The organism is Aliagarivorans marinus DSM 23064, assembly GCF_000429485.1.
Taxonomy (GTDB): domain Bacteria; phylum Pseudomonadota; class Gammaproteobacteria; order Enterobacterales; family Celerinatantimonadaceae; genus Aliagarivorans; species Aliagarivorans marinus.
Genome location: NZ_AUBY01000026.1, coordinates 1 through 57,671 on the forward strand (window position 1 = coordinate 1; position 57,671 = coordinate 57,671).

Below are 57,671 nucleotides of genomic sequence, written 5' to 3' on the forward strand. Positions count from 1 at the left end.
TCAGCTTTGGCGGAACCTTTACAATCAAGTGTACGTGGTCACTTTGGACGCTGAGCTCGACGACCTCACATCCCAACTGAGCACAGTAAACTTGAATACACCGATAGACTTCTTTCCCTACATTATTTCTCAATATCCTAAATCGGTACTTGGGCGTCCAAACTATGTGATATTGACACCGCCAAAATACGTGTGATGCTTGCTTGTATCTGCTCATGTTATTTGTCCTTTTGACTTCGCTAAAAATCAAAGGCGCATTTAGCATGAGCGGGTCTTCAGGCAAAGCCTCACCGGATGATAACCACCTACTGAAGTAGGTGGTTTAGGGCCGAAAAAAAAAAAGCCCCGCATAGCGGGGCAAATCACAAAGGAACATATGTTTAGGGAGTACTCCCTAATCGCAAGCGATCTGACAGGGTTGAACAGATCACTGGCTACTCGGCCTCATCCATGAAGGGCGCAAGATTCTGCTGCTAAGCGTTCAGCGCTGCACTTGACTCATAGCTCGGATAGTCGGTATAGCCGGCTTCCGCGCCGCCATATAAAGTGTTTTGGTCTGCCTCTGCTAGAGGATATTGATGCTTGAAGCGTGCAGGCAGATCAGGGTTAGCAATAAACGGCATACCGAACGACACCACGTCACTGGCCGACTGTTGCAGGCTTTGCTCGGCGCTGGCTGCGCCATAGGCGCCGTTTGCCATGTAGGCCCCATCGAAACGCGCTCGAAGCGCTGCGAAGTCGAAGCCATCAGCATCGGCGCCAGCAAAACGCTCCACCACATGCAGGTACGACAAGCCCACGGGGGAGAGCTGCTCGACCAGGTGGTTAAACAGTGCCTGTGGGTCGCTGTCTGACATGCTGTTAAAGGTGCCGGTGGGTGAAATGCGCACCCCTACCCGGCCTTTGCCCCATACCTCGACCACTGCTGCCACTGTTTCTAGTGTCAGGCGGGCGCGGTTTGCGATGCTACCGCCGTAGTTGTCATCGCGTTTGTTGCTGCCATCGCGCAGGAACTGATCCAACAGGTAGCCGTTGGCAGCGTGGACTTCTACGCCATCAAAGCCTGCTTGTTTGGCATTAATCGCAGCTTGACGAAACTGCTCGACAATGCCGGACAGCTCATCGCCTTCCAGCGCCCGTGGCACTTCAAAATCCAGCAGGCCTTTTTCGGTAAACGCTTGGCCCTCTGGCGCAATCGCCGAGGGAGCAACAGGCAGGCCACCATCGGCCTGCACTTCGCGGTGAGATACCCGGCCTACGTGCCACAGCTGCAGTACGATTTTGCCGCCTTCTTGATGCACGGCGTCGGTGACTTGCTGCCAGCCTGCAATTTGCTCAGCCGAGTGAATCCCCGGAGTAAAAGCGTACCCTTTACCCTGCGGCGATATCTGGGTCGCTTCGCTGATGATCAGACCTGCTGATGCACGCTGTCGATAGTACTCGACGTTGATTGCGTGAGGGATATCACCGGGCTGCGCTGCACGCGAACGGGTTAGTGGCGCCATGACTACACGATTTTCCAGCGCAATCTCACCCATGGTGAGCGGGGTAAACAGTTTTTCCAAGTTCATGATGCTTTCCTTGTTCGAAATACTTTCTATGTTTGAGAAACAAGCGTTATACAGCGGCGCTAACCAAGTAGCTGCCGTTGCCTTTGAGCATCTCAACGAACAGCTCTGGGAACTCTGCTACCACCGAGCCCGCTACCGATTCACGCACCAGCACCCGCTCTGAATAAGCAGCCAAGCTTGGGTAGCCCTTTAGCAAATCGGTGCTCAGCTTGTCTTTGATAACGGCCAGACGGGTGAATACCGGGATAATCGAGGTGTCGAGCAGCCCCAACGCATCGCCCGAGAAAAAGGCCTGTTCGCCAAGTAGTTGCTGTAGCTGGGCGAGCTTTTGCTCGAAGGCACTAAGCTGGCTTTGATAATCGTCAGCACTGCTGGCATTGCCCAGCATGTATTGGTTCATCAGCACCTGACTGGCGTACTCAATCCAGGCGCGTTGGATGGCTTTGGCGAAGGGCTCGTCGGCTAGTAGGCTGCCGGGGGAGACTTCATCGAGGAACTCGTTGATAACCGCAGACTCAAACAGCACCTCGTCGCCATACTTCAACACTGGCACCTTCCCCAGCGGGGAGATCGCCAAAAACCAGTCTGGCTTGTTACGCAGATCGATGTAGGTGATGTCATAATCGATGCCCTTCTCTCGCAGGGTAATCACCGAGCGCTGGACAAAGGGGCAAAGTTTGAAGCTGATCAATTCGATGGGCTTTAGAGACATTTGGGCTTCCTTATCGGCTATCTTAGGTCTAAAGTATCGTATGTAACCTATGTGTCATATTGAAACATAGTATACAAAGGAAACTATAGGTATCTGCCTGTAGCTTCACAAGTACCCACTTGAAAGATAGTTAGTATCCTGGAGGTGCCTTTTGGCGGAATCACTGGCCTTAGCGCAAGAAAAAAAATCGAAAGAAAATGCCAAACCAAGTATTCAGGGCTGCCCAGTTACCACGGCGATTGAGGTTATCGGTGGCAAATGGAAGGTGGTGATCCTCTATCAACTGCGCGGCAAAACCCTGCGTTTTGGCGAGCTGAAGAAACTGATTCCCCGCATCACCCAAAAGACCCTCACCCAACAGCTGCGCGATCTAGAGCAAGCCAAACTGGTCGAACGCACGGTATATGCCGAAGTGCCACCGCGAGTTGAATACCGCACCACCGAGCTTGCCGAGCAACTCAGCCCAGTGCTAGACCAGCTATGTGAATGGGGCAAGCTTTACGAGCAGGCGCATCAGGGGAGTGAGTGAGCGCGTTTTGAACATCGTTAGGTCAGTTATTACTGACATAGACTCAGGTAACTTGCTTAAAATCAATCAATAACGTGTGGGCGCGTTAACTCGTTTGATTCAAAATACCTTGCTTGCGAGTGTAAGCGCAGCCCAGCCAAGGAGAAGGCACCAGAGTTGTTGTGATGAGAAGCAAAGGCTTTACCTTGATCGAGCTGGTTATTGTAGTGGTTGTTTTAGGCATCCTTGCGATAACGGCCGCCCCCAAATTTCTTTCTATGCAAAGTGATGCGCGCTCTTCCAGCATTGAAGGGCTACGCGCGGCCTTAGCCTCCGGCGCGACCTTGGTGTATTCCAAAGCGATTATCGAAGGGCTTGCGTCCGGAAATGCCAACTTGGATGTGACAGGCGATGGCAGCGGCGATATCTCAATTCGGGCGGGCTACCCTCGAGTTGCCGCCTCCTGCAATACCTTTGTTAACAACCTTCAATATTGGGTTTCGCTGACGATAGAGGCATCCTGCAATGCAAACAGCAACGCGGACTGGTATGGCGTTGTTGAAGCGAATATGTTTCATTTTATGCCCGCTGGGTATACCTCCATCAATGAGAACTGCTTTGTCACCTACACGACGGCTTCTGAGTTTGTCGGTGGTTCATGGATAGATACCGACTCCGCGACCATCGAGTCTGTGACCACGGGCTGCTAGTGGCGGCCTACTCTAGAGCTTCATGCTCAACCAAAGCATATCCTGATGCTGAATCCCCTCTTCAAAAATTGGCTCAGGATAGTTGTCCAGAAAGTGATTTTTGAGCACCGCTTCCACCCGAAAACCCTGACGTTGGTAGAACGCCAACTGATAGCCAAAGGTGCCGGTGCCCAGCTCAAGCACACCTGCGCCCTGCTCTGTTAGCGACTCAATCACAAAGGCGAGTAAACGGCTACCCACACCATGTTTTTGCCACTTGGGGTAGACCGAGATGTTCATAAGCTCGTAACGCCCCGCAGCGCGCTGCACACAAATGGCCCCACCGACAAGCTCGCCACCCACCGAGGCACCAAAACCCTCGCCTTGCTCATGGTATAGCGCAACCCGCTCAGGCTCAGGGTCGGCCTCGGTAAGCAATGACATGGGAAGTTGTTTAGCAGGCAAGCGCTGCAGGGTTAACTCGATGGAAGTACTCATGATTAGCGTTTTACTTAACTTATTGTGTTCTATTGGCACTGGCCGCGGCTGGGCTCGGCTTTGTTGATCTCGAGGGTGGTGAACTCATAGTGATAGATGCCCAAATGCCCGTAGCTGCCCGCCTTGGAGCGCTGCCCTTTGGCTTCTATATAAGCGGTTTGCTCAAAGCATGGGGTATCGCCAAGATCGCAACGTGGCTGGGCATTGATTTGCGCCATGACCGCCGACCAATTTGTGGCATCCCAAGAGTCATTCCCCAGCCACCAATATTGGTCGCTACCACACTCTACAAAGGCCATCATCTCGGGGCCAAAGCGGACTTCGCCTTGGTAATGCTTGCTACAGGCCGATAGGGTCAATGCAGCACCGAGCACAACGCTGCGGGTAATCAGACTTGTCGCTGGAATGGATAAACCAAGCATGGTTTGCTCTGTCTCTACTTATACCTTGCCCCAAAGTTGCGCTAACTATACCAAACCCTCCACGCTAAGGGGTTGATGACATAAGCATTTACTTGCTTTCTTGTTGGAACATCTCAAACTGGCGCATGGGCATACCATCGATTTCTGCGAAGATGCCTGTTAGCTCTAATCGCTCGTCGTAGCGTTTTAGCCCGCCGTCTTTGCCAATCAGCAGCACACCTTCGGTGTAGCTGGCCAACGATGATTGCAGCTCTTGCCAAAAGGCATCACTGACCTGCCCGCGGTAATTGCTGACGCGCTCGGGCGCTGCAATAAACCACAACACATGCCGCTCTTCGATGGCCGATTGTTGCTCGTAAAGCTGCTGCAGCTCCTGCTCATAGGATGGGCTTGCTAACACTACGATGACGCGGTTTTGCCAAATCAGTTGCTTTAAGCTGCTCAGGGGCTCGTCGGCATAGCTGGCGCCGCTGAATGATGCGAGCATAACGCTGGCAGAAACCAAACAAGATTTTAGGTGAGTCATTGCGCGATGCTCCTTTGTTGAAACTAACAGCTACGACTCGATATCCGAGTGTCGGTCCATAAAGGAAACTACGCGGTAAACAGTAGGAGTGATTAGCAAGATTGTCACCCGAGGCCAACGCCCCGGATGACACTATTACAACTCAGTGGCTAGCCTACTCAACTCATAAAGCCGAGGTCCGTCATACTGAAGTTGGCGAATAGCGATGGGAATATCGCCGCCAAGCTTGAGTCAGACAAGCCCATCCAACGCCCCATAGTGGCCGCCATTTGCTCATGGGCCAGCGTGGGGGTGAGCCTGCCCCGCCCATAGTCATCCGGGCTGCCGACACTGAGGTCTGGGTAGGTACCGTACGCACCGGGATTAACCGCGCCGCCCGCCACAAACTGGAAGCTACCCCAGCCATGGTCAGTACCCTTGTTGCCGTTGTTGTGAATGGTACGGCCGAAGTCCGAGGCGGTGAAGGTAGTGACGCTACTTTGGTTCGCCCCCAAAGCAAGCGTAAAGTCGCTGATGGACGAGCTTACTTGCCCCAACAAGCCATCGTGTCGTGGGATCTGGTTACGATGGGTATCGAAGCCGCCCATGTTCACGATAAACACCTGCCGGGATACAGTGCCCGACGCCATGCTGGCATCGATCACCCGTTTCACTGCGCGGAGCTGTCTACCCAGCGAGGTTCCACCGTCAATATTGGTATCGAGCGCCGTACCTTCCACGGCTTCGCGGATCACCTTGAAGCCTTGAACGAACTCGTCTTGCTGGTACTGCATCTGCCGGGTAAACAGGCTGCGGCGTGCGGTACCCACCGAGCTCTCAAAAGCAGCTTCGGCTTCCGGCGATGCGCTGAACGCTGTCAGGTTTACCAAAGATCCGTCCGAGCCTACCCGTGAGTCCGCCTGCACCGCGCCTTTGAGCAAGGTGTTGGAGCCAAGTGATACCAGTGATGGCAGCACCGAGCCGCTGCCGGCCAAGATGTCCATCATCATCCCGCCCCAGCCAAAGGGTCCGTACTCATCGGTGCTGAGATTCCAGCTGGTCTCCCAAGCATATTGCTGACGAGAGTGATTAAACAGCCCCGGCGGGTTGCGCTGGCCACTGCCTATCGGCCCAATACGCGGCCCGATGTTTAAAATGGCTGCCGCCTTGCCTTCGAGAAACAGCGACTGCATGCCGACCATAGCGGGATTGAGCGCGATGGGATTGCCCGCCCAGTCACTAGTGCCGGTGTCGAGCAAGCTATCGCGCGCTTTAGCGATGTCGGGCCTGCGTGAAGCGTACGCAGCATGTAGCTGCTCATCGGTGGTCATAATCATATTGGCCGAGTCATTACCGCCACGCAGGAATACGCACACCAAGGCCTTGTAGTCGCCATCGGCTGCGGCCGCGGTTTTAGGCAAGCTCATTACCAATGGCACAGAGCCCAGCAGACCGGCTTTCTTTAAAAAGTTCCTTCTTGAAATCGTCATGACATTACTCCTGTACCAAAAATTCTGGGGACATCAAGGCGACCCAAAGTAGTTTGCGAAGCTCGCTTTGCTTGCCGGTATTCAGCTCGTCGTAGAGATCGCTCAGTATTGGCAATAGCTCATCACTGATTTCGCCTGCGAAGAAGGTGTCGGCTACAAGCTGTAGGAAGCCGGCTTTGTCGTTGCTCCAGGCTGCGGCCAAGGGGCTGTAGTCCATATATAAGCGACCGTTGTTTTTACCATCGACCGAGCCATCAAAGGTGGCGTCGCCCAATTTGCGATACAGCAGGTTGCTCATGGCAACAAACTCAGGGGTGTCATACAGCGCGAATACCGGCCCGATGGTTTGCAGCTCGTCGGCCACGCCCTGATTCGCATCATTGATTGGCCCGTTCGGTACATAGCTGGCCGGGTAGAAGTTAAACACGCTCGGCGCGCCTAATGGGGTTTGCGAGAAAGACACGCCTTCGGGGCTGTACTGTGAGTCATAGCCATAGCCCAAGGAAGTATCGCGGTGGTGCGGATAGTTATCGCCCATCTGCGCATTCAGGGCGCGGTAGATAGCGGCCATCACCAAGATCGGCTCGCGGGCTTTCTCCAGCTCAACATCACCAGATTGCACCGCTGGGTCGAGCAAGATGGCACTAACAACCTGGGCCAAGTCACCTTGGCTATCGGCGAACACTTGTGCCACGCGGGCGACATAGTCTTGGCTAGGATTGGCAGTGACCAGGTGACGAATCAAATGGCTACTGACATGCACCGCGGTTTCGGGGCGGCCCATCAACAGGTTAAGGGCTTGCTCAAGGTCAGTCATGGCGTCCTGGCCCTCTTTGAACACCTCGCCCAACACCACTTTTTGCTCAGTATCATGATGACTGGCATTCACTGACATGGGCGATAGCAAGTCGTTGCCATTCACTGACCAACCCGTGAACACCCGCGCCAACTCAATAACATCTTCCTCGTAGTAGGCTGGCATTGGGTCGCCAAACTGATCGTACACAAAGCCGCCATCGAGGGTGCGAGCCAGCTCACCGAGGGTAAACAGCTGCATAATCTCGCGCGCATAGTTTTGGTCCGGCATGGAACCGGTGATGCTTTCAGCCTTGCTGCCCGTGAAGGTAAGGTACAGGCCCATCACCGGCGATTGGCTCACCTCCAGCAACAGATCGCGGTAGGAGCCGAAGGCATGGCGCACCATGATGTCGTAGTAGTTGGCTAAGGCTTTAGCACGGCTGTCGCCAACCAGCGCAGCGTCGTTTTGCGAGACCACCACCAACTGGCTCAGGGCAAAGGCCACCCGCTGGCGAAGCTGATCGTCGCTATTCAGCGCAATCCCCCACCACGCATTGCTACGGTAGTTACGATGCTCTTGCATCGAGCCATTGATGTCGGCGCGGATCTGCTGAATGCGTAAGTACTCGTCCAGGTGATAGGAAGGCTCTGCCATTAGTTGTAGGTCGAGCCAATCCTCGGTCTCGGTACCGACTAACTCTTCCGCCGCAGTCACACTCGGACCAAAGGTAGCGCGAGTTAGCAGCTTGAACGCCTCGCCATAGTCGAGAACCAAGTCAACGGGTGGATCGATTGGGCCTGGGTCGACTAGCTCACCGGTGCCGTAGAGCTCGATCTGGTTAAGATTGAAGTCGCCATAGAAGCGATTGCCATCGGCATCATCGTGGTGATGAAACTGAAATGACAACACGGTGGGCGCCGATACGGTGAGTGGCTTGTCCAGCACAATGCTTATCCAGCCGCTGGTGCCCTGCTCAATCACCCAGTTGCCGATGGTTTTCACCGCTACGTTTTGGCTGCCATCGTCTGCGATAGTGCGCAGGTAGAGGCCGTCGGTATAGCGAGAGGTATCGTAGAGAAGACGGAACTCCTCAACCGTGGTCTCCTGTTCGAACGCGACAACCAAGTAGTTGATACGCTTTATCGAGCTGCCATCAGAGAGCCACTGAGTATTGATGTCGCCATCGATGGCGTGCTCAGCGGGATAACCAGCTAAACTGGGCGAGGTTCGTGCGTCTAATGTTAGTTTTAATTTACCGTAGTCACTTGCAGAATACGCAACAAGCGGCATGGCGAACAGCAGCCACAACACCACTTGAGATATCCTGACAAGGTATGTCTCAATGCGTTCCTTCATTGGTGTTCTCCCAAATTTGAATACAGGCACCTTATTGATGCATTTGTCACTATAGTGACAAAACACTCATTAACGTCGCGGTATTTTTGGGAGCCAGATCAATTTCAGCGCGAATACAGGCGGAATTTGATATTAGTTTGAGGAGAGATTTAGCGCGAGACCATAGAGCGAAAACTCTATTTTAACAATGGGTTACGTATACATTAAGTTAGACCAAATGGTCAAAGTGACACGCTATTGTTTAGAGAATGCCAAACGCAAGCCGAGGTAGCTCAGGGTGAGCGCGAAGCTATTTTTAATCCAGCGAATCAACGAGGGGCGTGCCGCAATCTGGCGCTTTAGCTGTGCGGCGAGCGCCCCGTAGCCAATAAACACCAGCAGTGTCATCAGCATAAATACCCCGGCCAATTTGGCGATTGCGAAGGTGACGTGAGCGTCTTGGATATCCAAAAACTGTGGCAAGAAAGCCATAAAGAACAGCGAGAGTTTGGGGTTAAGTACATTAATCAAGCAGGCATTGCGCGCGATCGCACACAGTGTCTGCCGCTGAGCATCTTGCACCTCAAAGCCGCTATTATCGCGCCAGGTGCGCCACGCCAAATAAAGCAGATAAGCTGCCCCGGCGTACTTAATTAACTGGTAGGCCAACGCACTGGTATGGAACAGCGCAGCTAAGCCGACAATGCTCGCCAACGCCGCTGGCACAATCCCCAGGGTGCAGCCAAGCGCAGCCGCCACACTGGCGCGAAAGCCTTGAGAAAAGCCGACTGCTAAGGTGTAGAGCACGCCAGTCCCCGGCATTAACACCACCAAAAATGCACTGACTAAAAATGCCCAGCTCATACCCCTCACTCCTTGAAGCCCTTCGCTCCTTGAAATTACTACAGAATCGCCTGTACTTCCCAGCAACTCACGAATGCAAATCACTCGCACGCTTTCAAGATGGGCCGCAGGTCCTCCAGCTTATCAAACAAATGCCAGACATAGTTATCGCTTCCCGCTTCGCGGTGCGGGTGCAAATCTGCCAGCTTGGGATCGCAGCAGTAGGAGCGGAAGGCCTCAACCGACTCCCACTCCACCAGTATCAGTACTAATCTCGGCGCGATATCGCCTTTCACCGCCTCACGAAACTTACCCAAAGAGACCACCTTTCCGCCGTGGGCCTGCACCTCGGCAGTAGAGCGGCGGGCGTAGTTGAGGTATTCCTCACGGTTAGCGATATCAAACAGATTTAGCGCGTAAACGGCCATGTTCAATCCTTTTTGAGTAGTACTTTTCACTAGTCTAGGAGCTCTAGCGGCAACGAGTAAGATGATGAACTGTCTTAATTTCCTATCAGACACAAGCCTATCTACCGAGTTACGCATCGCTTTTGCTAGATCTCACACTTGGCTTCGCAGTTTGGTGAAAGCGCTTACGCAACTTTCGTGGCAATGGCATTTTGTTTGGCTTGCCCTCAAAGAACCTAACTTTGCCAGCTGGCACCAGCGCTGAATTTCGTAACATCTGAGTCATTAGGTTTGAAAGCTGCTCGCATTTTTCGGAAAAGCGCTTTCATGAGTTAGCTCCCAGATAGCCGGGAGCTCAGTTACAAGCGAGGACCCAATGAGTCAACAATACGGTTACTTTGATGACGCACGTAAGGAGTACGTGCTAACCACCCCCAAAACCCCGATCAAATGGTGTAACTATGTCGGCACCTTGAACTTTGGCGGGATCGTTGACAGCACCGGTGGCGCGCTGATCTGCAAGCAAGACCCGGCGCTCAACCGTATCACCAAGTACATTGCCCAGCTGCCTCAGTCTGATTTCAAAGGCTCGACTATCTACATCCGTCGCCACACTGAGCATGGCTATGAGCTGTTCTCCCCCTTCTTTACGCCAACCCTAACGCCACTGGATAAGTTCGAGTGTCGGGTAGGCCTGTCGTACACCCGCTGGTGCAGTGAAGCCCATGGCATTCGCACCGAGGTAACCCTGTTTGTACCACCGGGCAGCGAAACCCTGGTTCAGGATATCAAGGTGACCAATATCTCTGACCAGCCACAAACAGTCGATGTGGCGCCGGTTTACGAGTTCACCCACTTTGACGCGCTTAAACAGCTGGTTAATGCCGACTGGGTGCCGCAGACCATGACCCTGAAAGCCCACCAAGAAACCGGTGGCGAAGTGGTGCTAGAGCAATACGCCTTTATGAAGCGCGATACTGCAGTGAACTACGTAACCTGTAACCGCCCGGTCGATTCGTTCGATGGCGACCGCCGTGTATTCTTAGGCGAGAACGAGTTTGGCTCGTGGGCCAAGCCGCTGTCGCTGATGGAAGAGAGCCTGAGTAACTCAGAATGCGTGCGTGGCGATAACATCGCGGCCTTATTGGTTAAGCTGGGCGAGCTAGCCCCGGGTGAGAGCCAGCGCTGCATTACCCAACTTGGCCAAGCAGATAATCTAGCCGCTGCCAGTGACGAAATCGCCCGCTACCGCCGCGAAGAAGAGGTTGATGCCGCCTTCGCCAAGCAAGCGGATTTCTGGGAAAACTACCTGCAAGCGATGCAAGTGGACACCCCCGATGCGGCTATGAACTCGATGCTGAACGTGCACAACCCTCGTCAGTGCCACACCACCAAGAACTGGTCACGTTATTTGTCGCTCTACCAGTTGGGCTATGGCGCGCGTGGTATTGGCTTCCGCGACTCATCGCAGGACATTATCGGTGTGATGTCGCACATGCCGGAAGAGGCCCGCGAGTTTGCAGAGCGCCTGATGTCGGTGCAAAACCCCGACGGCAGCGCCATGCACCAGTACTTCCCGCTGACCATGGAAGCCAACGAAGGTGACTCCCGCGAAGAGCCGGAAAGCCTGAACTTCTACGGCGATGACCATCTGTGGATGGTATTGGCCGTGGCGCAATACCTCAAAGAGACCGGCAACCTGGAGTTCCTGAGCGAGGAAATCCCCTTCTACAGCAAAGAGCTGGAGCTGGCCGACCGCGAGCGTGGCACCGTGTATCAACACCTGCTGCGTGCCATCGACTTTACCTGGAACAACGTCGGCAAGCATGGCCTGCCGCTGCTCGGCTTTGCCGACTGGAATGACTGTGTGAACCTGCCACCGGGCGCGGAGTCACTGTTTATCGCCAACCAGTTTGGCCGTGCGCTGAAAGAGATGTTGGAGGTGGCCGAAGCCATCGACGATAACGCTAACAAAGAGATCTTCCAGCACTACTACGACGAGATGAAAGCACGGGTGAACGAGCACGCCTGGGACGGCCAGTGGTGGCGCCGCTACTACACCGCAGAAGGCGAGCCAATTGGTTCTTCGCAAAACAGCCACGGCAGTATCTACACCAACGGTCAAAGCTGGCCAGTAATCTCCGGCTTTGCCGAGGGAGAGCGCATGGAGTCTGGCTTGCAGGCGGTCTATGACAAGCTCAATACCAAGTACGGCATTATGTTGTCGGGCCCCGGCTACGACGGCTTTGACCCCAACTTGGGTGGTGTCAGCACCTATCCCCCGGGCGCTAAAGAAAACGGCGGGATCTTTCTACACGCCAACCCGTGGGTGATGATTGCCGAGGCAATCGCAGGTAATGGTGATCGGGCATTTGAATACTACAACCAGATCAACCCGGCCTTCCATAACGACAACATCGATGTCTTTGAGTCCGAGCCCTACTGCTATCCGCAGAACATCCTCGGCAAAGAACATAAGCAATTCGGTCTGGGCCGCAACGCGTGGCTCTCAGGTACCAGCTCATGGTGTTACGTGGCAGCAACCCAATTTATCTTGGGTGTGCGCCCTAGCATCAACGGTCTGGTGATAGACCCCTGTATTCCAAAGTCCTGGGATGGATTTACCGTGGTACGTCACTATCGGGGGGCTGACTATAAGATTACGGTCAGCAACCCAGACAACATCTGCAAAGGTGTCAGTCAGGTGCGGGTAAACGGTAGCCTTATCGATGGCCAAGTGCTGCCGGTATTGGGCGAAGGCACCCATCAAATTGAAGTAGTGATGGGATAGGCTACAGCCTACATTCATTCGTTCTCATTCCCTTTCTTGCCCCCTTTCCCAGGGGGCCTTTTTTTGCCTGTAGATCCCCATCCCTCGCTCGCCCGTAGCCATCACTAACCTAAGAACTTGGATGAGTGTTGATGGCAGAGATCAATCTACTGTGGTTTAAGCGCGACCTGCGGCTGCGCGATCACCCGCCGCTGTGCCAAGCGATTTCTGACGGCAAGCCCTGCGTGCTGCTGTATGTGTTTGAGCCCTCGTTGATTGCTGATCCCCACTACGACCTGCGCCACTGGCGCTTTGTTTGGCAATCCCTACAAGGCCTGCAACAGCAGCTCAAGCCCTTTGGGGCGCGAATAATAGTGGGCATTGGCGAAGTGCTTGATGCGCTAGAAGCCCTCAGCAGCGAGCACACCATTGCCAAGCTCTATTCGCATCAGGAGATCGGCCTCGATGTTACCTATCAGCGCGATATCGCCATCGCGCATTGGTGCAAGCAACACCAAGTCCGCTGGCAGGAATCGCCCTCTGGTGCGGTACAACGCGGACTGCGCCACCGCGGTGACTGGGATAAGCACTGGCAGCAAGTCATGCGCGCACCCTGCGTCCATCCTGACTTAAGCCGGCTACGCTGCGTAAATCTGCCGCCATCAACGTTGAGGTTAAGCGGTAAACTACCGACTGAATGGCAGCAAGCCAACCAGCAGTTTCAGCACGGCGGCACGGACCATGCGCTGGCTGTTCTCGATTCCTTTTTTGAACAGCGCAGTCAGGCTTATGCCTATGGCATCTCCAAACCAGCCCAGAGCCGCGAGAGCTGTTCGCGGCTCTCGCCCTACCTGGCGTGGGGCAATATCAGCCTACGCGAGGCTTATCAGCGCCTGTTAGCGCACTGGCAGCGCCCGGGCTGGCGCAAATCCTTGAGCGCGCTGAGCTCACGGCTGCATTGGCATTGCCACTTTATCCAGAAGTTTGAGAGCGAACACCGCATGGAGTTTGAGCATATCAACCGCGGCTACCAGGCGTTTCTCTTTAGCCAAGGCGATGAGAGCGAGCGGATGCTGCGTGCTTGGGAGCAAGGCCAAACCGGCTTTCCACTGATTGATGCCTGTATGCGCTGCTTGCTGGCCACCGGCTATATCAACTTTCGTATGCGTGCCATGTTGGTGAGCTTTCTGTGCCATCACTTGGGCATTGATTGGCGGCGTGGCGTACATCATCTGGCGCGCCAGTTCCTCGATTTTGAACCGGGGATCCACTACCCACAGTTTCAGATGCAAGCCGGCGTCACCGGCACCCACACCCTGCGGATCTACAACCCGGTCAAGCAGTCGATAGAGCACGACCCGGACGGCGAGTTCATTCGCTGTTGGTTGCCTGAGCTGGCTCCCCTGCCCCTTGAGCTGTTGCATCAACCTTGGCAAATGAGCCCCATGGAGCAACAGATGTTCGGCTTGCAACTTGGCAGCGACTATCCCGAGCCTATCATCGACCTCGTAGAGAGCGGCAGAGCAGCGCGCGCCAGCTTATGGTCTTTTCGCAATCAACCGAAGGTAAGGGCCGAGCGTGAGCGGATCATCGCCCGGCATGTGCGCCCGCAAGACCGCGGTCGCCACCCTCGCTAATGCATCACTACCCAAGCCGCTTAGGCCGGCGCCGCGCCAAACCAAGTAAGCCAACAAAGCGGTGTTGCCGCTGTGGGCTGCCCTTTGAGTGGCGCAAGAAATGGGCGCGTTGCTGGGATGAGGTGAAGTATTGTTCAAAACGCTGCAGAAACAACAGCAATTAGTTTAAATAATGAGCAATAGAGACATCCCCCAAATATATTGCTATTATCCCGCCCATTCGCGAACGGATCGCTTGGTTTTACCTCTCGGTTCATTCGTCGACTCTGTTGGTAAGCCCTGCGTCCATGATACTGGGAGCTTACAACCTTGACTCTGCTAGTTATTACCCTCTTCTGCTTGCTGATCTGCGCAGCTTTTATTACCAAGCTGGCGCTGCTTTCTATGAGTCGCGAGCAGATCTCCGCTGACAAAATTAATCGCCAACAGTGGCCTACCCTGAGCGTGATCATTCCCGCCCGCAACGAGGAAGCCAACATCGCCAAGTCGCTCGGCTCCATCGTGGCGCAAGACTACCCCAGCGATAAACTGGAAGTGATTGTAGTAGACGATTACTCGGAAGACCGCACCCATGCCATCGTCGACCAAATCGCCGCCGACAGCGAGATCGCCGTTCGCTGCGTGATGGGCCGCCCGCTACCCAAAGGCTGGATTGGCAAGAGCAACGCCTGCATGGCAGGTGCCCTAGAAGCCAAAGGCGACTATCTGTTCTTTATCGACGCCGATACCAAATCAGAGCCAAGTATGCTGCGCGCCACCATCGACTTTATGATGAATAAAGGCATCGATATGCTCTCGTTTAACCCGCGCCAAGAGATGGTGTCAAAGTCTGAGCGTATGCTGCTGCCGGGGCTATTCTTGTCGATTGCTTCGTCAATGAAATTCAAAGACTCCAATGACCCGAGCAAAGAGGAAGCCATCGCCAACGGTCAAGCCATGCTGTTCAAGCGCAGCGCTTATGATGCGGTGGATGGTCATGGCTTAGTCGCCTCAGAAATCTCAGAAGACTTGGCGTTTGCCCGCGGCATGAAACAGCGCGGCTTTAAGATCTTCTGGGCCTTCGCCGACGATTTGATGAGCACCCGCATGTACACCTCTGCCAAAGAGATCTGGGATGGCTTCTCCAAGAACATGAACCGCATTATGCAGTGCGACACCAAGCTCAGCGTGGCCAAAGGCCTGCTCACCAATATCGTGTTGGCGTGGTCTCCGCTGGTTCTGACCGCCGTGTCTTACTTCAGCCATCAGTCCAGTGGCGATCCGCAGCACTTTGCCAGCTTGGTGCTATCGGGCTTGATGTTAGCGGTTAGCATCATCATGTATCTGGTGCTCAGCAAAGAGCTGTTTGTCCCGATGGTGTACGCCTTCGCGGTACCGTTCGGTATCACCTACCAAGGCCTTATCTTGATTAACGCCTACCTGCTGTCAAAACGTAAAGCCATTCAATGGAAAGGACGGGTCATCGAATCATGAGCAAACTAATGTTAAGCCCTGTTAAGGCCCTGCTGAGCCTGCTGTTGGTTATGTTTACCTTCGGCTCGCCCTTCGCGCTCGCTGAAGAACAGCAGGCAGAACAAAAGCAGACAGCAGCCAACCCATGGAAACAAGTGCGCGAGCGCAACGGTGTGACGGTGTTTAACCGCCGTATCCCCGGTATCGCCTTCAAAGAGTTTATGGCGGAAACCGTGGTAGAGGCCGATCTGCACACTCTTATCGCGGTGTTTAACGATGCACCAGCGGGCGTTGAGTGGGTAGAGAACGTCGACGAGATGCGACAGTTAGATCAGCTCAGCGAGAACGAAACCATTACCTACACCTACAGTAAAGCCCCTTGGCCAGTGTCCGACCGCGATGCAGTGGTACATAACCGCATCACCCAAGACCCGCGCACACTGGCAGTGACCATTCAGCAGCGCGGCGTACCTGAGCACATCGCCAAAGTAAAAGGTGCGGTGCGGGTACCAAGCCTCAGCTCCAGCTGGATCTTCACCCCGCAGGACGATGGCACCACCCACGTGCGCTATCAGGTACTGACCAACCCCGGCGGTAATCTTCCCGCGTGGCTGATTAACGCCGTATCGGTGTCTCAGCCCTACAAGACCCTGCGCGGCCTGCAAGAGATTGTGTTGCTGGAGCAGTATCAGAACGTGGAAATCGCGTTTATAGAGAACGGTCAAGGCAAGTAACTGCCCCGTATCAAGGAGCCTCCCCGGCTCCTTATTTACATCTCTCGGCCGTCGATACAAACCTTGTTAAGCCCACCTTTACATCAGCATTAGACCTACTAACTCACGCCTTTTCTTCGCTTGTTTTAAGCTAGCTTCACGCAAAGCGAGGGACACCATGAAGACTCATTACAGCTATTGGCTAAAACAGGCGTTAGCCGACGATAGCCAAAAAATTCAAACTTTAAACGGTAATATCGACGCCGATGTCGCCATTGTTGGTGGTGGTTATACCGGCTTGTGGACGGCAATCGAGCTTAAGCAAAAGCAACCTCAGCTCAAGGTGGTGATTATTGAGCGAGATCGTGTAGGCAGCGGTGCTTCGGGCTACAACGGCGGCTGCCTGCTAACCTGGTCCACCAAGTACCCTACCCTGAAAAAACTGTTTGGCGAGCAGCAAGCCCGTTGGTTGGTGGCCGAATCCGAACGCGCTATCTTCGAGATTGAGCAGTTCTGCCAGCAGCATGAAATCGATGCAGAACTGCGCTGCCATGGCAGCTATTATACCGCGACCAACCCAGCGCAATCAGGCGGCATGCAGCCGGTGATTGCCGAGTTGGAACGTTTGGGTATCAACAGCTGGCAGAGCACTAATCCACAGCAGTTGCCCGGGCTAACCGGCTCAGCGGTGCATAAAGAAGGCTACTTTTCACCCGCAGCCGGCAGTGTCCAGCCCGCCAAGCTTGCCCGCGGGCTGATGCGGGTGGCCCAAGAGCTAGGCGTGGAGATCTACGAGCAAACCGCGATGCGCAAGTTAAGCGAAACCCAACCTGCCAAGCTTCACACCGACAAGGGCGTGATTAGTGCCAAACAAGTGGTTCTGGCGACCAACGCGTGGATGCTCGACCAGTTCCCAGAGTTTAAACGCAACATCGTGGTGGTCTCCTCGGATATGGTGATCACCAAACCTGTGCCAGACGCACTTGCAGCAAATGGTCCTCAGCCCGGCGCAACGGTGGTCGATTCACGCATTTTTGTGCATTACTACCGCGACACGCTCGATGGCCGCTTAATGCTTGGCAAGGGGGGCAATCATTTCTCGTTTGCCAATAAGGTCAGCCCGATGTTTAAAGGCGAGAGTCGCTACCGCGCGCTGCTGGAGCGCTCTTTTGCCTGGCTGTTCCCGCAACTGTCTACGAGCGATATTCAAGAGAGTTGGACCGGCGGCTCTGATCGCTCCACCACCGGCTTACCCTTCTTCGGCTCGCTGCATGGCCACGGGCATATTTACTACGGGCTGGGATATTCAGGCAACGGGGTGGCGCAGACCCGGATTGGCGGGAAGATTTTGGCAAGTCTGACACTGGGCGAAGACAACGCCTATACCCGCTGCGGCCTCAATCAAGGGCCTCGTGGCAACTTTCCACCAGAGCCACTGCGCTGGCTAGGCGCGATGATGGTGCGCAATGCAGTGCGCCGGAAGGAACATGCCGAGCAAGCCGAGCGCCGGGTATCGCTGATTGACCGCTGGCTTGCCGAGCTGGCCGGGCCGGCGGGCAAAGCCGATAAGCTTTAGCTTTAACTTTAACTTGAAATTTCAAAGACCTAAGGTAGCCTTGCGAGGAAAAGTTCAGCCTCAGAGATAGTCTAATGCCAGATAACACCCCAGCACGCCGCCTACCGCCATTTAATGCGCTACGTGCCTTTGAGGCTGCCGCACGTTTGGGTAGCCTAAGCGGCGCTGCCAACGAGCTGCACGTTAGCAGAGCGGCGGTGAGTCAACAGGTGAAGCAACTAGAGGATTATCTGGGCGCAACGCTGTTTGTCCGCCAAGGCTCGCAACTGCGCCTCACCGAGCAAGGCGAGCAGTATCTGCCGCTGCTCAGTGAGACGCTGGACCGACTCAATATCGGCACTCAGCAGCTGTTTGGCAAGCAACCCAATCAAGTGTTACGCCTGCGTGCGGCGCATAGCTTCTGCCATTGCTGGCTATTGCCGCGCTTAGCTGACTTTCGCCGCCAGCACCCGGACATCCAGCTCTGCTTCACCGCAACCAGCCACCCTAGCGCCAGTGTCAATCAAGCGGTAGATCTGGAAATCATTAACGGCTACGGCGATTGGCAAGGTAAGCAGGCGCTGCATTTGCTTAAACAAGAGCCTTGGATAGTGGTTGCCAGTCCCGGTTTTGCCGCAACTCTCGCACCAAACGCAACTCCAGAACAGCTGGCTACAGCGGATAAGATTATGACCAGTGGCTATACCGAAAGCTGGCAGGATTGGTTTGCATTGGCCGGTATCAGCGCGACAGCTGGCGCACCCTCATTGATTTTTGACAGTACTCAACTCTCTTTGGAGGCCTGTAAGCAAGGTCACGGATTGCTGCTGGTAAAAGCGCTGTTGGCGGATGATGCGATTCAGCAAGGTGAATTGGTTCAGGTGCATTCACAGCAGATGTGTTCACAAAGCTTTCATTACCTGCTCACAGCCACCGAAAAAACCCAACAGCACAAAGTTATCGCATTCACCCGCTGGTTGTCCCAGAGCTTAGAATAAGCAGACTCTCGCCTGGGCGAAACGTAAACCAAGGAGGTTGACTGAGAGCGCTTGACAGAGCCGTTTAAAACTCATCGACTGTTTCACCCTGCGCCTGTGACCACAGCGCACAGTTCTTGCCTAGGCTTTTGGCTAAATACAAGGCCTTATCAGCCAAGGACAACAACGCTGAATCATCCATTTCCTTGTCAGCCAAAACGGTCACCCCCCCGGCGCTCATAGTGATCTCGCAACTTTCGGCGACTTCTACCAAACAGCCTTTGACCAACTCCAGCGCCCTTGCCTTGTAGAGCTCGGGCATCAGCACCACAAACTCTTCACCGCCGAAACGGGAGACTAAAAAACGCGGGTGGTCAAAGTGGTGGCTGAGCTGTTTGGAGACTTGCTGCAGTAGGCGGTCGCCAGCATCATGGCCATAGCGGTCATTGAATCGTTTGAAGTTATCGATGTCGAAGATCGCCACGGATATCGGCGAATGGGAGGTGGAGGATTGCTCCACCTCTTGGTCGAATACCTGCTTGTAGTGGCGGCGGTTGGCCAGCCCGGTCAAGCTGTCGCTGTTCGCCAGCCGCTCCAGCATCTTGCGCTGCTTTACCAGCTGCAGGTGAGTGCACACCCGCGCTTTCACGATGCCATGGTGGAAGGGTTTAAAGATATAGTCGGCCGCACCGAGCAGTAAGCCGCGCTCCTCATAGTTGCAGTCGTTAAGGCCAGAGATAAAGATCACAGGGATCTGTTTGGTAATGGCACTTTGGCGCAGCGCTGTGAGGGTCTCAAAGCCGTCCATTGCGGGCATTTTGATGTCTAAAATGATCAAATCCGGCACTTGCTCGCGAGCCTTGCGCAGCGCCTGCTCGCCGCTTTTTGCCAAGGTGATCGCCGCTTCCTCACGGAGCAGTTCACTAAGCACCCTAAGGTTCATCACCTCATCATCAACAATCAGCACCCGTTGCAAGCTATCCATCTTGCTCCTCCTCCAGCTGCTCAACTAGCTGAGTGACGATGACGTAGGCCTTCTCGTACTCCAACTCATCAAGATAAGTCGCCACCACCGATAATGCTCGCTGGTAAGAGAGGCGCTCTTCTAGCTGCATCACTACGATTTTCAGGGTGTCTTCTGCAGCAAACTCAGACTGATAAAGCTGCCTTTGTAAACGCTTCATGATATCGAGCAACTCACTGGGTTGCTTCACGTTAATCGCGCTTCGTCCTTCAAAAACGGTCGCTAGCTGAGCCAATAAATGATTAAGCTGCAGCTTCAGCTCTGCTAATTGATCAGACGCCTTACCGCTGCGTAGCTGCTGTTCGAGTACTGCTAGCTGCGTAGACAACGACAAAGCACCAATGTAGGCGGTGTTGGATTTGAGGCTATGAGCCTCATCGGCTAACTCCGTTAGATCTAGCCCCGAATCGAGCAGCTCCTCATTCACATAACGTTGGTAGAAGGCTTTAACCAGTGACAGAAACAGACCCGGCTTTTTGTTGAGGCGGGCCAATGCTTCATCCACATCCAACTGCTCCAAAGCACGGATCTGCGCCAACAACGAGGCATCATACTGTTTGCTGCCATGGCTATCGCCGTTGCTTCCAGCGCTAGCGATTCCCAAGCACTCCGCCAGCGTTCGATAGAGTGTCAATTCGTCAAGCGGTTTGCCAATGTGGCCATTCATTCCTGCATTGTGGCAATCGGCAATGGTCGCTTCACTGACATGAGCGCTAATAGCAATAATTGGCATAGTCAGCTGCATGGTCTGGCGAATAAAGCGGGTCGCCGAGAGGCCATCGAGCCGTGGCATCTGAATATCCATCAGCACCACATCGAACGCCTGTTCACTGAGAAGCTGCAGCGCCTCTTCACCATCGCGCGCCCATTCGATGGTAATCCCGCTCTCCTCCAGATAGCCTTCCACCACCTGATGGTTGATGGGGTTATCCTCCACCAGCAGCAAGCGGTAGGCGGATAAATCGAGCTGTGTCTGGGCTGTGGCAGCGGCGGCCGCCTCTTCGTCCAGCCCATTTAGCTCGCCACTCAAAGCCTGAAACAGCACTGAAGGGATCAGCGGTTTGCGCAAATAGCGACATACCAAGCCGCTATCAATATGTTGTTGAATCACATGCTGCTCGCAGCCAGATATCAGAAAAATTGGCGGGCAGTTCACCTTGAGCAGTTGGTGAATGCGCTCGGAGGTCTCAACGCCATCCATCTCAGGCATCTGCCAGTCCATTAGCACCGCATCGAAGTGTAGGGTTTTCTCCTTGGCATCTTGAACGCAGTCGAGCGCCTCAAAGCCGCTTTTGGCCAAGGTGACTTGATAGCCCAAGCCAATCAGCATCTTACTCAAGGCCCTGCGACAGGCAGACAGATCATCAACCACCAGCACATGGCAACCTTCTTTTGCACGGTACTTATCAGTGAGCCGCCCCTTCTCGGCACTTTTTACCGGGAGTGTCACCCGAAATACCGAGCCCTTATCTAGCTCACTGCTAACCTCAATTTGCCCGCCCATCAACTCACACAGCTTTTCACAAATGGACAGCCCCAAACCCGTTCCACCGTAACGACGAGTAATACTGCTATCGGCTTGTACAAAGGAGTTAAACAAGGCTCGCACCTGCTGCTGGGAGATGCCGATGCCGGTATCCTTTACCTCAAAGTAAAACTCAATATCGGCGCCGAGGGTCTTTTGGCTCCCCACCTCCAAGGTCACGGTGCCGCTATCGGTAAACTTCACCGCATTTCCCAGCAAATTGATGGCAATCTGCTGAATACGCAGTGGATCGCCAATCAAGGTTTCAGGCAGTTGGGTGTCAATAAGAAATAGCAGCTCCAACCCCTTCTGCTGAGCCTTCACCTGGCTTAGGTTAAAGGCCTGAAGCATCACTTTCTCCGGGCAGAATTCGATCTGCTCAGGCTGCAGTTTGTTGGCCTCGATTTTGGAGAAGTCGAGCACGTCATTGACCAGTGACTGTAGCACCTCACCGGAGTCTGCTATCTTGTCGACATAATCTTGCTGGGCATCGTTGAGCGGGGTCTTCTTGAGAAGATTACATAAGCCAATCATGGCGTTGAGCGGAGTGCGGATCTCATGGCTCATACGCGCTACGAAGTTCGACTTAGCGTCTAACGCGCTTTTTAGGTCGTTACTGGCTTGCTCCAGTTGGTGAGTGCGAGATTTAACCTTGGCATCCAAGCTAGTATTTATATTCTCCAGGGCACTGCTGTACTCTTGGAGTTTTTTCTGGGCGCTAAGGGCGATCTGCTCCGCTTCTTTGATCTTAGTGACTTCGCGGCTCACTCCACAGACAAACAACGGCTCATCCTGTTCGTCGAAGATGGGCACGAACAGCGTATCAAAGAATATCAACTGCCCAGCAGGAGAGATTACTTGCTCGCATGAAATAGGGTGCTTCGCCTTAATAGCCTTGCGATAAAGAGCGAAAAAGGTCTCAACGGTTTCCTCATCCCAGATGTCCCGGATACTTCGGCGGTGGACAGGGTCACTAGCATCTAGCCCCATCACAGAGCGGGAAGCTGGGTTATTGTCATACAGGCTAAACTCACCGTCTTCCTCAATCGCCATAATAAACATCAGATCGACTGAGTGATCCCACAGCTTGGAGAAGCAGTCCACCATCACCCGATAGTGCTCGTTTTTATCGTAGTGCTGCTTGAGATAAGCATTACCGTATGAAGAGTCACTCATGGGCTACTCTCCTTTCACCCAAAGAGATAGCGATGACATTGCCTGCATGTATGTATCTTGAGGAGTGGTGGACATGGCCTGCCAACGAGTCAGGCGCAACAGCCCATGAGGAACATCCAAATAACCAGACAGCGAAATCGGCCGGGCCTGCGCTCGGCTATAGCCACTCACCGTCAAACTTTGCCGTTCACTGGTGAGCGGCAACACATCACAAAATCCCCACAGTTCGATCTTCTCACCGGCCCAGCCTAACAAGCCTTTAACCGCACCATTGGTGCCATCCAGCAGCGAGAGAAACAAGCTGTTTGCCTCTCCCGGCACTTTCCAAGTACCGTTGATGGGAGACGGCTGGGCTATGCCTTCAAACTGGCCTTCAAACACGCCTTGAATTTCGCTCGTGAGCTGCGGAGGTTGCAGCGAGCGTGGCTGGGAGAAGTGAAACTGCAGCTTGTCGATGTAGCTGCCTAAGGCATAGCCGTCGAAATCACTGGTGGCGACCAAGTCATTGATGAGTTCAAGCTGAAGCCGCTGCTCACGGCTTGCGGGATCGTATATCCAAGAGAGCTGCCCACAGTAAGTCGATACCCAATGCCAGCTCTTGTTCTCCAGTTGATTGCCGGGCTGGGGTATCGGCTTCCAGTAAATTGAGAGAACTAATGGCTGCCCTGCTTTTCGGTGAGGATCATAAGGTAAGCAACAACCAACGATCCAGTAGGTGCCGGAAGCTCCAGTGGTGGACGCATACTGTCCGCAAATTCGACCATCATCTTGCACATTCAAGGTCATCTGAGAGCCATAGCTATTGACCCATACACCATCAAGCAGCCAATTGTACTTGCTCATAAGGATGCTCCCCGTTCAAAGATGGCAGCAGTTTTGGTCTGCTTCGTATCAATCAGCTTGGGACCATGGGGCTTGTTAAACAGCCAGATACCCACTGGCTCCAACTTATCGCCATTGCCGCTATTAACGCTGCGATACTCATACACGGTATAGAGATGATCCATAATCACCGAGCCCACCAACACAAGGTCATCAAGTCCCGGCAATTTGGGGTTAAACTGGGGTTGAGTCTGCCCTTGGTTCGGACCAGCTTCGATGGTCACGTTGTAGATGTCAGCGGGTACACGTATACGGCTATGACAATCATCCGGCAGCTCGATGACCAGTTCACTTCCTTCTTGCAGAGCGTATTGCCATGCTTGAGACATGATTTCTTGATCACCCTTAAACTCAGACGATCCCGAATCCAGGCTCAACCAGCAGTCATTTTTATCTGGCTGCTGAGCAAACAGCAGATGCTCACCAATCGATACCTGTGCAACCTTACTAGTCCATATGTAGTAAAGATCGGCAATGCGATAGCGCTGCCAAGGCAAGAATAGGTATTCGCGGCTTTGTGAGTAGCGCCAATCCAGCTTGCCTAAGGTAATCTGGCCACGTTTGCTTGCTTGATCGGACTCAAAGGCAACAAAAGGTGCATCTCGACTCACCAACCCGCAATTGATCAGCGTTTCCATAAAGTGAAACTGAGGCTGCTGGTCGGGATCAGAGAAGTGAACCCCACGTACACCAGAAAACGTCGCGGCTTCAGTGAGCGGCTGATAGCTATAGCTGGGCACGCCAATTCCGCCGTCCCAGTCAAGTTGCGCAAACTGGGCGCCAGTGTAGTACTCAGACAGATAGATATCGCAGAACACGGCCGAATCTGCATCCTGCAGGCTCAAAGCATCGTGACCGGCTTTCACCCACATATCTCCCCATGGGCCAAAATCTACCCGCAGGCTCTTCCAATGAGGCTCGCTCTGGCTGTCCCAATAGATCTTACTAAAGGAGTCTGAGCGTCGGTAATCAAAGCGCCCTCTGCCGTAATGTGCACAGCCTTTAGAGCGGCATAGTGACGACGTCACCCAGTTAAAGTTACTGCCGGTATCTAAGCTAAATTTGAGTGCTTGGCCAGGGGTGCCAACGGACAATTGTGCATACCATGGAGAGGCACCATTGCTTTGGTAGGGGCCTTTAACAACGGGGATAACCACCCCGAGTTGTTGTGTGGTTTCAACCGTTCCATCCAGATGACCCATATCCATTCCCTTAGATTGCAAGTGGCTAGCTTGAAGCTTTTACCCGTGGTCAAAATTGATTATAAAATCATCAGGCCATGTTTAGAAACGCTAATCTTGTCAGGTAATGCAATTAGGAAGGATCTACTGTGGATAAACGAAATCACCGCCATAAAATAAAGTAATAACTCTAGAAGACGCACAAACCAGCCATAGTGTGCGCTTACATCGCGAAGATTTAACGAGGTATTAATGCCTCCCTCCCCGCACTCACAACGACATAGCGCACTAACGCTGGGTCTGCAGGTAGAGCAACTCAGTGGCGATGGTTGCAGCAGCCAAAGCGGTCACTTCACTGTGATCATAGGCAGGAGCCACCTCAACCACGTCCATACCTACGATATTCAGCCCTTGCAGGCCGCGCAGTACCTTTAAGATCTTGTCGGTGCTTAGGCCGCCACACACCGGCGTGCCGGTACCGGGGGCAAATGCTGGGTCGAGGCAATCGATATCGAAGCTTAGGTACATGGGCAGTTCACCGACCCGCTGTTTGATTTGCTCGGCGATATCGCTCGCGCTCAACTCATTGGCCTCGGCCGCATCGATAACCTTAAACAAATGGCTGTCGCGCTCATAATCTGTGCGGATCCCCACCTGAATGGAATGGTCGGTATCGATCAGCCCCTCTCTGGGTGCATGGTAAAACATAGTGCCATGATCATAACGAGCCTCACCCGAATATGTATCGGTATGCGCATCAAAATGCAGCAATGCCAGTTTCCCGTGTTTTCGAGCGTGACTGCGCAGCAGCGGTAATGTAACAAAGTGATCGCCGCCAAAACTGAGTACTGTTTTGTTCGCTGCGAGTAGCTTATCGGTATGTGCCTCTACGCGTTCACAAAACTGCTCAGCATCACCACAATCAAAGATGAGGTCGCCTGCATCCACAAGCTTGAGTTTGTCTGACAGCGCAAAGTCCCATGGCCAGCGTTTCACTTCCCAGGCTAGGTGAATAGAGGCTTGCCGAATCGCCCCCGGCCCCATGCGGCTACCACTACGCCCGGTGGTGGCTAAGTCAAAGGGCAAACCACAGACCACCACATCGGCATCGGACTCGGAGGGCTTAAAATCCAGCGGCTGGCGAAGAAAGCCAAAGGCATTGGCGTACAGAGAGTAGTCGTTGTGGCTTGCAAGCGTGGCCATAGGGCCTCCGGTTAAGGCTGTGTTTACAACAGCTTAACCCGACATTTGCCAGCAAGCTAGGGGCTGCCAGTACGCAGCGCCACTCGCGAGGGCATGCCAAAAACTACTTGTCGGCGACAACCGCGCCTTTACCCACACCTTCATAGGCATAAATCGCGACCGGGCCATCTACCTCTGGCCAGGCTTTCACTTCATTTAAGATATACTGCGACAGGCATTCAACCGTGGTATCGGTATCGATTAGCTCCACCGTACCCTTGGGCAAAGCCAGCTCAAACAGGCCCTGTCCGGATACGTAGCTAAAGGCGTAGTGGCTGTTGTCATCGATGTGAGTGGCATTGGCTGAGCGGTGCAGCTTGCTGACCTCTACGCGATCCTCAACACTGCCCAGATAGATGTCTTGCCAGCGCGCGGCCCAGCGCTGCTCCAGCTCATCGCAGCGCGTGCCACTGTGCCAGATCTCAATCATCGAGCGATGGCCGTGGGCGATGCGCTGACAATTTCCATCATGCTTTTTCAAGCCATGGGTGTAGTGGTAGCTGGCGGTGGGGATCACTTCTTCGCGCAGAGTTAGCTCAATACGAGCAATGTTGGCGGGCAAAAAACGCAGGATCAGCGCCTGCAGGTAGTCAGTCACCGACTCAGCAGTAACCTGCTCGCTCGGTACCAAGGCGAGCCCCTGCTCCGGGCAGTAAAGGTGAATACTGCCTTTGGCTGAGGCAAAGTCCAGCCACTGCATGCTGTGGTCACCCTCGCTGATTTGGGTGGCAGCGTGTTTTGCAGGCACCAACAGCTTGTGGTCCACTTCTTCATCGATGATCGCTTTTAAGCGTTTTTTCACCTGACCAAAATCCAGCACCATGCTCTGCAGGTCGAGCTGGCCATGTAACACCACATCCACTATCCAGCTCTGTCCCACCATGCCGCGTTCTGGGCACAGGTAAGATGAATCGATCACAGTAAGGTTTTTAACAAACAATTGCATAGGTGAAGCTCTATCGATGAATCGCACAAGGCCGGGATGACCTTGAAGCCGGCTAGAGTATACAGGCTTGGGCCAACTTTGCTCGGGAATATTTAGCAAGCGTCACATCTGCTTGACCGCAGTTAAAGCGCACTTCCAACACGCAATATCACACTGACCGACAATAATAAGTAATCAGCCTTGCTTAATCACCAATAAAGGGTGTTGAATGATATCGGCTTGCATGCCCCCCTACTCTGTTCGCTGCCCCCTGATTAATCACGAGCCAAGGCCTTGAGCGCATCTCCGCTAATCCGATACCCCAACCACTCTCGCTGCGCGCTGGCACCGAGCGATTCGTAGAACTCTATCGCAGGCGTGTTCCAGTCGAGCACACTCCACTCAAAGCGGCCGCAGCCCTTCTCGAGCGCGACGGCGGCGAGGTGCTGCAGCAGCTTTTTGCCCGCCCCCAAACCGCGCGCCTGCGGGCTGACATACAAATCCTCCAGATATAGGCCATTCTTGCCAAGCCACGTGGAGTAGTTAAAGAAGTAGACCGCAAAGCCCACAGGTTCGCCATCAAGCTCGCAGATGACCGCCTTGGCCGTGGCTCCCTCAGTAAACAGACTCTCGGCGATGGAAGATTCGCTGGCTAGCACTTCGTGCTCGGCTTTCTCATAGATGGCCAACTGGCGGATAAAGTTCAGTATCAAGGCAGCATCGTTGGGAGCTGCCTGGCGGATGGTGATGCTTGACACTAACTCACTCCTTTTAAGGTAATATTCTTAATTATCAGGATTATACTGTGAGTTTAGGCCAAGCCAACCTGGATTAGTCAGAGGCTTACTGGCCCTTAGGCTCGAGAAAAATGTCTAGCCTCTTGGTTAGGTTACCGCCACACACCTCTTCGACTTTAACCTCGATATCCTGAAGGTTCTCCTCGTGATAACCGGCAGCTTCGACCCGCACATCGTATAGACCAGCTTCTCCCTCAAAGGCATGGTATTGCATCGATTCGTTTTTCAGCTCGCACTCTGGGTCATCCACAAACGCATACTCGGTGATTTCTCCGCCGGGATGGGCCAGCGTGATAACCGATTGGCACAACAAGCCTTGCTCGGTCGCTGCATCATGAACAGCGATCTCCAATGCCGGCGACACCACATCAGCGCAGCCATACCCCTCATCGCTACTGCTGCTTCCACAACCTAATAGCATGCTTATTGCGCAAGTGATAACGCTTGCTTGAACGGGTCGTAACATAGCCAAACTCCTTTTAGACTGTTGAGCACATAATCAAATTAGCTTAAGGAAGGCTATCATCGGAAAAAAGCTATATCTAACATAAACTTACTTATGGTATTAAGATTTAAGCGAGATCACACACCGCGCGTGGGCGGGAAGCGCTCAGTATCGAGTGGGCAGCGTTGCCTATGGCAAGGGTAGTTACGATGGTAAATAGACCTCAAAAACTGGTTTCACCGCACATTTAGTGAACAATCCCTGTGCTTTAATGAAATGGTACCCACCTGCAAGAGGACACGACCATGATAGAGCATCATGCCCTGCAAGACGACTTCCCAAACCTGGCACCCGTCGTCGAGCAACTCGTCAGCAATGACCCACTATTTCGCGAAAACAACACCCAATACCTCCGCCTCGACGACGAAATCTACAAACTTGAAATCGCTAACGTACCCTCTACCGACGAACACTTTACCCAACTCAAACTACAACGCGCGCACCTGAAAGACTGGCTGTATCAACGCGCGATTGCGGCGCAGTAACACCGCTCATTTCATTCCTTACCTCGCAGTGTAAAAAACCCGCTTAGCGCGGGTTTTTTAGTGGTGAAACTTGGGAGCAACTAGCCAAGTAACTCGCTGATATGGGCCAGCTCCTGCTCAGTCATTGCCGCCTTTTGCAGCGTCTCCGCATTGTGGCTGAGCTGCTCTAGGGTTCTAAAGCCGGGAATGGCGATGTGCTGCGGGCTCATGGCCAGGTTCCATGCCAATGCCCCCTGGATCTGGGAGCGACCATTACTGGCTAAGATCTCTTTGATGGCGTTCAGTTTCTCCATCATCACCGGATCCGGTTGGCCATTTTTAAAGTACTTGAGCCAGGCCGGGTTAACCTTGCGAATATCGTTCTCGTCAAACTGCGAGGCGTCGGTGTACTTGCCGGTAATCAGGCCCATGGCAAGGGGGCCGCGGTTAATCCCTGCAAGCTGATGCTTCTCAACAAAATCGACCATCGCCGGGTTTTGCTCAAACAGGTTATATTGGTACTGCATCGACACACAATGTCGATGATTGGCGAAGATCGCTGCACGATCGGCAAAATCGGTGCTCCAACCAAAGGCGCGGATCTTACCCGCCATGACCAAGGTTTCCAGGGTATCGCGCACCACATGGGCTTGCTCAGCCGGGAAATCGTTAAGGTGGAACTGATAGAGATCGATATAGTCGGTATTTAAGCGGCGCAGACTCTGCTCGCACTGCAATACAATGCTCTCAGGCGTTGCGCTGGTGCCGGTAACCCGGCGCTTGGGCTCATCGAATAACACCCCAAACTTGGTGGCGAGTACCGCTTGGTCACGCCTGCCCTCTAAGGCCTTGCCAATCACCCGCTCACTATGCCCGCCACCGTACATATTGGCGGTATCGATAAAGTTCAGCCCAAAATCCAAGCCAAAGTGAATCGCCTTGATGGACTCTTGATCGTCCACCGGCTTGTTCATCCCGGCTGGGCTGCCGTCCATATCCCAGACTTCACCGCCAATCGCCCATCCACCGATGCCGATAGGCGCCACATCAAACTGACCTAACTTACGTAATTCCACAGCGCAACAACTCCTGTAAATGTTAAATCTACGTTCATCCTATCAAGGCTTTAGTCATGATTATCATGGCCATTTTGCAGCTTGTGAGAGACTACGCAAAACCCGCTTTAGGACGACAAAACTTACTAAACAGCCCTTGTTTTTACTAAATTAGGTTTGACTAAAGCAATCGCTTACATTTGTCGTATATCCCGCGAATAGACGGGATAAAGCAGCAAAAAAGCGCCCCGTGGGGCGCTTATTATCTATTGCTCTGTTGAGCGTCGTTTTATAGAGCAGAGCTCTGGTTAAAGGTCACTAGGGTTGCCGCTGAGGCGCAGTGCTGTAGTCCCACACCACCAGACTGGCCACCGACAACTCACCGTTGTGTTTGAAATCCACCTCAATCTGGTTATTCGCAGCTAACACTGAAGCCGGAACCGGGATCTCCATGGTAGTGAAGATACGCTCCGACTTGTTATCGGCTGGGCCGCGCCAATCAATCGGCGTTGCCACGATTTGGCCATTGATCTTGAGCTGGTTGATGGTCAACAGACCACCTTCCACGTCATCCGGTGCTGGGAACATCGATACGGTCAGGCGCAACATCGCTTCGGCAGGGCTGGCTGGCAAGTCCACACCGTTGATCTGCAGGCTCTTGGCACCGCCGTTGACGCTGATGCGATGTGGCATCACTCCACCACTTACACTATCGGCGAAGAACTTGTGCTCAAGCACTTGCTGGTTGACCGCGATATCTTGGTCAAGGCTTATCCGCAGCACCATGGTGGAGTTGGCCTCCAGCGCCACAGATGTTGGTAGCTGCTTCATATGACGGCGATCCAGCACCACTTCGAGGCCATCTGGATAGTACATATGACGCTGCTCAACATTGGCCACACTCAGACCATCTAAGCCGAACAGACCCAAGTCGATGCCAGTGGCATAGTCTTCTTGGTTGTTCATGATAATGAACAGGTCTTTGCCATCCACGTAGGCGTCCACCTGCACATCGATGTCGCCGGAGTGAGTCGCCACCCGGGTGCCATCCACATCAGCCCACAGCTCGAAGAACTTGATAAATGGGCTCCATTGCCAGTCACCATTGTTTAGCTCACTTTCCAGCAGCATGCCGTAGTGATACGGGTAGGTACAGGCAATGGTATCGTCGAAGGCACAACCTGAAGGCATGTAGCCCCACAAGGGTTTAGCCGGGGTAAATGGCATCGACTTCACGATGTAGTCAGGGCGCTCAAGGAACTGCAGCAACATCGCGTTGAAGGATTTCAAGCCTTCTACATCGAAGCGCTCCTCGTGCGGCATGGTTTCCCATGCGCCTTGCACCGCACCGTACTCAGACAGCACGATGGGCTTACGCGCGGCCAGGCCACCACGGCTTACGTCGTACCACTCCATCATATCCAGCATCGCCTGAACATGACCGCCACGACGGATAGCAGGCATAACCCCACCATGCTCGATACTAGGCCAGTCGTAGATGTGTACCGCATAGAAGTCCATCTGATCACCGGCCGCTTCCATAAAGCCACGCCACATTACGTCCCACTGATACCAATTGTCAGCGCGGGTATCATCCACAGTGGTGGTCATGCGAGAGCGGTAGAAGGCACGGGCCTCTTCTTGGATAACCGGATCTTCATGGACAATCCATTGGTCGTAGGCATCATCGGCAAAGCGTGAGATACCATCACGGCGGTAGAAGTCATGTTGACCCCAAGTCATGCCGCCAATCATCGGTGCATCGGCACCCAGCGCTTCACGTACCTTCTGGGCAACCAGGTTATGGTATTCCCAAATCATTTCTTGGTTGGTCACCATAAACTGACCGGTCTTCATGTACATGTCCGGCTCGTTGACCACTTCCCAGTACTTAGGCATGGGCTCTCCCACATAGCCATTGGAGGCGTTGGCATAGTAGTGCTTCAGGTACTGAGCGACCCAAGTAGCGGAGGTCTCAATCTCTTTTGGCTGCCAGCCAGTCCAGGTGATGGCATTGGGATACCAGCTTAGGGTTGGATAGGTTGCGTGGGCGTTGGTCCCGCCAATCAACTCGGTTTTGCTGGCAGGGAAACGGGCCAGGAAGTCGTTGTTCTCGTACTCCTGACGCGCAGTTACACCTCGAGTCACCATCCAGTCTAGATCAGGCCAGTTGGCGCGATTTGGGTCTTCAACGGTCTCATTAAAGCGCCATGTTGCAGTACCGTTATCACGCCCCATGTACACATCGAGGGTATTCAACAGGTAGTTGAGCTTGTCGCTATGACCGTTCCAGTCTTGCTCGTAGATGGCGCTATGCAGCGTCATATGGCGGTTACGTCCAAAGTCAGACACTCCATTCACTTCATGGCGAATGTTGGCGTTCACGTCCACCTTCACAGTCAAAGGCAGGCTACGCTGGGAGGCAGAACAGCCCTGCGCGTCGGCAAACTCGCCGGCCGGAGTGTTAGGGCACATGTCCAGGCTATCTTCCACCCCGTCGCCATCGGCGTCGTTGTTCGATAGCGGGCAACCGTGCGCATCCACATTCACGCCAAACGGCGTATTCGGACATTGGTCCAGCGCATTAGGCACGCCGTCGAAGTCATCGTCATCACCGCCCAGACTTTCGCAACCGAACTCATCAACGAAAGCACCCGGAGGCGTATTCGGACACTGATCGATGGCGTCGTTCACCCCATCACCATCGCTGTCTAGCTGAGACGGTGAGCAGCCCTGTGCATTGGCCACCTCGCCCGGCGGTGTGTTGGGGCAGATATCATCCACATCGGGGATACCGTCGCCGTCCGAATCGAAGCTCAGATCAGCATCGCCCACTCGAGTGAATACCAGCTTGTCGATATTAAACTGGAAGTCCTCGCTACCAGCGCCAGCTAAGCGTACCGTGGAAACACCCGCAAAGATGTTCAGCTGGCTAGAGGCAGGCTGGGAGAAAAAGATGTCCCAATCGGCATAGGGGCTCGCCACCTCAGTGGTATTGCGCAGCACCAACTTGCCATCTTGGTCGGTCACCAACAGATCGGCGGCAACCCCGCTGCGATGGCCACTGGCCAGCTCATAAGAGACGCTGTAAAGGCCAGCCTTGTCCAAATCGATGTAGAACTCGATATGGTCGCCGGTATTGAAGTAGTTGACCGCTTCAATGCCGTTGATCGTGTAAGTATCAAGCTCACCTTGGGAGCCCTGATACCACTCAGCTTCGAGGGTAAAGTCGCCACTAACGGCGATCGGGTCAGTACCAACCGGTGGCTCGACCGGTGGATCAACCGGGGGATCCACTGGCGGATCAACCGGCCCGGTGTCCAAGTCGCTCACCTTGGTCAGCTCGAAGTAGTCCAGATTCCACTGCCAATCGTTGCTGCCCGAGGCAACCACGCGCACTTCCTGCACCCCCGCATAGATCGGAATGTCTTGCGTGGAGCTAAGTGGGTAGAAGTTATCCCAGCCCGAGGGCGATACGGGCATAATCGCGTAGCTCTTCCAACTGCCGTTTTCGAGCAACTGGACGCTAATCTCAGCGCCGCTGGTCATTGCGGTACCGATCTGGTAACTCACCTGATAGTTACCATCTTCTGGAATATCGATGTAGTAGCCAACCAGATCGCCGCGATTAATGTAGTTAATCGCGGTCACACCGTTGACCGAGTAAATGCTGACAGGATCGGCTTGGCCGTCTGGCCAGGTGCCGTCACTGTAGGCGAAATCTTCTGCTTCTGTGCGAACGGTTACCGACGAGGTTTGTGCTATCGATGCCCAACAGGCAGCCGACAGCAATAACACCGAAGGCAAAAACACCGCGGTCTTTTTCCTGGTAAATCTCATGGTCCTTCCTTGAAGTAAGTAGCGTACCGCTTTCTCGCTGGTTTAAGTGCGCAACAAGCCCTCACCCTTGCCAGAGCTGGCAAAAATGGACGTCGACGGGTTGCAGGGGGTAAATCAGTTAGGGAATTGATTAAGCGCAAGCTGCGCAGGCAGGCAATGCCAGCGTTGGCTAAGCGGGCCTTCGCCACGTCTATATGCGCGCTTAGCTCGATGATTAGCTACGCGTTTGCTAAGGGTTTTGGTAACGCGGGGAGCAAGGGCTGAACAAACCTGGCGTTGTCTACAGAAAAGGGTTAAGCGCGCCATCACTGGCCATACTAACGCCAACGGAATTAGATGCTCGCTATGTTTCGACGACCCGGAGTAATGCTGCGGTAAGCCTGGCAAGCGAACGATTGAATGGCGGGGGTGGCGTACCTTATCAGCAGAGTCATAGTTAGCAAGGTAGCGCCCGGAAAGTAACCAGTGCGTAAAGCGACACAAAACGCTCCACAGGGAGGGAGGGGCCTCATCAATCCAATATTTACTACCTACCATCGCTTCGTTCATTTACCGCCTCACGTGTACAGATATCGTTGAGTAAGCTGGCTATGTTTGCCGAGGTTTTGGCTAACCTTTAAAGCGATTATATCAACCTTTCTGTCAATTGGTTGATCATTGATCACATATTGATAAATCAATCACCATTAAATTAACCTTCGGCGACAGCCGGTAACCGACCTGTCACATTTAACGGTAGAGAAGCCACTTGGGGCGCTAACACGGCTGTTAGATAAGGGTGAGTTGTGTTACCCAAAGCGGAACTAAGCTGTTGAAAGTAGGGGAAGTAATGTGCAGAAGGGGGGAATGGGTCAAGCGCACTTGAATCCCAAGCACGCTTGACCGTTTAATAACGAACTGATTACTCGGCCAGTTCACCCGCTTTGTTTAGCTCGAAAGATTGCAGGTTCCACTGCCAGTCGTTGGTGCCTGTGGCGACCACACGTACTTCTTGCTTGCCCGCTTTTAGCGGGATCTGCGCGCTAGCATCCAGCTTGTAGAAGCTATCCCAACCACCTTGTGGCTTAACCGTAGTCGGTGCATAGGTCTCCCAGCCGCTATCTTGCTTAACCTGGAAGGACACTTCTGCGCCCTCTTCCATCTCAGTCGCAATGCTGTAACTCAACTGGTAAACGCCTGACTCAGGGATATCGATGTTGTAGCCAACCAAATCGCCCTTGTTCACGTAGTTAATAGCTTTCTTGCCTTTCACACGGTAAGTGCTCACTGGCTTAGGCTGACCATCAGGGTAGTCACCTTCAGCATAAGCAAAGGGAGCGGCCTTTACTTTAACGGTGGCGGCTTGCGCAACGCCCGCTAAACCGAGACTAGCAATCAATGCCAGGCAGACGTTCAAATTACGTAGTTTGTTACTTTTCATGCGGTGATCCTTCACGGTTTATACAATGATTGAAAGGGATAACCAATATAGAGAAAACACATGCATTGGCTTACCCACGACGCAATCATATCGACCAATTTTAATTATTGGTCGATCATTGATCACATCTTGACAATAAAGTCACCTGTATCACCGGGTTATATCGATAAATGATAGCTAGGGCGCGTTTTAATCTGTTTGCACCAATCGCTACCCGCTAAAAGCGCCGCTCAGTATTAAATTGCAGGATTTACTGCCGCCGCCATCTCAAGAAAAATGGCCCTGATTGCCGAATTATTCGAGCTTGGTCACACCCATGCCTGCCGCCTGATAGCGCTAGCGGCCCACCTTGTTAAGGTTCATGGCGCATATGCAATAGCGCCTTGCTGTGCCCATCGGGTGTGCTGCGCAAACACTGGTCGTAAACCGCAAAGCCCAGCGACTGGTAGAGATGCTGAGCACGAGTATTTTCGGCGAACACCGACAGATGCGGCTGCGCCTGATAGCGCGCAACACAAACCTCCAGCATATGTTGCATTAAGCGCCGTCCAAGCCCACGCCCGCGTAATGCTCCGTTTACCAGTACATTGCCAATAAATGCACTATGCCTCGGTTGCACCTGATAGAGATTGGCAAAACCTGCCCGCTGCTCGCCAACCAGCATGATGGTAAGTGCTGCGCGCTCGTTGGCAAGTTGCCTTAGCTGCTCGTCAGTCCACGGAAAGGTAGCGGCCGGGTGCACCAAAAACAGCTCTTCCGGGCTGGCTACCTGGGCTATTAACCACGCAAAATCGCTCTCTTGTAGCGGGCGAAAGGTCACACACTCACTCACCGCTCGGCTCCCGATAGATCTGGTGGTTCACATCACTCGCGGCCAATAGCTGCGGGATGTCTTTGCCCTCAACAACCAAGGTGTGCGAGGCCGGACCCGGCGAGTAGATAAAGCGCTCGGCCTGAAATACGGCATCGTCCACCACTAACTGAACCGGCTCAACATGGCCGAAGGGGCATGCAGCCAACGGTTGGCAGCTGGTGTGCTGAGTGAGCTCTTCGTCACTGGCCAAACTAAAGCGGCCGCCCACCACCGCCTGCAGCGCGCCGCGTTGATAGCGTCGCCCCTCTAAGGTGACGAACATGCAATAGCGTCCATTTTTTAGCCGAAGAAACAGGCTTTTGCTCTCGCTACCGCTAATGGCAAAACGCTCTCGCACCTGCTGGGCTTGCTGATAGGTCAGCACCGGTTCGTGTTGGTACTCTTGATAGGCCACGCCCGCCTTGGCGAGCAGCGCCATATTACGCTGGTATAAACTTGCTTGTGTCACTTCACTACCTCAATCCATGACGATGTAAAACGCTCTATCATGCGAGGCTTTAAAGACCGATTCAAGATATTGAATTGATAGGGCTTTACTGAAGAAGTCCTTTCAGCCCCAGCTGCACCAAGCCTTCCATCACCTGCTGTTCGCCCTTGGCGTGAATGGTCGTCAGCCCGAGTTCCTGCGCTGCGAGGATATTGTCGAGGTTGTCGTCGATAAACACCGCTTCTGAGGCTGGGCAACCCATCGCATCCAGTACATGGAAAAACGCCGCGGCATCAGGCTTGAGTAGCCCCATAATGTGCGAGGCAAAGATCTCATCAAAGCACTCGTCGAGCTTAAACTCATCGAAGATACGCGGATAGTGCACTTCATTGGTATTACTGAGCGCGACCACCTTGTAGTGACCTTTTAAACGGCCAATCGCCTCAACCACCTGCGGGTAGAGCGACTCGGGCCACTGGCGAAAGGCCTCGATGATCTGCTCGCTGCTTTGGCCAAGCGTTAGCTCCCGCTTCAGCGCGCCAGCAAAGGCATTCGCGCTAAGCTCCCCACGCTCAAAGTCTGCTGCCAGCTCTGAGTGCAACCACTGCTGCAGGCTTAGCGAGCGCTCGGGGTCGAACCATGAGGCGGGTAAGATTTCATCACCGAGTTTGATAACCACGCCACCTAAATCAAAAATTAACAACTTAATCATCGTGATTCCTTCAACACTGCGTTTTGGGCACGCTAACGTTTCAAGATGACGCCTGCATGACTAAAGCTCCAAGCCAATCAGCAGGCCACTGAGCCAGCTCAACCAATATTCCATAAAAACCCAAGAATAACTGGCTGTTTACATTGAATATGCAGAGCAAATGCATATAATTGCCGCGAATCGATGATATAGGCAGGAGCTTCTCACTTTGCAGAAGCTCCTGTTTTTTTTTGAGTAGCACCCATGAACAAATCTAATTCTGTGGGCCTTATTGGCCTGATTGCCATCGTGTTCGGCTCGATGATTGGCAGTGGTATCTTCAGCATTCCGCAAAACATGGCCGAACAAGCCGGTATTGGCGCCGTCTCTCTGGCTTGGCTTATCACCGGCGTGGGCATGCTGCTGTTGGTGAATGTCTTTAAACTATTGTCCTTGCACAAGCCCGAGCTCAACTCCGGGATCTTCTCTTATGCCAAGGCCGGGTTTGGCGAGTACGTGGGCTTTCACTCGGCCTGGGGCTATTGGTTAATGAGCTGCATGGGCAACGTGGCCCTGGCGGTGATGATTAACGACTCGCTCGGCCTGTTCTTTCCGGTATTGCTGGAGCATGGCTGGCAAACCGTGGTGCTGTGCTCGTCGCTGCTGTGGTTTATGAACCATATTGCCCTGCGCGGCATGGGCAGCTCCAGTGCGGTAAACCTGGTTTCCACCATCGGTAAACTGGCGGGCCTGTGCCTGATCATCGCCATCCTGTTGGCCAGCTTCGAGCCGCAAAACCTCAGCATCGATGTATGGGGCGAAGCCAATCAACTGGGCTCGGTGTTTAGCCAGATCCAGAGCACCATGATGGTGACCCTGTGGTGTTTTGTCGGCATCGAAGGTGCCGTGGTGCTGTCGGGCCGCGCCAAGAACAAGGCCGATGTGGGCAAAGCAACCCTGATTGGCTTTTTGATCGCCATCACCATGTACAGCCTGATCTCCCTGCTCTCCTTCGGCATCTTGTCACAGCCTGAGCTGGCCCAGCTATCCAGCCCATCGGCAGGCTCACTGCTGGCGCACGCCGTCGGACCTTGGGGTCGCCTGCTGGTGAACATCTGTGTGTTGGTATCGGTGTTTGGCGCGCTGGTTGCTTGGACCATGCTGGTTGCCGAAGTGCCGTTTGAAGCCGGTAAGATGGGCGAGTTTCCCGCGGTGTTTAAGCGCACCAACGACAACGCCGCGCCGAGCATGGCGCTGAGCGTATCCACCATCTTTATGCAGCTGTGCATCTTTATTGTGGTGCTTTTTGAGAACGTCTATCTGGCGGCGATTAACATCGCCTCGGTGATGGTGCTGCCCTGCTACCTGCTAAGCAGCCTCTACCTGCTCAAGCTGGCGCTCAGCTCAGAACGCCCAGAGTTTGCCAAGCAGCGCACTCGCTTTGCTGCCATCGGTGGCTTATCGGCGCTGTTCTGCGCGTGGTTGATTACCGCTGCCGGTTTGGAATATCTACTCATGGCGAGCATGCTCTACGCCATCGGTATTCCCTTCTTTAAGTACACCCATGCTGCGCGCATCAAGGCGGGCGAAGCGATCTACTCGCGCTCAGACAGAGTGCTGGAAGCGGGCTTGCTGGCCTTAGCCATTGTATCGGTATATCTGCTCAGCACCGGGATGCTAAGCGCTTAATACCTATCTGGATAAGTCAATGATCAGATATTGCGCAGGGAAAATCATTGAGGACTAGGAGGCGCTTGCCGTAACTAGTGGACTAATTACAAAAGCGTTGACGCTGTCATCAATGATTTTAACCAGCAAGAATGACCAGTTACTTATGTAGATTGGTATAAAAAACCGCCAATTAAGCAAACAAAAGCCAGGCCCTCGCGCCTGGCTTTTTCACTGCTGATTCGCCTAGAGCTCTACTAACAGTGCGCTTCTATCAGTGCACTACCATCAGTGCTTGTAGAGCACCGCCGTCTCAGGTGCCTTGCCAAAGTGCAGGTTCTGGTTGATGGTGTGCAAGGAGAGCTTTAGGCGCGATTCAATCTCTGAGATTGGCAACAGCTGCTGACGCGGCTTCAGCTCAGCCTTACCGTTGGCGCGGCGCACCAAGGCAAAAGGCGCTTCAATACTGAAAAACGGCAGTTTGTTCACCTCAGAGGCATGGCGCAGCAAGGCTGGATACTGGCAGATCCCCTCACCGATGGCGCAGAACTGATAGTCCCCCTGCTCCACCACCAGATCCTTGATATGGATATGCTCGGCCACATCGAGGCTCTTGATGCTGTCATACAGCAAGTTATTGTTGGGCCGGTGCGAGGCCAGATTGCCCGGATCAAAGTTGATCCCCAATGTTGCCGAATCAAACTCGGCCGCCACCGCATCAAAGTCGCGCGAGTCATTCAGCATGTAGGGCTGTTGGTCACCAACGTTCTCAATCAGGATCTTGATTTGATAGTGCTTGGCCATGGCAATCGCCGCCTCTGCCGCGCGCTTAAACTGCGACAGCGAGCCGTCTCTGGGTGCATACAGAATAAGCCGTGGGCACTCCAGCAGATGGGTCAAGCGCACCCGTTTGGCCAGCAGCTCGCCACAATCATCGATGCTGATCGGGCAATGCGCTGCCAGCGAGGTGCAACTCATCCGCCGGGCATCCAACAGCGCCTTAATATGGCCGACATACTCTTCGCAGAGGGTGTCCTCATCAAGGTCGTAAACTGCCCCCTGAATCAGTGCCAGCTCAATATTGCTGACCCCCAGCGAGGCGATGGAGTCCAGCGCCTGCTCGATGTCATAGCCTGCATAGGCTACCGTGCTAATTGAAAATCCCTTATACACAGGCCACCTCATTATCCACTGAGGCCGCTATCTGCAGCAGCTGAGCATAGCCCTCGGCTTGCCAAGCCGAGCGCCCAATAAACAGCCCGTCAATGTTGGGCTGTTGCAGCAGCTCAGCGGCGTTATCCGGGTTTACGCTACCGCCGTATAGCAGCACCGTATGCTCGGCGCAGGCCTCACCAAAGCATTGGCGCACGCCAGCCCGAATAGCGGCTAAACCAGACTCCGCCTCTTCAGCGCTGGCAGGAATACCCTGCTCACCGATGGCCCATACCGGCTCATAGGCGATCCATACCCGGGCCAACTGTTCGGGACTGACCCCATGCAGGGCGATCTTGACCTGGCGAACTATCGACTCGAGCGATACCCCCCAGCGTTTCTCCTCCAAGCTGTCGCCCACGCATATCAATGGCATCAGCCCTTGTTCGAGCGCAGCATGCACCTTGAGATTGACCGTATGATCGCTCTCGTTAAACAGCTCGCGCCGCTCCGAGTGTCCGATCTCCACCAAGCTGGCACCAATGTCTTTGGCCATCTTGGCCGAGACCTCGCCGGTGTAGGCCCCCTGCTCCGCCCAACAGATGTTTTGCACCCCAGTTAGCGTGTCGACCGAGTCCAGCGCCTCGCCCACTTGTTGCACATAGGGAAAGGGCGGGATCAAGAAGCTCTGGATCCACTCAGGGCAGCCCTGCAAGGCAGGTAAGATCTGCTGGCAGAAGGCAGCCACTTCGTCGGAGGTTTTATTCATTTTCCAACTGGTGCCAATCCAACGCGTCTTCATACGGCTACCTTTGCATCAACATGTTCCGCCATAAACTTCAAGATCAGCGACATCGAGATCGCCCCCGGATCGGGGTGTCCCAAGGAGCGCTCGCCCAGTGTCTTGGCCTTGCCGGTGGTGGCAACCATCTCTTTGGTCTGCTCAACGCCTTGTTCGGCCGCTTCCACCACCTGAGCGATGGCTTGCTCAAACTCAAGCTCGGCCAGCTCTGCTGCTTTGCGCGCAGCCGGTGCTAGCGCATCAATCATGGTCTTATCGCCTTCGCTGGCGCCACCGCGCTGGCACACTGCCGTTAAACCGGCGGTAAGGAACTGGGCCAAGGCTTCGGTAGTTAGTTGCGGCGCGCCAGCTATCGATTTCGCACCAGCGCGGAACAAGGTGCCGAAGATCGCCCCAGATGCCCCGCCCATGGTGGAGAGCAGCTTGGTGCCAATCTTTTGCAGCACCTGCCCCACATCGGCGGCGCTAAAGCTCTCATCGAGCATGGCTTCAACATTGCTAAAGCCGCGCTCAATCCCTAGCCCGTGGTCGCCGTCGCCAATGGCTTGGTCAAACTTGGTGAGCATCGGCTCACTTTGCACCATGGCATGGGCCACGCTGCGCATCATCTCAATGGTTTCTTGGGTATTCATGCTTATCTCCTTAGGGCGAAGCTTTGGCAGGGTTGGTCGTAGAGCGCTTTGAGCTGCTCATCGAGCTTGAACAGCGAGATGGAGAAGCCCGACATCTCCAGCGAGGTACAGTAGTTGCCTACCAAGTTGTCGTAGACGCTTACCCCCAGTTGCTGCAGGTAGAGGTTGGCGGCGCGATTAGCGATCAGCAGCTCCATTTGGGTGGATGCACCGAGGTTGTTGACCAGCATGCACACCTCGTCACCGGCCTTAAGCGACAGGTCTTCCGCCAAGGCTTCCATGATCTGATCGACTACCTGATCGCTGCTGCTGATTTTAGATTTGCCAACACCGGGCTCGCCATGCAGCCCCATGCCGATCTCAATCTCATCGGCGGCAATCTCAAAGTTGAAGCTGTCGTTGCGCGGAATCGCACAGGGTGCGATGGCTACCCCTGCCGAAGCGGTGTGTTTAAGCGCTTTTTCCGCCGCGGCAACCACCTCATCAAACTCACTGTAGGTTTCGGCGGCCGCACCAGCGGCTTTCAACACATACAAAGCACCGGCAATACCGCGACGTTCTTCGAGCAGGCTCGGTGGCGCTGAGATCACGTCGTCATTGATGCGGATGGTGTGGCTGGGGATCCCTTCATCTTCGAGCAGCTCTGCGGCGATGTCGTAGTTCATGTTATCGCCGGCGTAGTTGCCGTAGACAAACAGCACGCCATTTTGCGGGCTGAGTGCGCTGCAGGTCTCGACAATCACATCCGGCGAGGGGGCGGCAAACACATCGCCGACGCTAACCGCATCGGCCAGCCCTTCACCGACATAGCCACCATACATGGGCTCATGACCGGCGCCACCGCCAGTAACCACCGCCACCTTGTCGGGGCGAAAATCCTTGCGGATCGCCGCAGTCATGCCCGGCAGTGCTTCGAGGTGAGGCGCTGCCAGCATAAACCCTTCAAACTGCTCGCGGGCCACCTCACCCGGATCATTGAGTAACTTCTTTGGCTTACTCATAACAACTCCTTACTCCGCCAAGATAGCTTGTTCGATTTCCATGATTCGCTGCACCTTAGGCAGCGACGAAGCATCGATTTGATCTGCATCCAACCAGGCCTGCAAAATGGTCTTGGCCAACTCAGAGCCAATCACCCGCGCGCCCATGGTAATAATCTGCGCGCCATTGCTCTTACGCGCACGAATCGCAGAAAACACATCGTGACAGAGCGCCGCGCGAATACCTGGCACCTTGTTAGCCACAATGGACACGCCAATACCGGTGCCACATACGATAATGCCGCGTTCGTGTTTTCCATTTGCTACCGCTTCTGCCACTCGCTGGGCAACATCGGCATATAAATTACTTTCTCCATTTTCAGCCTCGCTATAATCTGTATATTCAATATCTTGCGAGGATAAATAACCCTTTAGATCAGACAACAATGCAACCGCAGCATCATCACAACCAACTGCAATATTTGCAATATTCATGACGCACTCTCCAAAAGCACATCAATTAAAAAATAACATCTAAATACAACCGACACCAATAAAGCTATATCAAAATTTAAATTAATTTCAAATAAAGAATCGCAGCAATTGATTAATGTCACTCAATATATTTAAGGAACATTAATGTACTTTTTTAGTTATTTAAAAGATTGATTTTAATTATTGTAAAGCACGCGTTTAGCCCCTTCTCCCATTGGGTTTAGCTCGGCCAAAATGTAACCGGTCTCAATACTTAAATAACGTATTTTTTTTATACTTTAACGTATTTGTCTAATTCTATTATTGCGTGACTGACCTCAAGTAAAACCCCAGCTGGCTATTTTATACTCACTCCAGATTCAACGAATACGTTAGGAAATTCGCTAAGGTATGCAGCAACTGACAAATCAGATGAGTGCGTAGCAGTACCGCGATAAAGTCCCGCAGGAGTGGTGTGAATGAAGTTATCAGAACAGGCGTACGACAAACTTAAGCATCTGATATTGGAGAATAATTTCCGCGTTAACCAGCAGCTACTGGTGGAAGATGCGGTAGAGATATGTGGCTTTAGCCGCACCCCTGTTCGTGAGGCTTTACTGCGCCTGCAAGAGGATGGATTAATCAAACTACAACCCCGCCACGGCCTGCGTATCTGCGCACTATCACGGCGCGATATTGAAGAGTTGTACGAGCTGATTGCCCATCTGGAAGTCACCGCCATCGAGCTGTGTATTCACCACGGCCTGAGCAGCGCTCAGATCCGCCAGCTCCGAGAGCAAACCGAGAACATGCGCCTGGCACTGGAAGAAGAAGACATTTATTTGTGGGCTGACCATGACCGCCATTTTCACGAGTTGATTTTTGAATTCACTGAAAACTCACGCCTTATAGAAACAGCCAAGAAATACAATGAGCAAAATAAACGCTGTAAGGACATGGTAATTAAATTGCGCCCCCTGCCTTGGGACTCAATAGCTGAACACAATAAAATTGTCGATAATATAGAAAACAGAGATGCAGACACCGCCAGAAAAATGCATTTAGAACACTGGCGAGAAGTCTCCAAGCTATTTATTAAATACCTGGACAACTATCACTTCCTAGATAATTAACCAACACTCTTTAATGAATTAACTTAATTAATTTTAAGGAGGCACACTCATGCCTAAAACAGCAGAAACCAGAATGAGCGCACAAGCCTTAGGTGAGCTGGCAAATAACATTCGGCTCGATATTCTGGACATGGTGTATAAAGCACAATCCGGCCATATCGGTGGCTCCTTTTCCGCCGCCGAGATTGTCACCACCCTCTATTTTGCCGAGATGCGCAACCTCGACCCACAAAATCCGCGTCTGCCGCATCGCGACCGCTTTGTGCTGTCAAAGGGTCACGCCTGCCCGGTGTGGTACGCCTGCCTGTCTCGTCTGGGCTTTTTCGATGCCGAGCACCTCGACTCGCTGCGCAAGATTAACTCTATCTTGCAGGGCCACCCCGATATGAAGAGCACCCCGGGTATCGATATCACCACCGGCTCGTTAGGTCATGGCTGCGCCTCGGCCACCGGCATGGCGCTGGAAGGCAAGGCCGCCAAAGACCAGCGCCGGGTCTACACCGTGCTGGGCGATGGCGAGATCAACGAAGGCGTGGTGTGGGAGACCGCCATGGCCGCCGCCAAGTATGAGCTGGATAACCTGGTGTTCTTTATCGACAAGAACAACCTGCAGATGGACGGCACCAGCGACGAGATCATGCCGCTGCTGAGCATCGAAGATAAGTTCCGCTCCTTTGGCTGGCACGTGCTGACCATCGATGGCCACGACATCGAGCAGATCCTCTGCGCGCTGGACCTAGCCCGCCTGACCAAAGGCAAGCCCACCTGCATCGTGGCTAACACCACCAAGGGCAAAGGCGTGAGCTTTATGGAAGATGTGCGCAACTGGCATGGCAAAGCGCCATCCACCGAAGAATACCAAGCTGCTCGCGCCGAGCTAGTGGCTTAACCCAAAGGGCAGGAATTACGATGAAAAAACTAGTGAAATCAAACAAACCCACCCGTCTGGCGTTTGCCGAACGGATGGTCGAGTACGGCGAGATCAACCAAGACTTTGTGGTGTTTGAAGCCGACATTGGTTACTCCACCAACTCGTACTTGTTCGACAACCAATATCCAGAACGCTACTTCCAGATGGGCATCGCCGAGTTCGGCATGATGGCCTCGGCCGCCGGCATGGCCGCTAATGGTCGCCCCGTTGTGGTCGCCGGTTATGGGGTGTTCCTCACCATGCGCGCGCTAGAAAGTGTTCGCAGCTTTATCTGCTACCCCAATCTTAACGTAAAGCTGATGTCGTCCCACGGCGGCACCACAGCAGCCATCGACGGCGTGACTCACCAAGCCTCGGAAGATATGGCGCTGATGACCTCCTTGCCCAATATGCATGTGTTCGCCCCCTGCGACAGTGCCTCCAGTCGCGCGCTGTTCGACGTGACCATGGAGACCCAAGGCCCGGTTTACTGCCGCCTAATGCGTGACTCTTACTACGAGCTGTATGACGAAAGCGCCACCTTCAAATGCGGCGGCAGCAATGTGCTGTGTGAAGGTGATGACCTGACCATCGTCTCCTACGGCGACATCCTGTTCCAGGCCATCGAAGCGGCCGAAGAGCTACGCGCCTCAGGGGTTAGCGTGGAAGTGGTCGACGCCTACAGCGTCAAGCCGCTGGATTGGGACACCATCGGCAAGTCCATTGCCAAAACCGGCCGGGTGATCGTGGCCGAGGGCCACCAGCAGCGTAACGGCATGGCCTATGAGATTGCCTGTCGCATGGCCAAGCAAGGCCTGAGCGCTAAGTTCGACCACTTGGGCCTGAAGGATACCTTCGCCGAGTCCGGTGCCTACCCACTGCTGCTGGACAAGTACGGCCTGTCGGCAAAACACATTATCGACGTTGCCAGCGAGATGCTGTTAGAGCAAGAGCTGGCGGTATAAGCGCTAAACATTCCGTGCAACTCACGGGATCCAGGGAGAGATTATGTTTAAACATGCTGTAATTACCCCGTTTTTGGGGCAGACCAAGGACCGGTTTTCTGAGTACAACGAGCCGAAAACGCTGGAGCAGAAGTTCCAGACCTTGAAGATGATCGATGGCATGACCGGCGCCGAGTTGGTCTACCCCTACGAGGTGAACTACGACAACCTCGCAGAGCTCAAACTGCTATTGGCCAAGTATCAGGTCGAGGTGGCGTGTATCAACGTCAACGTAAAGGCGGAGCCGGAATTCATTTCCGGCGGCCTGACCTCACCCGATGCAACCGTGCGCGAGCGTGCAGTGCGCTTTATCAAAGAAGCCAAAGACTACGCCGAAGAAGTCGGCGCCGACAAAGTGCAGTGCTGCCCACTCAGTGACGGCTACGAGTTCGCCTTCCAGGCCGATTATGTCGACACCTGGCAACGGCTGTGTGAGACCTTTGCCGCTGCCGGCGAGTACAAGCCACATATCCCGCTGTTTATCGAGTTTAAGCCCAATGAAATCCGTGGCCGCTGCTATCTGGATAATGCCGCCAAAACCATCTGTCTGATTAAGGACATCGGCAACCCGAATATCGGTGTGACCCTCGATTACGGCCACTCGCTGTACGGCGATAACAACCCCGCCGAGGAGTTGGCACTGCTCAACTCGCAAGATGTGAAGTACTACATCCACATCAACGACAACGATGGCAAATGGGACTGGGACTTCTTCTGTGGCAGTCGCAGTTTGATGCAGTACATCGAATTTCTGTTCTATCTCAAGAAGTTTAACTACCAAGGTTGGCTTACATCAGATACCTCGCCCACCCGTTGGGATATCGTCAAGATGTTCGAGGCGAATGTCAGTATGACCAACCAGATCTCTAAACGGATCGACGAGATTGGCATGGCCAGTTTCGAAGAAAGTCTGCGCAAGAAGGAATACATGGACATTTGGGCAGACCTACGTAGCTACTTTATGACGTTTTAAGTCGCTGCACCCTACACCCGGAAGACATAAGAACGCCTACTTACGAAATAAAGGGAACTACCATGAAAAGAACATGCTTACTTGCTAGCGCAGCCCTCACCGCGCTCACTTTGCTGGCCAACCCAGCAGCCGCTGATGATCGCTACCCCAGCCGTAACATCACCGACGTGGTCACCTGGTCTGCCGGTGGCGGTACCGACGTGATTAACCGCGTTGCCACCGCATCGATGGCCAAATACCTCGGCACTAACATCAACGTGATCAACAAGCCCGGTGGCGTATCCGGCTCGGTGGGCCTGCTCGAAGGCTACAACGCCAAGCCCGACGGCTACACCTTTGTGGGTCTGTCTGAGTCGAACGTGGCCGCCGCTGTGATGGGCGGCTGGGACAACCGCATGGACGTATTCGACTACTTCATCGTGGCCAGCTCGCCAGATGTCATCTCAGTACCGAAGAAGTCTGATTTCAACACCATCGAAGAGTTGGTGGAATACGTTAAGGCCAACCCCGGCAAAGTACGGGTGGGCGCAGGCTCAGCGGGCTCCTTGCACCACATCAACTTCTTGGCCTTTGAAAAAGGCATCGACGGTGAAATGAACTTCATCCCCTACCCAGGCTCCTCACGCAGCCAAAACGCAGCGCTAAGCGGCGAAGTGGACGTGGTGATTACCTCGGTTGCCGAGCAAAACCAGCTAATCCAATCCGGCGACTTTAAAGCGCTGGCTACCTTGACCGAGCAGCCGTTCACCGTGGGCGATATCACCATTCCTTCGGGTTTGGAGACCTACCCGGTGCTCAACCAATACCTGCCAATCTCGCAAGCCATCGGCTTTGCCATGCACAAAGAGACCCCACGCGAGATCAAGATGAAAGTCGCCAAGGCCTTTGCCAGCGCCATGTCTAGCGATGAGATTGCCGAGTACGCCGCCGAAAACCACTACGAGATCCTCGGTGAGTTTGGCAAGAAAGCCAACGAGCGTATGGCCCGTTTGGAGTCGCTGTTTAGCTGGACCCTATGGGAGCTGGAAGCGGCCAAAGTGAACCCTGAAGAGCTGGGTATTCCTCGTCCGGAATAGCTCCCCTTCCCGGTCCACGGGCAACCGTGGGCCGGCTTTTTCACTGAGCGCTACGCACTAAACGCTATGCACAAATAACACGCACAACAAAAACGCTATGAAACGTGCACCAAGGATAACTAAAGCAAGGGGCTAACGATGGCTGAATCCCTCACCTACTCCGACGATGAGCAAGCTAAGGCCGCACAAAACAAGGCCGAGCAGACTCGTCAGGAACCAAACCCGAGCCAGTCTCAGCACGCCGAGGGCGACCCGGCAGCAAGAGAGCAGGCCGATATCGAACAGCAGAAGATGCATGGTTGGGACTTCGCTTTCTCCATCGTAGTGATGCTGTTCTCGTTTATTGTTATTGGCACCTCACTGACCATGCCGTTCTCCGGCACGGTGGGTGGCGTGACTACAGAATGGTACGAATCCCCCGGTCTGCTGCCGCTGTTTATCGGCTGCTCGCTGTTTGCCGCCGGGCTGTCGGTGTTTATGCAGAGTAAGAATGAGCAAGGCAGGCAGTACTTTATGCGCTACTTCAGCCAGATTAACCCGCGGGGCTTTTTGGTCTCGGCGGGGGGCATTATCAGCTACATCTATGTGCTGATTACCTGGTATGACTTCTTTTTGGCCTCGAGCCTGTTCCTGATTATCTACATCGGGCTGTATCACCTCGACCAGCCAGATCTGTCGCGCAAGCTACTGAAGATCTATTACGGCACCATTGCCCTGTCGATGGTGCTGTTTCTCAGCGGCATCGGCAATTGGCTCAATAGCGGCTATGCCTACACCACCGACTTCATCTTGGTGGCCAGCGGCGCCGCGCTATTGGTCACCAGCTACAAAGCGACTCGCCAGCGCCCGCTACTGCGTAGCAAGCTCAACAAGATGACCCTGCTGGCGCTGATATTCCCGGCGGTGCTGTGCCCGGTATTCCGTTACTTCTTGCTGGTACCGCTGCCCAACGAAGGCCTGGTGGTCGAGCAGGTGTTTAACCACACCTATTACAACTACATCTCGACCGGCAAACAAACCGAAGAACTGTCGCTCTCGGAAGAGCAGCTGTCAGAGCTGGAAGACGCTTTTTAAAGGACTGAATTATGGACATCTTATCGGTATTCGGAGCTATGTTTACGCATATCTTCACCTCGCCGTTACTGATTTTGATCCTGGTGGGAAGTACCTTCCTCGGGATCATCTTCGGTGCAATGCCGGGCCTGACCGCCACCTTGGGCGTCGCCCTGCTCACCACCCTCACCTACGGGCTGGATAACCAAACCGCCCTGCTGGCCCTGCTGTCTATCTATGTCGGCGGCGTGTATGGCGGTATGTATACCTCCATCCTGCTGAACATTCCCGGCACCGCCGCTTCGGCAGCCACCGCGATGGACGGCTACCCGATGGCACAAAAAGGCCAGACCGGCCGCGCCTTTGGCCTGGCCACCACCTCGTCGCTGATCGGCTCGGCCATCGGCATGGTGTTTGTGGCGCTGCTCTCGCCGATTATCGCCAAAGCCGCGCTGCAGTTTACCTCCTACGAGTACTTCCTGTTGGCGCTGTTCGGCATCTTAATCAGCGGCAGCCTGACATCGCCCGAGCTGGCGATTAAGGGCTGGATTGCTGGCCTGTTCGGCATCTGGCTCTCTACCATTGGCCAAGACCACATGCAGATGTACCCACGCTTTACCATGGGTATGCATGAGCTGGATAACGGCATCGACGTGGTGCCAGTGCTAATTGGCGCCTTCGGTATTCCGCAGATTATGTCGGTGCTGGAATCGAAGATGAAGATGAAATCGATGAACGCCAACTCCATCGGTCGCCTGATGCCCGACATGAAGACCATGTTCAAGAACTCCAAGCTGATTGGCAGCTCGGCAGTGACCGGCGTGGGGATCGGTGCGGTGCCCGGTATCGGCGAGGATATCGCCGCTTGGGTGGCCTACGGCATCGCCCGTAAGACCAGCAAAAAGCCAGAGACCTTCGGTAAAGGCGCGCCAGAGGGGGTGATCTCCACCTCGGTGGCCAACCAAGCCTGTGTCGGTGGCGCGATGATCCCACTGCTGTCACTGGGTATTCCCGGCTCGCCACCGGCGGTAATGCTGCTCGGCGCATTGATGCTGCACAACGTGGCACCCGGCCCGATGCTGCTGAAAACCAACCCCGACTTTATTCCACAGGTTACGGCAATCTTGTTTGCTGCCGCCATTGCGATGTGGGTGTGCGGGATGATCCTGTCCAAGCAGGTGGTGCATATCCTCAAGATCCCACAAACCCTGTTTATGCCACTGATCGCAGTGCTATGTGTGATTGGCTCGTTCGCGCTGGGTATGCGGGTATTTAACCTCTACCTGATGGGTGTGATTGGCATCATCTCCTACTTCTTTATGAAGCTGAAGGTACCGATCGCGCCGCTGGTGATTGGGGTAATCTTGGGGCCAATGGCCGACACCTCGCTGCGCACCGGCCTGAAAACCACTGGCGGTAGCTTGATGCCACTGATTCAACGCCCCATCGCCCTGATTCTGGTGTGTGTAATCATCGCCATTATCTGCAGCCAGATCCCTGCGGTTAACCGTGGCATCCGCAATCTGATGAGCACTGCGCGCCGTCGCTTGGCGAGCGCGTAATACCACTCACCCTTGCCCAAGGCTCTGTGATTAATGACCAGCGCCTTGGGCTCGCATTCACACTAAGGAAGCATTATGAAAACCATCGTCTGTTTGGATGGCTACACCTTAAACCCCGGCGACAATCCTTGGGAGCCCATCGCCCGCCTCGGTGAATTCACCAGCTTCGATCGCAGCGACCAAGACAGCGAGCAGGTGATAGAACGCGCCCGCGCCGCCAATGTGCTGCTCACCAACAAAACCCCCATCACTCAAGAAGTGATCGACGCCTGCCCCGAGCTTGAGTGCATCGCGGTGCTGGCCACCGGCTATAACGTGGTGGATGTGGACTACGCCAAACAAAAAGGCATTGTGGTGATGAATGTGCCGGTGTATGGCACCGACACGGTGGCCGAGATGACCTTTGCCCACATTATGCACCTGGCGCGCAATATTGCGCTGAACAGCAACCATGTGCGCGACGAGCAGGGCTGGTCGAACAGCCAAGACTGGTGCTACTGGCTCAACCCGCAGCTGGAGCTATCCGGTAAAACCCTCGGCATCGTTGGCTTTGGCAACATCGGCCAGCGGGTCGGTGAGATCGCCAACGCCTTCAATATGAAGGTGCTCGCCTGCGATGAGTTTGTCAGCCGCTTCCCCGACTACCCCTACAAGATGACCAGCCTGGAGGCGCTGCTGGCGCAAGCCGACTTCGTAACGCTGCACTGCCCGGCCATGCCTGCCACCATCAACCTGATGAACGCCCAGCGCTTCGAGCAGATGAAGCCGGAGGCCTATCTTATCAACACCTCGCGCGGCCAGTTGGTGGAAGAGCAAGACTTAGCCGATGCGCTCAATCAAGGGCAAATCGCTGGCGCCGCGTTGGATGTGCTGTGGCAAGAACCGCCTGCCGCCGACAACCCGCTGCTAAGCGCAAACAACTGCGTGATTACCCCGCATATCGCCTGGGCCACTCTGGACGCGCGGATGCGCATCACCCAGATGGTGGCAGATAACATTCAATCGTTTATCGATGGCGCACCACAGAACGTTGTTTGAGGGTTCGGGCCAGAACGCATAGAAATGTAGCAAGTGAAAGGTGAGTAAGATGGAGTACCAGAGTCACTTATTTGGTTATTTCTATAACCAAGCGGTTAAGCAATACCAGCTATCTAACGACAATGGCATGCGGGTGTCGATACTGGAGTTGGGTGGGATAATCGCCGAGCTTGAGGTGCCCGACCGTCAAGGTAAGCTGGCCGATGTGGTGCTCGGACTGGATAGCCTAAGCTGCTACACCCGCGACAGCCACTACTTCGGCGCGATGATCGGCCGGGTGGCCAACCGCATCGAAGGTGCTCGCTTTGAGCTCAACGGCCAGCAGGTCAAGGTTGACGCCAATGCCCACGAGGGGCGTCACTGCGTGCATGGTGGCCGCTTTGGCTACCATCGACGCATCTGGCGGATGACCGATATTCGCCGCGGCCCGGGCATCATTGAGCTGACCCTGCACCTGCGTGATGGCGATGGCGAAGAAGGCTTTAACCACGATGTGGATGTCTACGCCACCTATCGCTTGGACAACCGTAATCGGCTGACCTTGGAGTACCGCGCCTCGGCCAATGGGCCAACCCCTATCAGCCTAACCGCCCACAGCTACTTTAACCTGTTCGGCCACCAGCACGGCTCGATTGCCGACCACGAGCTAACGCTGTATGCCCAGCGCATGCTGGCGCAAAAAGAAGATCGGGTACCCAGCGGAGAGATTGTCGACATCCGCGGCAGCGAGTTCGATTACGGCCGGGCCCGTAGCCTCGCCGACTGCGTTGGCCAGGGCCTGGCGATTAACCACTCGTTTGTGCCCGAGTCCGCCATGGCCACCCTCACCACCGCCAGTGCCAGCGATCCGCTGACCCAAGGGCTCACCAAGATGGCCCAGCTTAAGGGCGGCGGACGACGCTTGCGGCTTTACTCCAATGCCGACACCCTGCACTTTTACAACGGCCACAACCTCGATGGCGTGAAAGGAAAGTGCGGCACTCGCTACGAGCAGTTTGCCGGACTGTGCCTGGAGCCCAAAGGCTATGTAAACGCCATTAATCAGCCAAAATTCCCCTGCGCCATCATCAAACCGGGGCAGGAATACCATCACCGCATCGTGTATGACTTCAGTCAGTAAGCCCAATAGCAGTAACAAGTGTGTAAGCCATGAAGATAGTGATAGCTCCCGACTCGTTTAAAGAATCCCTCAGCGCCGCGCAAGTTGCCGAATGCATCGAACGTGGCTTTCGCCAAGTCTTCCCCGATGCCGAGTACTGTAAACTGCCCTTGGCCGATGGCGGCGAAGGCACCATCGATGCCCTGCTGCACGGCCTGCCGGGCGAGCGCCATTACTGCCACGTGAGCGATCCGCTCGGGCGCACCACCATGGCCTGTTGGGCTGCGCTCGATGAAGGGCGCACCGGCTTGCTGGAGTTCGCCCAGGCATCGGGGCTGGATAAGCTTACTGTGGGTGAGCGCAACCCGGCCTTTACCAGCAGCTTTGGCACCGGCCAGCTGATTGCACAAGCGTTGGATAGCGGCGTCGACAAGCTGATTATCGGCCTGGGCGGCAGCGCTATTAATGATGGCGGCGCCGGTATTGTGCAGGCCTTGGGCGGACAACTACTCAATCGCCAAGGCCAATCATTAGCGCTCGGCGGTATCGCCTTGCACCAGCTAGCCTGTATCGACCTGACTCAGCTCCACCCGCGCTGTGCAGACGTCGAGCTGCTGATTGCCTGCGACGTGGACAACCCCTTGTGTGGACCACAGGGCGCCAGTCACGTATTCGGTCGGCAGAAAGGCGCCACTGCTGAGCAGCGTCAAGAGCTGGATCATGCCCTCGGACACTTCGCTGATATCGCCGCGCCGCATACCGGTGTGAACCACCGCGACACCCCGGGCTTTGGCGCAGCCGGCGGCACCCCGCTGGGGCTGTCACTGCTGTTTGACTCAAAGCTACGCCCGGGCATCGATATCATATTGGATGCCCTCGATGCCGACACCCTGCTGGAGGGCTGCGATTTGCTGATCACCGGCGAAGGCAAGATGGATAACCAAACCCTACAGGGCAAAACCCCCTACGGCATCGCCAAGCGGGCAAATCAAAAAGGGATCCCGGTTATCGGGATCTGCGGCGCCTTGGGCAGCCAGCTGGACCAGCTATATAGCAAGATGGCCTGCGTATTTGGCAGCGTACGCGCGCCGCAATCGCTGCCGCAAGTGCTAGAAGAAGCCGCTGACAATTTAGAGCGCAGTGCCCGCAATGTGGCGGCGGCGCTTAAGCTTGGGAAGCAGCTCTAGGAGTATCGTGTTCGACCAATGCCTTTTGCGCTTTGGTCTTTGTGCAGTTTTGCCGCTTTTTTCTTCGCCCGCTGCACTATGCTGCATGTCATACAAGGTTACAGTTAACATTTGATGGGCACCGCATAACTGAATAGCTCGTTGACCCGCCTGACACATTTAGTCTTTACATAGTTGACGTTTTCAACAGCGAGAATGGCGCAATACCCAGCGCTACCAGCCCCGCCCTACCCTCTGCCATGGATCACGAAATCACGCTTTACTAATGCGTATAGACGCGGGCAAGACTACTTTTCTCTAAAGCCCTTATGGCTAACACATGCTAAGGCTCGTCCCTTTATCGTTGAAACTAACAGAGGTTGAGCCCCAGTTCACCGTCTGAGCTCGTCCCGCCCTGCGCACTGTCAGGCTCAGTCCATAGCGGAGCGCTGCAGTGAGTGAAGAGATAAAACAGCTACAACAGCGAGTAAAAGAACTAGAGCAAGAACTCGCCGACAAACAGTTACTGTTCGATGCAGCCATGGACAGCCTGCCCAATCGGGTCTTTTGGAAAGACCGTGAGAGCGTGTATTTAGGCGCAAACAAACACTTCGTTCACGATACTGGCTTTACCGATGTCAGCCAGCTAATTGGCAAAACAGACTACGACTTCCCCTGGGATCGAAGCACCGCAGAGCTCTATCGCGGTGATGATCACTACGTCATTACCAACGAAATAGAACGTTTGAACTTTGAAGAGCCCCAAGAGCGCGAAGGGCGTATCGTTAACTGGCTGCGTACCAGCAAGGTTCCGCTGCGCAACACCAGCGGTGAGGTTATTGGTGTGCTTGGCACCTACGAAGACATTACTGAGCTCAAGCAACAGCAAATGATGCTAAAAGAAAGCGAACAGGAAGTGCGCTCCATCAATGCTTACCTGGAGCAAAAGGCGCAAGAGCGAACCGAGCAACTAGAGAAGAAAAACCACGAACTCAATGAAACCCTCAGCACATTGCAAATGGCCCAAGAAGAGTTGGTAAAGAACGAAGCCCTAGCCTCTTTGGGGTCGATTGTTAGTGGGGTGGCCCATGAAGTGAACACGCCACTTGGGATCAGCCTTACCGCAGCCTCACACATCCTTGAGCAAGTCGAGCAAATGCAACAGCGGGTTGAATCAGGCTCACTGACACGCAGCGACTTCGATAACTTTTTCGGGATGATCACAGAATGCGCCGAACTGACCTCAGACAACCTTTCGCGCGCAGCTCAGCTGATACACAGCTTCAAACAGATTGCCGTAGACAAAAGTAGTGAAGGCCAACGCGATATAGAGATCGGAAAGTACCTGCATGAAATCGTAACAAGCCTTAGCCCACGCCTAAAAGAGTCGAGCGTCCAAACCCATATCGAAATCTGTCACTCGACAACAATCCGCACCTTTCCCGGTGCCATCGCGCAGGTTGTCACCAACCTGATTATGAACTCACTAATTCACGCGTTTGAGGAACACCCGAGCCCGTTAATCAGTTTGCGCTGCTGCCAGGTGGGTGAGCAGGTACAACTGCAATACAAAGATAACGGTGTAGGTATGCCAAGTGATGTACTGGAACGAATATACGACCCCTTTTTCACCACCAAACGAAATCAAGGAGGCAGTGGCTTAGGAATGAGCATTATCCATAACGTCGTGACTAAAAAACTCTGCGGCTCGATTGAAGTCACCAGTGAGCCTGGCGCAGGTATAAAAGTAGTGATTCAACTTCCAATTTCGCTGGAGGATTAGTTCAACATGGACCCATTTGTATTTGCGCCAGAAGAAGACAAACAACCGGATAATAGCCCCAAGAAAACCCCGTGGCGGGTGGCCATCGTCGATGATGAAGAGAGCGTTCACCAAGTCACTAAGTTTGCATTAAGCGATATGCTTTTTGAGGACAAAGCTGTTGAGTTTTTCGATGCCTATTCAGGCAAAGAAGCCAAGCAGCTATTGGAAAGCAATCCCGACATTGCCGTGGTGCTGCTGGACGTGGTGATGGAAGACGAACACTCCGGCCTGGAGGTGGCGCGTTACATCCGCGAAGACCTGCACAATCAACGTATACGGATCGTGCTACGTACCGGCCAGCCCGGACAAGCGCCCGAACGCGACGTGGTGCAAAACTACGATATAAACGACTACAAAGAAAAAACAGAGCTAACCTCGCGCAAGTTGTTCACGATGATGCACGGTTGCCTACGAGCCTATCGCGACATTGTCGCCCTTGACGACAGCCGCCAAGGGCTGGAGCGCGTTATTCAGGCATCCAAAAACATCTACGAAAGCCGCTTTATCGATGAGTTTGCCAGCGGTGTTCTGCAACAGCTAACCTCGGTACTACACGCCGATAAAGACGCGTTTTTCGGTAAGCCCGAAGCACTTACAGCCCAAGATCAGGGAGGAAACTGCAAAGTCGTAGCTGGCACCGGTAAGTTTGAGTCACTGGTTGGAGAGGATGCGATGCAACACCTCAACCCGCAGTTCTCCAAGCTGATTGAGTCCACCATAACCACCAGCGGTCAACGTATTGGCGATAACTATATGGCGGTATCTCGCGGTCGCGATGGCCAGAAAAACTTGCTCTACCTAAGCGGTCTATCTAAAACCGGCCAGCTCGAGCATCACTTATTAGAGCTGTTCTGCGACAACGTACTGGTGGCATTCGACAACCTGTACCTAAAAAACCAACTCATCGAGACTCAAAAAGAGCTGGTCTATCGTCTTGGCGAAGCGGTGGAAACGCGTTCTAGGGAAACCGGCAACCATGTTAAGCGCGTTGCCGCAATAAGCCGTTTACTCGCCAAGGCAGTCGGCCTTAATGAAGCGCGCGCAGAAGTTATCTATTTTGCATCGCCGCTGCACGACTTGGGCAAAATCGGCATCCCCGACGCAATCTTAAACAAGCCCGGAGGCCTGAGCGATAGCGAATGGGAAATCATGCAAGGCCACGCCAAGATTGGCTACGATCTACTCGGCGACAGTAAGCGCGACATTCTGCGAATAGGCGCTCTAATCAGCCTGCAGCATCATGAAAAGTGGGACGGAAGCGGCTACCCCGAAGGCCTTAGCGGAGAGCAAATCAGTATTGAAGCCAGAATCACTGCCGTGGCCGATGTGTACGACGCGCTATCGAGCGATCGCGTCTACAAAAAGGCCTGGCCAGTCGAGAAAGTTAATCAATTTATGCACGAGCAGGCTGGCAGTCACTTCGACCCCGAAGTCGTTAGACAGCTGTTTGAGCACATCGACGAGATCACGGCTATCCGGCAAAAGTACTTGGACAAGTTTCACTAAAAAGACACTTGGCTAATCGCTGAGATGCTCGACGATAATTACCAACCTCTCACAAACCGCCTTACAATGGTTGAGAAGCTTGTTAGAGGTTGGTAGTGTTTTTGAAAGGTTGATAGTGCTTTTGCCACGCCATCAAGCCATGTCTTGCAACTCCCCTCACAGCGCTCAACATCGCCCACTTCCTTAGCACCTCTCAGCAAAGGTGACGGTGCCATCACCAGATAAACATTGCTTTAAAATCAAACAATAGGCTTCATCTGCAAGAGCCGCCCTGCTAGATTGGACAGCGTAAGGAAAGCGCATCACCACGCACAGACAAGGAGCCAACTGTGAGCTACGCCCCCATCAATCTCAAAGAGAAGTTCACTAAGTTCGACGAGCACTGGTCGCCGCGGGTAATCGCTGAAATGAATGACTATCAATTTAAGCTTGCTAAGGTAGTTGGCGAGTTTGTCTGGCACGATCACCCCGACACCGACGAAGTGTTCTTTGTGGTCGAAGGCTGCCTGGATATCGAATTTCGCGATGGCAAGGTTACGTTGGAAGCAGGTGAAGTGTTTGTCATCCCTAAAGGCGTTGAGCACAAACCGGTAGCCCAGAGTGAGTGTAAGATCATCCTGGTGGAGCCACGGGGTGTGGTAAACACCGGTGATGTGCAAAGTGAGTTAAAAGCTGACAACGACGTGTGGGTGTAAATCATGGAACAA

Annotated in this window: 54 protein-coding genes (1 of these 54 running past the window's edge); 25 read left to right on the top strand and 29 right to left on the bottom strand. The window is 54.0% G+C overall.

Annotation, left to right across the window (positions count from 1 at the left end; translation table 11 throughout):
• The 3 genes from tnpA to G461_RS0111845 form a co-directional block, all read right to left on the bottom strand.
• The coding region (tnpA, locus tag G461_RS25885) for an IS200/IS605 family transposase (RefSeq protein ID WP_157360275.1) at positions 1-217 on the bottom strand (217 nt) is incomplete at its 3' end.
• 256 nt (positions 218-473) lie between these two features.
• Positions 474-1,571, bottom strand: a complete 1,098-nt coding sequence (locus G461_RS0111840) for an alkene reductase (RefSeq protein ID WP_026971988.1) — start codon at positions 1,569-1,571, stop codon at positions 474-476.
• Between the two features lie 46 nt (positions 1,572-1,617).
• Positions 1,618-2,283, bottom strand: coding sequence for a glutathione S-transferase family protein (locus G461_RS0111845; protein WP_026971989.1), 666 nt, complete (start codon positions 2,281-2,283; stop codon positions 1,618-1,620).
• Between the two features lie 151 nt (positions 2,284-2,434).
• Here G461_RS0111845 and G461_RS24080 point away from each other — a divergent pair, with 151 nt between their 5' ends.
• A complete protein-coding gene (locus G461_RS24080; RefSeq protein ID WP_084429179.1) occupies positions 2,435-2,812 on the top strand; it encodes a winged helix-turn-helix transcriptional regulator in 378 nt (125 codons plus the stop codon).
• 164 nt (positions 2,813-2,976) lie between these two features.
• Positions 2,977-3,501, top strand: coding sequence for a prepilin-type N-terminal cleavage/methylation domain-containing protein (locus G461_RS26520; RefSeq protein WP_051333531.1), 525 nt, complete (start codon positions 2,977-2,979; stop codon positions 3,499-3,501).
• A gap of 12 nt (positions 3,502-3,513) precedes the next feature.
• Here G461_RS26520 and G461_RS0111860 read toward each other — a convergent pair whose 3' ends face one another.
• The 7 genes from G461_RS0111860 to G461_RS0111890 form a co-directional block, all read right to left on the bottom strand.
• Positions 3,514-3,978, bottom strand: a complete 465-nt coding sequence (locus G461_RS0111860) for a GNAT family N-acetyltransferase (RefSeq protein WP_035480151.1) — start codon at positions 3,976-3,978, stop codon at positions 3,514-3,516.
• A gap of 29 nt (positions 3,979-4,007) precedes the next feature.
• The gene (locus tag G461_RS0111865) at positions 4,008-4,400 is read right to left on the bottom strand and encodes a hypothetical protein (protein WP_026971991.1); all 393 of its coding nucleotides are present in this window, start codon (positions 4,398-4,400) and stop codon (positions 4,008-4,010) included.
• A gap of 88 nt (positions 4,401-4,488) precedes the next feature.
• Positions 4,489-4,926, bottom strand: a complete 438-nt coding sequence (locus G461_RS0111870) for a DUF4174 domain-containing protein (RefSeq protein WP_026971992.1) — start codon at positions 4,924-4,926, stop codon at positions 4,489-4,491.
• Positions 4,927-5,084: 158 nt separating this feature from the next.
• Complete coding sequence (locus tag G461_RS24090; RefSeq protein WP_084429181.1) at positions 5,085-6,395, bottom strand: DUF1501 domain-containing protein; 1,311 nt, start codon at positions 6,393-6,395, stop codon at positions 5,085-5,087.
• 4 nt (positions 6,396-6,399) lie between these two features.
• Positions 6,400-8,550: a DUF1800 family protein gene (locus tag G461_RS24095; protein ID WP_084429183.1), complete on the bottom strand. Its 2,151-nt coding sequence runs from the start codon at positions 8,548-8,550 to the stop codon at positions 6,400-6,402.
• 234 nt (positions 8,551-8,784) lie between these two features.
• Complete coding sequence (locus tag G461_RS0111885) at positions 8,785-9,393, bottom strand: LysE family translocator (protein WP_026971993.1); 609 nt, start codon at positions 9,391-9,393, stop codon at positions 8,785-8,787.
• An 80-nt stretch (positions 9,394-9,473) separates the two neighbouring features.
• The gene (locus tag G461_RS0111890) at positions 9,474-9,800 is read right to left on the bottom strand and encodes a DUF1330 domain-containing protein (RefSeq protein WP_026971994.1); all 327 of its coding nucleotides are present in this window, start codon (positions 9,798-9,800) and stop codon (positions 9,474-9,476) included.
• 355 nt (positions 9,801-10,155) lie between these two features.
• Between G461_RS0111890 and G461_RS0111895 the strand changes: the two genes are divergently transcribed.
• From G461_RS0111895 to G461_RS0111925, 7 genes are all read left to right on the top strand, one after another.
• A complete protein-coding gene (locus tag G461_RS0111895; protein WP_026971995.1) occupies positions 10,156-12,570 on the top strand; it encodes a glycoside hydrolase family 94 protein in 2,415 nt (804 codons plus the stop codon).
• Positions 12,571-12,701: 131 nt separating this feature from the next.
• A complete protein-coding gene (locus G461_RS0111900) occupies positions 12,702-14,186 on the top strand; it encodes a cryptochrome/deoxyribodipyrimidine photo-lyase family protein (protein WP_026971996.1) in 1,485 nt (494 codons plus the stop codon).
• Complete coding sequence (locus G461_RS25890) at positions 14,186-14,350, top strand: DUF2256 domain-containing protein (protein ID WP_084429185.1); 165 nt, start codon at positions 14,186-14,188, stop codon at positions 14,348-14,350. The genes G461_RS0111900 and G461_RS25890 overlap by 1 nt, the downstream gene beginning before the upstream one ends.
• 145 nt (positions 14,351-14,495) lie before the next feature.
• Complete coding sequence (locus G461_RS0111905; protein WP_026971997.1) at positions 14,496-15,659, top strand: glycosyltransferase family 2 protein; 1,164 nt, start codon at positions 14,496-14,498, stop codon at positions 15,657-15,659.
• Positions 15,656-16,372 (top strand): START domain-containing protein, encoded by a 717-nt coding sequence (locus G461_RS24100; RefSeq protein ID WP_051333534.1) that lies wholly within the window; start codon positions 15,656-15,658, stop codon positions 16,370-16,372. Before G461_RS0111905 ends, G461_RS24100 begins: the two co-directional genes overlap by 4 nt.
• A 157-nt stretch (positions 16,373-16,529) precedes the next feature.
• Positions 16,530-17,927, top strand: coding sequence for an FAD-dependent oxidoreductase (locus G461_RS0111920; RefSeq protein WP_026971998.1), 1,398 nt, complete (start codon positions 16,530-16,532; stop codon positions 17,925-17,927).
• A gap of 74 nt (positions 17,928-18,001) precedes the next feature.
• Complete coding sequence (locus G461_RS0111925; protein ID WP_026971999.1) at positions 18,002-18,904, top strand: LysR substrate-binding domain-containing protein; 903 nt, start codon at positions 18,002-18,004, stop codon at positions 18,902-18,904.
• Positions 18,905-18,968: 64 nt separating this feature from the next.
• On the opposite strand, the gene G461_RS0111930 is transcribed toward G461_RS0111925, so the two are convergent.
• From G461_RS0111930 to G461_RS0111965, 8 genes are all read right to left on the bottom strand, one after another.
• Complete coding sequence (locus G461_RS0111930; protein ID WP_026972000.1) at positions 18,969-19,868, bottom strand: GGDEF domain-containing response regulator; 900 nt, start codon at positions 19,866-19,868, stop codon at positions 18,969-18,971.
• Positions 19,861-22,608, bottom strand: coding sequence for a response regulator (locus tag G461_RS24105; RefSeq protein WP_035480154.1), 2,748 nt, complete (start codon positions 22,606-22,608; stop codon positions 19,861-19,863). The genes G461_RS0111930 and G461_RS24105 overlap by 8 nt, the downstream gene beginning before the upstream one ends.
• Before the next feature lie 3 nt (positions 22,609-22,611).
• Entirely contained in the window at positions 22,612-23,451 is an 840-nt protein-coding gene (locus tag G461_RS0111940) for an avidin/streptavidin family protein (protein WP_035480156.1), read from the bottom strand.
• Positions 23,448-24,692, bottom strand: coding sequence for a pepsin-like aspartyl protease (locus tag G461_RS0111945; protein ID WP_051333535.1), 1,245 nt, complete (start codon positions 24,690-24,692; stop codon positions 23,448-23,450). The genes G461_RS0111940 and G461_RS0111945 overlap by 4 nt, the downstream gene beginning before the upstream one ends.
• A gap of 267 nt (positions 24,693-24,959) precedes the next feature.
• Positions 24,960-25,874, bottom strand: a complete 915-nt coding sequence (gene speB, locus G461_RS0111950; protein WP_026972003.1) for an agmatinase — start codon at positions 25,872-25,874, stop codon at positions 24,960-24,962.
• A gap of 103 nt (positions 25,875-25,977) precedes the next feature.
• On the bottom strand, positions 25,978-26,859 hold the full coding sequence (locus G461_RS0111955; RefSeq protein WP_026972004.1) for a 6-carboxytetrahydropterin synthase: 882 nt from the start codon (positions 26,857-26,859) through the stop codon (positions 25,978-25,980).
• A 254-nt stretch (positions 26,860-27,113) separates the two neighbouring features.
• Complete coding sequence (locus tag G461_RS0111960; RefSeq protein WP_026972005.1) at positions 27,114-27,596, bottom strand: GNAT family N-acetyltransferase; 483 nt, start codon at positions 27,594-27,596, stop codon at positions 27,114-27,116.
• Positions 27,597-27,681: 85 nt separating this feature from the next.
• A complete protein-coding gene (locus G461_RS0111965; RefSeq protein WP_157360300.1) occupies positions 27,682-28,101 on the bottom strand; it encodes a hypothetical protein in 420 nt (139 codons plus the stop codon).
• A 284-nt stretch (positions 28,102-28,385) separates the two neighbouring features.
• Between G461_RS0111965 and G461_RS0111970 the strand changes: the two genes are divergently transcribed.
• Complete coding sequence (locus G461_RS0111970) at positions 28,386-28,625, top strand: HP1242/YdcH family protein (RefSeq protein ID WP_035480158.1); 240 nt, start codon at positions 28,386-28,388, stop codon at positions 28,623-28,625.
• An 80-nt stretch (positions 28,626-28,705) separates the two neighbouring features.
• Here G461_RS0111970 and G461_RS0111975 read toward each other — a convergent pair whose 3' ends face one another.
• The 6 genes from G461_RS0111975 to G461_RS0112000 form a co-directional block, all read right to left on the bottom strand.
• Positions 28,706-29,680 carry an aldo/keto reductase gene (locus tag G461_RS0111975; RefSeq protein WP_026972008.1) on the bottom strand — a complete coding sequence of 325 codons (975 nt, stop codon included), beginning with the start codon at positions 29,678-29,680 and terminating at the stop codon, positions 28,706-28,708.
• 297 nt (positions 29,681-29,977) lie between these two features.
• Positions 29,978-33,499 carry a carbohydrate-binding protein gene (locus G461_RS24110; RefSeq protein WP_051333536.1) on the bottom strand — a complete coding sequence of 1,174 codons (3,522 nt, stop codon included), beginning with the start codon at positions 33,497-33,499 and terminating at the stop codon, positions 29,978-29,980.
• A gap of 901 nt (positions 33,500-34,400) precedes the next feature.
• Entirely contained in the window at positions 34,401-34,919 is a 519-nt protein-coding gene (locus G461_RS0111985; protein ID WP_026972009.1) for a carbohydrate-binding protein, read from the bottom strand.
• Between the two features lie 352 nt (positions 34,920-35,271).
• Positions 35,272-35,751, bottom strand: a complete 480-nt coding sequence (locus G461_RS24115; protein WP_051333537.1) for a GNAT family N-acetyltransferase — start codon at positions 35,749-35,751, stop codon at positions 35,272-35,274.
• On the bottom strand, positions 35,744-36,241 hold the full coding sequence (locus G461_RS0111995) for a YbaK/EbsC family protein (protein WP_211236272.1): 498 nt from the start codon (positions 36,239-36,241) through the stop codon (positions 35,744-35,746). Before G461_RS0111995 ends, G461_RS24115 begins: the two co-directional genes overlap by 8 nt.
• An 85-nt stretch (positions 36,242-36,326) precedes the next feature.
• Positions 36,327-36,932, bottom strand: a complete 606-nt coding sequence (locus G461_RS0112000) for an HAD family hydrolase (protein ID WP_026972011.1) — start codon at positions 36,930-36,932, stop codon at positions 36,327-36,329.
• A 243-nt stretch (positions 36,933-37,175) separates the two neighbouring features.
• Between G461_RS0112000 and G461_RS0112005 the strand changes: the two genes are divergently transcribed.
• Positions 37,176-38,600 (top strand): basic amino acid/polyamine antiporter, encoded by a 1,425-nt coding sequence (locus G461_RS0112005; protein WP_026972012.1) that lies wholly within the window; start codon positions 37,176-37,178, stop codon positions 38,598-38,600.
• 267 nt (positions 38,601-38,867) lie between these two features.
• On the opposite strand, the gene G461_RS0112010 is transcribed toward G461_RS0112005, so the two are convergent.
• Genes G461_RS0112010 through G461_RS0112030 form a run of 5 tightly spaced genes read right to left on the bottom strand, consistent with a single transcriptional unit; the run spans position 38,868 to position 42,640 of the window.
• Positions 38,868-39,752, bottom strand: coding sequence for a sugar phosphate isomerase/epimerase family protein (locus G461_RS0112010; protein ID WP_026972013.1), 885 nt, complete (start codon positions 39,750-39,752; stop codon positions 38,868-38,870).
• On the bottom strand, positions 39,745-40,533 hold the full coding sequence (locus G461_RS0112015; RefSeq protein WP_026972014.1) for a triose-phosphate isomerase: 789 nt from the start codon (positions 40,531-40,533) through the stop codon (positions 39,745-39,747). Before G461_RS0112015 ends, G461_RS0112010 begins: the two co-directional genes overlap by 8 nt.
• A complete protein-coding gene (dhaL, locus tag G461_RS0112020; RefSeq protein ID WP_026972015.1) occupies positions 40,530-41,165 on the bottom strand; it encodes a dihydroxyacetone kinase subunit DhaL in 636 nt (211 codons plus the stop codon). Before dhaL ends, G461_RS0112015 begins: the two co-directional genes overlap by 4 nt.
• 2 nt (positions 41,166-41,167) lie before the next feature.
• The gene (locus G461_RS0112025) at positions 41,168-42,166 is read right to left on the bottom strand and encodes a dihydroxyacetone kinase subunit DhaK (RefSeq protein WP_026972016.1); all 999 of its coding nucleotides are present in this window, start codon (positions 42,164-42,166) and stop codon (positions 41,168-41,170) included.
• Positions 42,167-42,175: 9 nt separating this feature from the next.
• Positions 42,176-42,640, bottom strand: a complete 465-nt coding sequence (locus tag G461_RS0112030; protein WP_084429193.1) for an RpiB/LacA/LacB family sugar-phosphate isomerase — start codon at positions 42,638-42,640, stop codon at positions 42,176-42,178.
• Between the two features lie 458 nt (positions 42,641-43,098).
• Between G461_RS0112030 and G461_RS0112035 the strand changes: the two genes are divergently transcribed.
• From G461_RS0112035 to G461_RS0112100, 14 genes are all read left to right on the top strand, one after another.
• Complete coding sequence (locus G461_RS0112035; RefSeq protein WP_026972018.1) at positions 43,099-43,752, top strand: GntR family transcriptional regulator; 654 nt, start codon at positions 43,099-43,101, stop codon at positions 43,750-43,752.
• Between the two features lie 49 nt (positions 43,753-43,801).
• Entirely contained in the window at positions 43,802-44,641 is an 840-nt protein-coding gene (locus tag G461_RS0112040; RefSeq protein ID WP_245587175.1) for a transketolase, read from the top strand.
• 20 nt (positions 44,642-44,661) lie between these two features.
• On the top strand, positions 44,662-45,627 hold the full coding sequence (locus G461_RS0112045) for a transketolase family protein (RefSeq protein WP_026972020.1): 966 nt from the start codon (positions 44,662-44,664) through the stop codon (positions 45,625-45,627).
• Between the two features lie 43 nt (positions 45,628-45,670).
• Positions 45,671-46,639 carry a sugar phosphate isomerase/epimerase family protein gene (locus G461_RS0112050; RefSeq protein WP_026972021.1) on the top strand — a complete coding sequence of 323 codons (969 nt, stop codon included), beginning with the start codon at positions 45,671-45,673 and terminating at the stop codon, positions 46,637-46,639.
• A 62-nt stretch (positions 46,640-46,701) separates the two neighbouring features.
• Entirely contained in the window at positions 46,702-47,715 is a 1,014-nt protein-coding gene (locus G461_RS0112055; protein ID WP_026972022.1) for a Bug family tripartite tricarboxylate transporter substrate binding protein, read from the top strand.
• A 138-nt stretch (positions 47,716-47,853) separates the two neighbouring features.
• Positions 47,854-48,789 carry a hypothetical protein gene (locus tag G461_RS0112060; protein ID WP_026972023.1) on the top strand — a complete coding sequence of 312 codons (936 nt, stop codon included), beginning with the start codon at positions 47,854-47,856 and terminating at the stop codon, positions 48,787-48,789.
• 11 nt (positions 48,790-48,800) lie between these two features.
• The gene (locus G461_RS0112065) at positions 48,801-50,330 is read left to right on the top strand and encodes a tripartite tricarboxylate transporter permease (protein WP_035480161.1); all 1,530 of its coding nucleotides are present in this window, start codon (positions 48,801-48,803) and stop codon (positions 50,328-50,330) included.
• 75 nt (positions 50,331-50,405) lie between these two features.
• Complete coding sequence (locus tag G461_RS0112070; protein ID WP_026972025.1) at positions 50,406-51,368, top strand: D-2-hydroxyacid dehydrogenase; 963 nt, start codon at positions 50,406-50,408, stop codon at positions 51,366-51,368.
• A 49-nt stretch (positions 51,369-51,417) separates the two neighbouring features.
• Positions 51,418-52,488, top strand: a complete 1,071-nt coding sequence (locus G461_RS0112075; protein ID WP_026972026.1) for an aldose epimerase family protein — start codon at positions 51,418-51,420, stop codon at positions 52,486-52,488.
• A gap of 29 nt (positions 52,489-52,517) precedes the next feature.
• Positions 52,518-53,654 carry a glycerate kinase gene (locus tag G461_RS0112080; protein WP_026972027.1) on the top strand — a complete coding sequence of 379 codons (1,137 nt, stop codon included), beginning with the start codon at positions 52,518-52,520 and terminating at the stop codon, positions 53,652-53,654.
• A 433-nt stretch (positions 53,655-54,087) separates the two neighbouring features.
• Positions 54,088-55,416, top strand: a complete 1,329-nt coding sequence (locus G461_RS24120; protein ID WP_051333538.1) for a PAS domain-containing sensor histidine kinase — start codon at positions 54,088-54,090, stop codon at positions 55,414-55,416.
• Positions 55,417-55,422: 6 nt separating this feature from the next.
• A complete protein-coding gene (locus G461_RS0112090; protein WP_026972028.1) occupies positions 55,423-56,964 on the top strand; it encodes a response regulator in 1,542 nt (513 codons plus the stop codon).
• Positions 56,965-57,293: 329 nt separating this feature from the next.
• Positions 57,294-57,659, top strand: coding sequence for a cupin domain-containing protein (locus G461_RS0112095; RefSeq protein ID WP_026972029.1), 366 nt, complete (start codon positions 57,294-57,296; stop codon positions 57,657-57,659).
• A gap of 3 nt (positions 57,660-57,662) precedes the next feature.
• Positions 57,663-57,671: the start of a hypothetical protein gene (locus G461_RS0112100; RefSeq protein WP_026972030.1), read on the top strand. It continues 369 nt past the right edge of the window; 9 of the gene's 378 nt are visible here — the first part of the coding sequence; its start codon is at positions 57,663-57,665; its stop codon lies off the right edge, out of view.

Excerpts from the sequence above, each read along its gene's own strand:
- G461_RS0112075 (WP_026972026.1), top strand. The coding sequence starts at position 51,418 with ATGGAGTACCAGAGTCACTTATTTGGTTATTTCTATAACCAAGCGGTT.
- G461_RS0111920 (WP_026971998.1), top strand. The coding sequence starts at position 16,530 with ATGAAGACTCATTACAGCTATTGGCTAAAACAGGCGTTAGCCGACGAT.
- G461_RS25890 (WP_084429185.1), top strand. The coding sequence starts at position 14,186 with ATGCATCACTACCCAAGCCGCTTAGGCCGGCGCCGCGCCAAACCAAGT.
- G461_RS0112065 (WP_035480161.1), top strand. The coding sequence starts at position 48,801 with ATGGACATCTTATCGGTATTCGGAGCTATGTTTACGCATATCTTCACC.
- G461_RS0111895 (WP_026971995.1), top strand. The coding sequence starts at position 10,156 with ATGAGTCAACAATACGGTTACTTTGATGACGCACGTAAGGAGTACGTG.
- G461_RS0112015 (WP_026972014.1), bottom strand. The coding sequence starts at position 40,533 with ATGAAGACGCGTTGGATTGGCACCAGTTGGAAAATGAATAAAACCTCC.
- G461_RS0112070 (WP_026972025.1), top strand. The coding sequence starts at position 50,406 with ATGAAAACCATCGTCTGTTTGGATGGCTACACCTTAAACCCCGGCGAC.
- G461_RS24105 (WP_035480154.1), bottom strand. The coding sequence starts at position 22,608 with ATGAGTGACTCTTCATACGGTAATGCTTATCTCAAGCAGCACTACGAT.
- G461_RS0111860 (WP_035480151.1), bottom strand. The coding sequence starts at position 3,978 with ATGAGTACTTCCATCGAGTTAACCCTGCAGCGCTTGCCTGCTAAACAA.
- G461_RS0111985 (WP_026972009.1), bottom strand. The coding sequence starts at position 34,919 with ATGAAAAGTAACAAACTACGTAATTTGAACGTCTGCCTGGCATTGATT.
- G461_RS0112035 (WP_026972018.1), top strand. The coding sequence starts at position 43,099 with ATGAAGTTATCAGAACAGGCGTACGACAAACTTAAGCATCTGATATTG.
- G461_RS0111945 (WP_051333535.1), bottom strand. The coding sequence starts at position 24,692 with ATGGGTCATCTGGATGGAACGGTTGAAACCACACAACAACTCGGGGTG.
- G461_RS0111845 (WP_026971989.1), bottom strand. The coding sequence starts at position 2,283 with ATGTCTCTAAAGCCCATCGAATTGATCAGCTTCAAACTTTGCCCCTTT.
- G461_RS0112030 (WP_084429193.1), bottom strand. The coding sequence starts at position 42,640 with ATGAATATTGCAAATATTGCAGTTGGTTGTGATGATGCTGCGGTTGCA.
- G461_RS0112045 (WP_026972020.1), top strand. The coding sequence starts at position 44,662 with ATGAAAAAACTAGTGAAATCAAACAAACCCACCCGTCTGGCGTTTGCC.
- G461_RS0111930 (WP_026972000.1), bottom strand. The coding sequence starts at position 19,868 with ATGGATAGCTTGCAACGGGTGCTGATTGTTGATGATGAGGTGATGAAC.
- G461_RS0112080 (WP_026972027.1), top strand. The coding sequence starts at position 52,518 with ATGAAGATAGTGATAGCTCCCGACTCGTTTAAAGAATCCCTCAGCGCC.
- G461_RS0112000 (WP_026972011.1), bottom strand. The coding sequence starts at position 36,932 with ATGATTAAGTTGTTAATTTTTGATTTAGGTGGCGTGGTTATCAAACTC.
- G461_RS0111840 (WP_026971988.1), bottom strand. The coding sequence starts at position 1,571 with ATGAACTTGGAAAAACTGTTTACCCCGCTCACCATGGGTGAGATTGCG.
- dhaL (WP_026972015.1), bottom strand. The coding sequence starts at position 41,165 with ATGAATACCCAAGAAACCATTGAGATGATGCGCAGCGTGGCCCATGCC.
- G461_RS24095 (WP_084429183.1), bottom strand. The coding sequence starts at position 8,550 with ATGAAGGAACGCATTGAGACATACCTTGTCAGGATATCTCAAGTGGTG.
- G461_RS0112040 (WP_245587175.1), top strand. The coding sequence starts at position 43,802 with ATGCCTAAAACAGCAGAAACCAGAATGAGCGCACAAGCCTTAGGTGAG.
- G461_RS0111965 (WP_157360300.1), bottom strand. The coding sequence starts at position 28,101 with ATGTTACGACCCGTTCAAGCAAGCGTTATCACTTGCGCAATAAGCATG.
- G461_RS0112050 (WP_026972021.1), top strand. The coding sequence starts at position 45,671 with ATGTTTAAACATGCTGTAATTACCCCGTTTTTGGGGCAGACCAAGGAC.
- G461_RS0111900 (WP_026971996.1), top strand. The coding sequence starts at position 12,702 with ATGGCAGAGATCAATCTACTGTGGTTTAAGCGCGACCTGCGGCTGCGC.
- G461_RS24090 (WP_084429181.1), bottom strand. The coding sequence starts at position 6,395 with ATGACGATTTCAAGAAGGAACTTTTTAAAGAAAGCCGGTCTGCTGGGC.
- G461_RS0111890 (WP_026971994.1), bottom strand. The coding sequence starts at position 9,800 with ATGGCCGTTTACGCGCTAAATCTGTTTGATATCGCTAACCGTGAGGAA.
- G461_RS0111940 (WP_035480156.1), bottom strand. The coding sequence starts at position 23,451 with ATGAGCAAGTACAATTGGCTGCTTGATGGTGTATGGGTCAATAGCTAT.
- G461_RS0111955 (WP_026972004.1), bottom strand. The coding sequence starts at position 26,859 with ATGCAATTGTTTGTTAAAAACCTTACTGTGATCGATTCATCTTACCTG.
- speB (WP_026972003.1), bottom strand. The coding sequence starts at position 25,874 with ATGGCCACGCTTGCAAGCCACAACGACTACTCTCTGTACGCCAATGCC.
- G461_RS0111970 (WP_035480158.1), top strand. The coding sequence starts at position 28,386 with ATGATAGAGCATCATGCCCTGCAAGACGACTTCCCAAACCTGGCACCC.
- G461_RS24100 (WP_051333534.1), top strand. The coding sequence starts at position 15,656 with ATGAGCAAACTAATGTTAAGCCCTGTTAAGGCCCTGCTGAGCCTGCTG.
- G461_RS0111865 (WP_026971991.1), bottom strand. The coding sequence starts at position 4,400 with ATGCTTGGTTTATCCATTCCAGCGACAAGTCTGATTACCCGCAGCGTT.
- G461_RS24110 (WP_051333536.1), bottom strand. The coding sequence starts at position 33,499 with ATGAGATTTACCAGGAAAAAGACCGCGGTGTTTTTGCCTTCGGTGTTA.
- G461_RS0112005 (WP_026972012.1), top strand. The coding sequence starts at position 37,176 with ATGAACAAATCTAATTCTGTGGGCCTTATTGGCCTGATTGCCATCGTG.
- G461_RS0112090 (WP_026972028.1), top strand. The coding sequence starts at position 55,423 with ATGGACCCATTTGTATTTGCGCCAGAAGAAGACAAACAACCGGATAAT.
- G461_RS0112060 (WP_026972023.1), top strand. The coding sequence starts at position 47,854 with ATGGCTGAATCCCTCACCTACTCCGACGATGAGCAAGCTAAGGCCGCA.
- G461_RS0111925 (WP_026971999.1), top strand. The coding sequence starts at position 18,002 with ATGCCAGATAACACCCCAGCACGCCGCCTACCGCCATTTAATGCGCTA.
- G461_RS0111870 (WP_026971992.1), bottom strand. The coding sequence starts at position 4,926 with ATGACTCACCTAAAATCTTGTTTGGTTTCTGCCAGCGTTATGCTCGCA.
- G461_RS0112055 (WP_026972022.1), top strand. The coding sequence starts at position 46,702 with ATGAAAAGAACATGCTTACTTGCTAGCGCAGCCCTCACCGCGCTCACT.
- G461_RS26520 (WP_051333531.1), top strand. The coding sequence starts at position 2,977 with ATGAGAAGCAAAGGCTTTACCTTGATCGAGCTGGTTATTGTAGTGGTT.
- G461_RS0112025 (WP_026972016.1), bottom strand. The coding sequence starts at position 42,166 with ATGAGTAAGCCAAAGAAGTTACTCAATGATCCGGGTGAGGTGGCCCGC.
- G461_RS0111885 (WP_026971993.1), bottom strand. The coding sequence starts at position 9,393 with ATGAGCTGGGCATTTTTAGTCAGTGCATTTTTGGTGGTGTTAATGCCG.